The sequence below is a fragment of the Microbulbifer sp. SH-1 genome, assembly GCF_011326135.1.
Lineage (GTDB): Bacteria > Pseudomonadota > Gammaproteobacteria > Pseudomonadales > Cellvibrionaceae > Microbulbifer > Microbulbifer harenosus.
On record NZ_CP046948.1, the window covers coordinates 4,460,001 to 4,517,671 of the forward strand.

Below are 57,671 nucleotides of genomic sequence, written 5' to 3' on the forward strand. Positions count from 1 at the left end.
GCTGTCTCCACCAGAGACTCAGTGAAATTGAAATCGCTGTTAAGATGCAGTGTACCCGCGGCTAGACGGAAAGACCCCGTGAACCTTTACTATAGCTTTGCACTGAACTTTGAGCCTACTTGTGTAGGATAGGTGGGAGGCTTTGAAGCAGGAACGCCAGTTCTTGTGGAGCCATCCTTGAAATACCACCCTGGTATGTTTGAGGTTCTAACTCTGGTCCGTAATCCGGATCGAGGACAGTGTATGGTGGGTAGTTTGACTGGGGCGGTCTCCTCCCAAAGAGTAACGGAGGAGTACGAAGGTGCACTCAGCATGGTCGGAAATCATGCAATGAGCATAATGGTATAAGTGCGCTTGACTGCGAGACAGACATGTCGAGCAGGTACGAAAGTAGGTCATAGTGATCCGGTGGTTCTGTATGGAAGGGCCATCGCTCAACGGATAAAAGGTACTCCGGGGATAACAGGCTGATACCGCCCAAGAGTTCACATCGACGGCGGTGTTTGGCACCTCGATGTCGGCTCATCACATCCTGGGGCTGAAGCCGGTCCCAAGGGTATGGCTGTTCGCCATTTAAAGTGGTACGCGAGCTGGGTTTAGAACGTCGTGAGACAGTTCGGTCCCTATCTGCCGTGGGCGTTGGAGATTTGAGAAGAGTTGCTCCTAGTACGAGAGGACCGGAGTGAACGAACCTCTGGTGTTCCGGTTGTCACGCCAGTGGCATTGCCGGGTAGCTATGTTCGGACGGGATAACCGCTGAAAGCATCTAAGCGGGAAGCCTCCTTCAAGATGAGATCTCCCTGAGACTTCGAGTCTCCTAAAGGGCCGTGGAAGACTACCACGTTGATAGGCTGGGTGTGGAAGCGTTGTGAGGCGTTGAGCTAACCAGTACTAATTGCCCGTGCGGCTTGACCATACAACAGAGATGGTTACTAACGATTCGGATTGTGAAGTCCGAGAGACGCGCAAGCTACTCGCAAGAGATCGACTTGCGGTGTATTACTACAGAATGTTTCGCCGACTTATTTGGGTTGATTGTTATCGCTGAGTACAGCGAAGGCAGACAGACAATCAAACGGTAGCGCAGGGCACAGCCCGTAAGACCAACACCAACCCAAGCCAGTTTGCCTGACGACCATAGAGTTGTGGAACCACCTGATCCCTTGCCGAACTCAGAAGTGAAACGCAACATCGCCGATGGTAGTGTGGGGTTTCCCCATGTGAGAGTAGGTCATCGTCAGGCTTCTAAATAAAAGAAAGGGCCACCCAAACGGGTGGCCCTTTTTTTATTTTGGATACGATGAACGTATGCGTCCGGCAAACCCGTCTTCCCAACCAAAATCTGAGCTGTAATTTAGGTGTCCACCTATCAACAAGTGGACACCTAATATGAGTGAAATTATCCCCGCCAAGACACCCGTTAAGCGTCGCCGGCATTCCCCCGAGCTTAAGGCCAAGATTCTCAAAGAATGTCTGGAGCCTGGCACCTCCGTAGCCAGCGTTGCCCTCCGGCACGGCATCAATGCCAACTTGATCCACAAGTGGCGGCGCGAAGCCGAGGGTAATCAGAAACCCGCTGAACAGAAATTTGTCTCTGTGCCGCTGCCTGCACCGCGAGGGATGGTAGAAGATGTGGTCTTCGAATTGCCCGGTATCAAAGTACGCTGGCCGCTTGCCCAAATCGACCGCGCCATTCCCTGGCTCCGGGCACTGCAATCGTGATCCAGATCGACGAGGTCTGGATGGCCACGGAACCGCTGGATATGCGCGCCGGGCCGGATACGGCGCTGGCCCGTGTCGTGCAGGTGTTCGGTGAAGCCAAGCCCCACTGCGCTTATCTGTTTGCCAACAAGCGCGCTAACCGCATGAAGGTCCTGGTACACGATGGCTTCGGGCTCTGGCTGGCGGCGCGTCGCCTGCATCAGGGTAGCTTTGTTTGGGGCAAGCCCTGGCAAGGCGAGCGGATTGCGCTGACCACGGAGCAGCTGCAGGCGCTGGTGATCGGCCTGCCGTGGCAACAGGTCGGTCGCGACAACCGGATCACTCTGCTTTAGCAGCCCCTGTCGCTGGCCAACACCGCCGTCAAAACGTCCTATCTGGTAATCACCATGGGCGGTGGAATCTGGCAGGATAGCTGCCATGACAACACCGCCCGATCTCAACAGCCTCGATGCCGATCAGCTGCGCCAGCTCGCGGCGCAGTTGCTGGCTGAGTCGGCGGAAAGCAAGAAGCTCATCCATAACCAGCAACTGCTGAACGACAAGCTCAAGCACGAGCTGGCCATTCTCAAGCGCCACCGCTTCGGTAAAAGCAGCGAAGGCCTGAATGCTCATCAGGCCAGTCTGCTGGACGAACTGGTGCAGGCCGATATCGCGGCCATCGAGATGGAGCTATCCCGAGCGGATACCAGAGCGAAACTGGAGAAGCGCCAACCCAAGCGCGCACCGCTGCCAGCGGAGTTGCCCCGCCAGGTCATCGAGCACGAGCCGGATAGCACACAGTGCACCTGTGGCTGTCAGCTCCAGCGCATCGGTGAAGACATCAGCGAAAAACTCGACTACACCCCGGGCACCTTCACCGTAGAGCGCCATATCCGCGGCAAATGGGCCTGCAAACACTGCGAACGTATCACCCAGGCACCGGTGCCTGCGCAGATCATCGACAAGGGCATTCCCACCAGTGGGCTGCTGGCCCATCTGCTGATTGCCAAGTTCGCCGATCACCTGCCGCTCTACCGGCAGGAGAAGATCTTTGCCCGCGCCGGGCTTGCCATCTCTCGCTCTACCTTGGCCGAATGGGTTGGTCGCTGCGGCGTTGCCCTGCAGCCCCTGGTCGATGCCCTGCGCGAAGAACTGCTGCAGCAGCCGATTCTCCACGCGGATGAAACTCCGGTACCCATGCTGGCGCCCGGCAAAAAGAAAACCCACCGCGCCTACATCTGGGCCTACTGCAGTACCTCTACTGCTGTAGTTAAATCCGTGGTCTACGACTTTGCGGAAACCCGTGCCGGCGCCAACGCCCGCAGCTTCCTCGACGGCTGGCAGGGCAAACTGGTGTGTGACGACTACAGCGGCTACAAAGCCGGCTTCAGTAGCGGCATTACTGAGATCGGCTGTATGGCGCATGCCCGCCGGAAGTTCTACGACCTGCACGTGGCGAACAAAAGCCAAATCGCCGAATACGCTATGCAGCAGATCCAGAGGCTCTACGAGATAGAGCGCGAAGCCAAAGAACTCACCGCAGAGGCCAGAAAGCAACAACGACAGCAACAATCAAAACCGCTGCTGGACAACTTCCACCAGTGGCTGCTGATGCAGCGCCAAAAAGTGCCGAATGGATCGGCGACGGCCAAGGCCATCGATTACAGCCTCAAGCGCTGGCAGGCACTCACGCGCTACTGTGATGATGGCGCGGTGCCCATCGACAACAACCATGTGGAAAACCAGATCCGACCGTGGGCATTGGGACGCAGCAACTGGTTGTTCGCCGGCAGTTTGCGCGGCGGTCAGAGTGCCGCGGCGATCATGAGCCTGATCCAGTCAGCCAAACTGAATGGGCATGATCCCTATGCGTATCTGAAGGACGTTATGCAGCGGCTACCAACGCAGCGTGCGAGTGCCATTGGTGAGTTGTTGCCACACAATTGGACTCCCGCTGACAAGGTGTGATGCCTAGACGCTTACCGATGAACTCCTCCCACGACCTCGCAGCGCACCGCGCTGCCATATGAAAGGTCGTGCGCGACCCCGGCAGCACCAAAGGTGCGGGCTTGGGGCGCCCGCAGGGCGTCGCACCGCGATGGCGAGCACCGCTCGCCACCCACTGTAGGTCATCGCTCTCCCCGCCAGCACAGGCCCGGATCAAAACCCAAAACTGATCAGCGACGACAGCACACAAACACCTACTTCCCCCGAATCAAAACGCCATCACCCCGCACGCCCCCAGGTCACCCCGAAAACCACCCAACTCCACCACCGACGCTTTTTTAAACGCCTCCCCAACCCCAGCAACCACGGGCTTCAGCCTCAATATCCCAAACTTATCCCCAGCTCTGTCCAGTGTTTCTGTGAGTAAAGCACCTGTGCATAACCCAAAAAACTCCAAGAAAAACAATCCACAAAACTAGAGCGGCCAGTCGCAAACGGGCTTCCGGTGAGGAGGTGCCCAAATGAAATTTGCCATTCGGACGGAGCACCAGTAGCGTTTAGCCCTTCCTGAAAAAAGAGATTTCGAAATGTCCGATCTTTATTCGATTCCCTTCCTTACCAGCGATGGAGAGCAGACCAGCCTGGAAGAACACAGAGGCAAGGTATTGCTGATCGTGAATACGGCGAGCAAGTGCGGGTTTACTCCCCAGTACCAAGGGCTGGAAGACCTGTATCGTGAGTACCGTGAAAAAGGGCTGGTGGTGCTTGCTTTCCCCTGCAACCAGTTTGGTCAGCAGGAGCCGGGAAGCGACAGCGAAATCCAGGAGTTCTGCTCCATCAACTATGGCGTCAGTTTTCCGGTATATGCCAAGGTGAATGTGAATGGTGGAGATGCCCATCCATTGTTTTCCTCGCTGAAGAAGTCGGCGCCGGGAATCCTTGGGACTGAGGGTGTCAAATGGAACTTCACCAAGTTCCTAGTGAGCCGGGATGGCAAAGTGGTTGGACGCTATGCGCCAAAAGACAAGCCTGAGTCACTGGCAGCCGATATAGAAAAACTGCTTTGAACCAACTTCAGGTCCGAAGGGGGGGCTAACAGGTACCACTGCGGATCCGGTTGTGTTGGGATAATCGTTTCCCGATTTATGTCATTGTGTTGATGTTTTTGCGAGTTTGTCTGATTTTAAGGCTTTAAATAGGATGGATATTGATGTCTTGGCGGGGCAGGCTTATAGTCGCACATGTGATGCCCGGTCAAGACTTCCTGGCAATCGCAGAAGCCTCAAAAGGGTTTCGAGGTATCGTTTTCAATCAACCAGATTATTGAAGCTGCAGACATGTTTCCCACTATCCAAGACGGTTCGATAGTGCCGGTCGGAAGGCGAGTCGTCTTCTGTTTATCAGGCGTTCCAGGTTCATCCATTTCTCACTGCACCGGATTCTCTCCCGCCGCTGCGACCTTTGCCGCCTCCCCGCTACTAGCTGGCCCGCTACGACTGCCGCGCTGCGGCATATAATTTTACCCCCGTATCTCTCGACAGAATTCCGTACTTAATTTGAGCAGTGCGTAGACAGCGGCATCCCTGCTGTTTAGCCTCGGGCCAGACTAGGAGAAGAGTCCCGATGAACACTAAGAAAGATAAATTAGTCATTTTTGATACCACCTTGCGCGATGGCGAACAGAGCCCGGGCGCATCAATGACCAAGGAAGAAAAAGTCCGTATTGCCACCATGCTTGAGCGCATGAAAGTGGATGTGATCGAAGCGGGCTTTGCAATCGCCAGTCAGGGCGACTTTGAAGCGGTGCAGGCAGTGGCGGAGACAATCAAAGACTCTACGGTCTGCAGTCTTGCCCGGGCTGTGGGGCCGGATATCATCCGCGCCGGTGAAGCACTGAAGAAAGCCAACTCTGCGCGCATTCATACCTTCATTGCCACGTCCCCGATCCACATGAAATACAAGCTGCAGATGGAGCCGGAAGACGTATTGCGTCAGGCTGTGGAAGCCGTGAAGACGGCGCGCCAGTTTACCGATGATGTGGAATTCTCACTGGAAGATGGCAGTCGCTCCGAACCAGAATTCATGTACCGCATCATCGAAGCGGTAATCAAAGCTGGTGCCGGTACCATCAATATCCCGGATACTGTGGGCTACGGTGAACCCGGCGAGTACGGCGCTATGTTCAAGCGGGTCATCGAAAATGTACCCAATTCCGATCTGGCGATTTTCTCCACTCACTGTCACAACGACCTGGGCTTGGCGGTTGCCAACTCTCTCTCCGCCGTGATGAATGGCGTGCGCCAGGTGGAGTGCACGATCAATGGTTTGGGTGAACGCGCGGGTAATGCCTCACTCGAAGAGATTGTGATGGCGGTGCGCACCCGGCAGGATCTCTATCCGGTGGAAACTGGAATTGATACCACCCATATCGTGCCCACTTCACGGCTGGTGTCTTCGATCACCGGCTTTCCCGTGCAACCCAATAAGGCGATTGTGGGCGCTAACGCGTTTGCACACGAATCTGGCATTCACCAGGACGGTGTGCTCAAACACCGCGAGACTTACGAGATCATGCGCGCGGAAGATGTGGGTTGGGGGCAGAACCGTCTGGTATTGGGCAAGCATTCCGGCCGCGCGGCAGTAAAGGCGCGTTATGAAGAACTTGGTGTAACCTTTGCCGATCCGGCAGAGTTCAACGTACTGTTCCAACGCTTTAAGGATCTCGCCGACAAGAAACACGAGATTTTCGACGAGGATCTGCAGTCACTGATCTCCGGTGCTGCAGAGCCGGTGGAACACTACCAGCTGGCGGATCTCGAGGTGCGCAGCAAGAGCGGCAGCAACCCACAGGCTCGCCTTGAGCTGGTGATCGACGGTGAGCGCACTCAGTGTAGCTCTGAGGGCAGTGGTCCGGTGGATGCCACGTTCAAAGCAATCGAGTCGGTGGTGGGCAGTAATGCGGATCTCAAGCTCTACTCGGTAAACGCGGTCACCCAGGGTACCGACTCCCAGGGCAGTGTGACTGTACGCCTTGAGCGCGACGGCAAGCTGGTTAATGGCGTGGGTGCGGATACCGATATTCTGGTGGCATCCGCAAAAGCCTATCTGGATGCTTTAAACTTGCTCGCCAGTAAAAGTAGCAAGCCGAAAGGCGTTTGATCGGAAAACGGGGCCAGATGTGAACGAACTGCAGCGGACGGAATACCTGGCGGCACTGGGCATAACCAGCTATATGCCGCGTTTCCATCTGCCACTGGCCCCGGTGGCGATTCAGGCGGAATTGCCGCCGGCAATTGAGGACACTCCGGAAGCAGCCCCGGTTGCCGCGGTCATGGCCGCGGTCGGCGCTGAACCTGCTCCTGTCGATGAAACTCGGCCCTCCCCGCGCCCGGAGTCCGCGCCTGAAATCAGCCGGGTAATCGGCAGTATCACCACCGAGACCCGTACGACGCGTGCGGAGGTAAACCCGGAACCGATTGCCCCTGCGCAGCAGATCAATCCCTTTGTATTGAGCTGCTGGTGGCTTGGCGATGAGCTGCTGGCGGTGGACAGCCGTGAACCGGGCAGCGCACTGCCGGTAGAGTCTCTGTTCGGGAATATGGCCCGGGCGCTTGGCTGGCACCAGCTGACTACCGGGCGCGACAAACTAAAGTGGCCGCTGGCGGAAAACCCATTTGCTGCCGCGGCCGGCGCCGCGGATGCCCGCGATACCTGCAGCAGTTGGCTGGAAGCGGCGGTCGCGCGCCGGCCGGTGAAGTCCATCTGGTTGATGGGGCAACAGGCGCGCGATTACTGCGCGCCGGTGATACTCGAAGATGCCGTTGCGGACTGGAACGGTGTACGCCTGATCGCCATGCCGAGTCTTTCTGAACTGCTGAGCGAGCCACTGCGCAAGCGCGAAGTTTGGCAGTTACTGCAAACACTCTACCCCGAACAGACCCGGCGATAAGGCTGGCCAGCCTGGCTTTGCCGGACCTGGATGCCAAACATGGACATCGTGCGTTGAAGACCCCTCCTCACAAACATTCTCCGAATTCCGAACTCGCAGCCGGACTGACGCTGGAAAAAGCAGGGCTACCGGATTGTGACGCGTTGGCGCAACTGGCGCGGAGCGCCCACAGCCATCCCTGGAATGCCGGCCAGTATCGCGACAGCCTTGAATCCGGGCATACATGTTGGATTTTTCGCACCGACCAGCACGCGATTGTCGCCTGCTGTGTGATCAGTCGGCTGTTCGATGAAGTGGAAGTTCTCGATGTGGCCGTGGCACCAGAGTGGCGCCGCTTGGGTGTTGGCGCGAGCCTGCTGCAACAGATTTTTTCTGCTCTGCCGGAAGATGTGGCGCGGGTGCTGCTGGAAGTGCGCGCATCCAATCGCGCCGGCCGCGCTTTGTATCACAAGCTTGGTTTTTCCGAAGATGGCCGCCGCAAAAATTATTACCCCAAAGCGGATGGCACTCGGGAAGATGCATTGCTGATGAGCCTTTATCTTTAATTTATTCAAAAAGACGGCTTCACGCCTATAGAGTCCTGACTCTCATTATTTCTGGCTCGCTTGGTCGCTGCGACAATATGTCGCAACTACGCGAGTCGCCGTATCTTTATACTGCAAAACTTCTATGGACATGCAACGGATATCGTTGCGATAACAATAAATCCAAGGAGTTTCTCGATGCCCGTTTCCCCCAGCCATGCTGCCAGAGAAAAACACCCACTTACGCTGCATGGCGGTGTCGTTGCGTTGAGTCTATTCGCGCTCGCCTGTATGCCCGCCGAGGCCGCTGATGAGGTGCTGGAAACCATTGAGGTCATTGGTACCAGCCAGAGCCTGCAAAAGGATTCGGCGGAAGTGACACTTACTCCAGGGGGCGTAAACCTAGTCGACATGAACAAAGCGCGGAAAAGAAACATGGTGAAAGTGAGGTGGAGACACGGTTCTATCTCACCGCCGTGAACAATGACCAGGAGCTGGCCGGTGCGCTGTCCCGTGCGCATATCGCCGGTGGCCAGCACTAGGCTGGCCCCATTGCGGTGAGCGGGCACTTCCAGCACAACGTTGACGCTGTGCGCGTCGCTAACAAAACATCATGGCAGATCGACGAAAACCGCAGCCTGGAGTAGAATGGCAATTCTGATCCCGCTCTCCCGGCCAGCTTGAAACTAACGCTGGCCCATTTCTTTTTTCCTACTATAGGGTTTTCTTTCGTGACACCCATCGAAATCGGACGCCGCAGGCCCTAGAATAACTGTTCAATTTTTGGCGCTCTCGCAGGCGCACCCATCACGGTTGTTCTCGACATTCCATGGCCTCCAGCAAGCACCCCTCATTACTCCACGGTCCTGTCTCCGGTCACCTGCAGCGCCTGGCCCTGCCCATGGTGTGGGGCATTCTCGCCACTATGTCGTTCAACGTGGTGGACACCTACTTTGTCGCGCAGCTTGGAGACGGGCCGCTGGCGGCGATGAGTTTTACTTTTCCGGTGGTGATGGTGATCAACGCACTCGCCATCGGGCTCGGCGCGGGGACGTCCTCCGCAGTGGCACGGGCCTATGGCTCCGGCGACATGGCGCGTGTGAAGCGCCTTGTCAGTGACGCTACGCTGTTGTCGCTGGTTATTGCCATACTGGTCAGCGCGGTGGGGCTGTTGACCATCGAGCCCCTGTTCCGGCTGCTGGGGGCGCAGGAGCAGTTACTGCCGCTGATCGCGGAATACATGGTGACCTGGTATCTGGGGGCATTGTTTGCGGTGGTGCCGATGGTTGCGCTGTCGGCACTGCGCGCCATCGGAGACAGTGCGATTACCGGACGTATTCTGATGGCGGTGGCGCTGTTCAACCTGATTCTCGACCCACTACTGATCTTCGGCCTCTACGGATTTCCGCGGCTGGAGCTGCAGGGGGCGGCGCTGGCGACGGTGATCGCGCGTGGCCTCAGTTTTGCTATTGCACTTTATGTACTGGTGCGTCGGGAGCAGATTTTGGGGTTGCCTAGCTGGCGTTGGCCGCAGCTGAAGGGCTCCTGGCTTGCTCTGCTCGCGGTGGGACTGCCGGCGATGGCCACCAATGTGATCATTCCAATGTCCGGCGGAGTGGTCGTTGCGCTGGTGGCCAGCCACGGTGCCGATGCCGTAGCGGGGCTCGGTGTGGCGCTGCGCATCGAGCCGGTGGCGCTGATCGTATTTTACGCGCTCTCTTCGGTGGTCGGACCATTCATGGGGCAAAACGCGGGGGCAAATCGGCACGATCGCCTGCTGCAAACGGTGTCGGTGCTCGCGCGATTCAGTATTTTTTTCGGCATTGGTGTCGCGCTGGTGCTGTGGCTGGTGGGTGGCAAGGTGGCCGCGCTGTTCAGCGATTCCCCACAGGTGCTGGCGGTGGCGGTGGCCTATCTGAGCCTGGTGCCGTTCAGTTATGCCGGTTACGGGTTTGTGATGTCCGCCAATGCGGCGTTCAACGGCCTCGGCCATCCGCTCCCCGGCACCTTCATTTCTTTCTTACGTGTACTCGGTGTGTATTTGCCACTGGCCTGGCTGGGTAATCATTTTTGGGGAATCCGCGGACTGTTTGTGGCCACACTGATTTCCAATCTGGCGATTGGCGCCTTGGCCTGGTGGTGGCTGCGCCGTTATCTCAGCGTGCACACAGGGGAGCCTGAGCATGTGGTGGCGAAATAACTCCGTGAGGCTGTATATGTTGATGACTGTTGTGCGGCGAATTTTCTGTCGGATTTTCATCGGCTTGATGGCGCTCCAGGCGGTGAGCGCAAATGCGGGGGAAAATCCATTCGATCGCTATCCAATCCATTTCACTACCGTCAATCAAACCGCGATTGCCTATCAGGATATGGGATCACGGGAAGGCGAGCCGGTACTGCTGATCATGGGGCTCGGTGCGCAGATGCTGCATTGGGGCGATACCCTGGTCCAGGGGCTGCTCGATCAGGGTTATCGGGTGGTGGTGTTGGACAACCGCGACGCCGGACTGTCGCAGAAATTTTATCGCCTGTCGGCACCGCCGGTGTGGTGGACGCTGGTGCGGGCCAAAGTCGGTTTTGTCCCCGAGCCAGCCTACCGTCTGGAGGACATGGCGGCGGATGCAGTTGGTGTACTGGATGCGCTTCACATCCGCCACGCGCATATCGTTGGCGCTTCTATGGGCGGCATGATCGCGCAGGTACTGACGGCGGAATACCCGCAACGGGTGCTCACCCTCACTTCGATTATGTCCAGTTCTGGAGCGCCCCATCTCACCGAGTCAAAAGCGGAGGCGATTTCCGCGCTGGCACTGGGGGCCAAGTCCGGCCTAAGCCGTGAGCAGGAGCTGGCCAACCGGGTGACCATCGCGCGCACCATCGGCTCGCCCGAATTTTTCGTCGAGGAAAATGCCCGCCAGTTGGCAGAACGTGTATTGAACCGGGGCAGCTATGGTCCCGGCACTGTGCGACAGTTTCAGGCGATTCTCGCCAGTGGTGACCGTTCGCGCTTGTTGGAAGCCATCGATGTGCCGGCGCTGGTGATTCACGGCGACAGCGACCCGCTGCTGCCGCCGGATCATGGCCGCGATACCGCCGACAAAATTCCAGGCGCACAGTTTGTCGCAATCCCGGGCATGGGGCATGCGCTGGAACCGGAAGTCAGCCGCCGGGTGCTGGCGGCGATGTTGCCGTTTTGGGACGAGAGCCGGAGTCAGACCGGTATGCACGACGAAGAAGCATCGATGCCTGTTAAAGGCGGAATGCATACGCAGGGGGCTTCCGAGTAGGAACGCGCCGTTCGGACGCCACTGCTGATTCGGCGGCGCCCAAACTGGCAACGGAGATTACTGGGCTTTCGACAGCGGTTCCGTCGCTGCAACAAGCCAGTTTCTGGTCTGCTCACTGACCAGCGGCAGCAGGGTCTCGCGCACTGTCGCGTGGTAGCGGTTCAGCCATATCAGTTCGCTGTCGGCAAGCAGTTCCGGATCAACCAACTGGCGTTCGATGGGAGCCATCGTCAGTGCTTCGAACTCCAAAAAACCTGGATACTCCGCGCTCTCCTTCACGAAGACCAGATTTTCGATGCGAATGCCGTACTCGCCGGTGAGGTAGAACCCCGGCTCATTGGAGACGATCATGCCAGCCTCCAACGCCACATTGGTATTTGCCTTGCCGATGCGCTGCGGTCCCTCGTGTACACTCAGAAAACTGCCGACGCCGTGCCCGGTACCGTGCGCGTAGTCGAGCCCAACATCCCACAGAGATTTGCGCGCGAAGGCATCGATTTGTTCGCCGCAGGTGCCTTTGGGGAAACGCAGGCTGGCGATGGCGATATGGCCCTTCAGTACCCGGGTGAAATGTTCCTTCGCCCGCGGTGGTGGCTCGCCCAGTGCCACCGTGCGGGTGACATCGGTAGTGCCGTCGGGATATTGACCGCCGGAGTCGATCAGGTAGATACCTGCGGCGCGCATCGGCAGACTCGACTGCGGGCTTACGCGGTAGTGCACGATGGCACCGTTGCCGCAGTAACCAGAGATGGTATCGAAGCTGTCGTCCGTAAACCCCTCGCGCAGCTCGCGCTTGCTGCGCAGTAATTGCACCGCTTCCAGTTCACCGAAGCTTTTGTCTTGGCGGCCGCCTGCCACCGCCGCCGGCAACTCCGCGAGAAATTCGCACAGCGCGGCACCGTCGCGGATATGTGCGGCGCGGCTGCCCTCCAGTTCCACCGCATTCTTGCGTGCTTTGGCGAGCGTAATGGGATCGCGCTCCAGCAGAATCTTTATTTCCCGGTTGCGCAGTTCATGCAGGGTCCAGCAATTGGTGAGCAGCGGATCGGCCCACACCTTCTGCACGTGCTGGCGTTCAGCCGCCGTGAAGAGTGCCAGTTTGTCGTGCACGATTTCCACATCCCGGCCCAGATGCTGGCGCAGGGCCTCAGTGGTAGCGCTTTCCGCCAGATACAGTACGGCGCTGCCATCCTGGTAAAGGAATCCCATAGACAGGGCTACCGGCAAATGGGGAATGTCGCTGCCGCGGATGTTGAACAGCCAGGCGCACACTTCCGGATTGGCGAGCCACAAGGCGTCCTGTTTTTTCGTCGCGAGCTGCTCGGCAATGCGTTGGCGCTTGCTGGCGGAATCTTCGCCGGTAAAGGTCAGTGGGTGTGGGCGCGCTGCGCCGCAGGGTGCGGCGGGGCGGTTATCCCAGATGCGGTCGATAGGGTTGGCGTCCAGCGCGAGAAGGTGAATACCGCACTCGTCCAGGCGCTTTTTCAGCGGGGCAAGCCCGGGTTCGGTGTGCAGGCGTGGATCGTAGCCGAGGGTGTCGCCTTCCTTCAGCGTGGCGCACAGCCAGTTGGCAATATCCGCAGGCGCCAGATTCTGTTGTTCGATGGGCTGGCTGCCGATCTGCTGAGCGGCTTGCAGGGTATAGCGCCCATCAACGAATAGAGCGGTGCGGTCACCGGCGATGGCGGCGAGGCCGGCGGAGCCGGTAAAGCCGGTGAGCCAGGCGAGGCGCTCGTCGGCCGCCGGCACGTATTCATTCTGGTATTCGTCGCAGCGGGGGATCAGGAAGCCCTGTACCTGTTGTCCAGCGAGGGCATGCTGGAGCGCTGTCAGACGTTCCTGACTCATTATTCACCTCTTGAATAGTGGAGTTTGGCTGTTAGTTTCTCGTCAGATTTTGCAGTTTAACAGGCCCCCGAGCCGTGTGCCGGCGTGTATAATGCGCGCCTGTTTTTTATCCAGCCGTATTTTTGCATTATGGGTCAATCCTCCTCCCTGGCGGGCATCAACGGCCGCCGCACCTTTGCCATCATCTCCCACCCGGACGCCGGTAAAACCACGGTGACCGAAAAACTGCTGTTGTTCGGAAATGCCATCCAGCTGGCGGGCTCGGTGAAGGGCAAGAAGGGGCCGCATGCCCGTTCCGACTGGATGGCGATGGAACAGGAGCGCGGTATTTCCGTGACTTCGTCCGTCATGCAATTCCCCTACAAGGAGCGCGTGGTCAACCTGCTGGATACGCCCGGACACGAGGACTTCTCCGAAGATACCTACCGTGTACTCACCGCCGTGGATTCCGCGCTGATGGTGATTGACGGCGCCAAGGGTGTAGAGGACCGCACCATCAAATTGATGAACGTGTGCCGCCTGCGCACCACGCCGATCCTGTCGTTCATCAACAAGCTGGATCGGGATATCCGCGATCCCATCGAGGTGATGGACGAGATCGAAGAGGTGCTGAACATCAAGGCGGCGCCGATCAACTGGCCGCTGGGTTCCGGCAAGAATTTCAAAGGCGTCTACAACCTCTACACCGACACCATTCATGTGTTCAAGCAGGGGCAGGGCCACACCATCCCCGACGACATCCAGATCCACGGGCTTGATTCCGACGAGGCCACCAGGCTGCTGGGGGAATACGCCGATGATATGCGCGATGAAATCGAACTGGTGCGCGGCGCGACCCACGAATTCGACCTGGAAGAGTACCGCGCGGGCAAGCTGACCCCGGTATTTTTCGGCACCGCGCTCGGCAACTTCGGCGTGCGCGAGATGCTGGACGGTTTCGTGGAATGGGCGCCGGGCCCGCAATCGCGGGAGACCAACGAGCGCACCGTCGCACCGTCGGAAGACAAGTTCAGCGGCTTCGTATTCAAGATTCAGGCGAACATGGACCCGAAGCACCGCGATCGCATCGCGTTTATGCGGGTGTGCTCCGGCACGTACAATCGCGGCATGAAAATGAAGCATGTGCGCATCGGCAAGGATGTGAAAATCGCCGATGCGGTGACCTTCATGGCCGGCGACCGCACCCATGTGGAAGAAGCCATCGCCGGCGATATCATCGGCCTGCACAACCACGGCACTATCCAGATCGGCGATACCTTTACTGAGGGCGAGAACCTCAAGTTCACCGGTATCCCGAACTTCGCCCCGGAGCTGTTTCGCCGCATCCGCCTGAAAGACCCGCTGAAACTGAAACAGTTGCAGAAGGGCCTGCAGCAGCTGTCGGAAGAGGGGTCCACCCAGGTATTCTTCCCGCTCGACAACAACGACATCATCGTCGGCGCAGTGGGGGTGCTGCAGTTTGAAGTGGTAGCCTACCGTCTGAAAGACGAGTACAAGGTGGAAGCCATTTACGAAAACGTGAATGTGAACACCGCGCGCTGGGTCGACAGCGACAGCGCCAAGGAACTGGAAGCGTTCAAAAACAAAGCCAGCACCAACCTGGCGCTGGATGGTTCCGGGCACCTCACCTATCTGGCGCCCACGCGGGTGAACCTGCAGCTCGCGGAAGAGCGCCACAAGGAAATCCGTTTCTACGCGACCCGTGAACACTAAGTAAAACCTGAAGAGATTGTTGCAGTGACCGCCGAAAAAAACACAACCATCCCCGCGGATCTGCCGGAAGAAATGCCACGAGCGGGCAACTGGTTCACTCAGGGGATAGGCCTGCTGATCGTGAAACTGCTCGGCTGGCGCTTTGACGGCAATTTCCCTCCGGAGAAAAAACTGATGGTGGCGCTGGCTCCGCACACGTCCAACTGGGATTTTGTGGTGGCTATGCCATTCATCATGGCGCTCAAACTCAAGGCCTCCTGGATGATGAAAAAGGAAGCTTTTTTCTTTCCGTTCAAAGGTCTGTTTATGGCGCTGGGCGGAATTCCCACCGACCGCGGCGCGGCGGGAGGGCTGGCCAAGGACATGGCAAGTCAGTTTAAGCAGAATGAAAAAATGTGGGTTGCCATCACTCCGGAAGGCACCCGCAAGAAGGCGCATAAATGGAAGAATGGGTTTCTGCGCATTGCGTACGCCGCGGACGTCCCTGTTCTTTTGGTAGCTTGGGACTTTCCCACCAAGCGCATTTGTGTAGACTCGCTCTATCATCCCACGGGGGATCTCGAAGCGGATATGCAGGAGATCCAGCGGCGTTTCAGCAAATACCGTGGGCGCAACCCGGAAAACCAGACCGACTTTAATCACGCCGCGTAAGCGGAGCGCCGAAGGAGGGCGGTTGTGAATATTCTTATTACACTGTGCCTGTCCTTCGCCATATTTGCCCTCATTATCTGGGGGCTGATGCATATGCGCACACCGCGCTTCCGTATGGAGCGCGCACAATTCCAGCAGGGCCTTGAGGATGTGATTGCCGGACAGGCGGACGACAACGAGTGGCGGGTACTGATCAGTTACCCCATGCGCCACGATCCGCCGCTGGAGCAGTTGCGCCTGGCATGTATAAAAATCGAGGAGGAAGAGTACACAGGTACACCTCCTTACTTGTTCACCGACGCCGGCTTGCAACAACTGCGTGATGTGCGCGAGCGATTGCTGGCACTGCCGCCGCAAAACGAAGCCGAATAAATTCCATAACAAATCCACAATGCCGCAACTGGAGAAAACATGTTAAAGCCTCTGATGAATTTTTCCGGTGCCCTGGCCGCCGTTCTGCTGGCCGCCAGCACCCAGGCCGTTCCATTGAAGCCGGAAGATATCTCCGTGGCGGAAGTGCTGCGGGATCGTGCGCTGGAATCCTCCGATGCCTACAGCCACGTGGAATCCCTCACGGTGGAGGTGGGCCCGCGTCGCGCCGGCACCAAGGGCGATGAGCGCGCGGTGACCTGGGCGCAACAGAAAATGAAAGATCTGGGTTTTGACCGAGTCTACACCGAACAGATCGACGTCAAGCGCTGGGCCCGCGGTCACGCCCACGCGGAAGTGACCGCGCCCTTCCCGCAACCGCTGGTGGTTACTTCTCTCGGTTATGGCGCGTCCACGCCGGAGGGCGGTCTCATTGCGGAAATTGTCGAGTTTGCCGATGTGGAAGCGCTGATGAAAGCGCCGGCGCGCAAGGTGAAGGGCAAGATCGCGTTTATCAACAAGCGCATGGAGCGCGCGCGCACCGGAGAGGGCTACGGCCCGGCCGCGGCTGGCCGCAGCAAAGGCATGCGCGCGGCGGCGGAAAAGGGTGCGGCGGCTTTGCTGTTGCGCTCTGTGGGTACCGACTCCGACCGCTTCGCCCACACCGGTATGATGTCGGTGGACGGCGTGGCAAATCCGGTGCCGGCCCTGGCGCTGTCCGCGCCGGATGCGAACCTGCTGGAAGCCATGCTGAAGCGTGGCAAACCAGTACAACTAAAACTGAATGTGCACAACGAGGCGCTGGCCGACGGCCCGTCCTTCAATGTGATCGGCGAAGTGGTGGGGCGTGAAAAGCCCGAGGAAGTCGTCATCATCGGCGCGCACCTGGACAGCTGGGACGAAGGCACCGGCGCACTGGACGACGGTGCCGGCGTGGCAATCGTAATGGAAACCGCGCGCCTGATCGCGGAGCTACCGCAGCGTCCGCGCCGCACCCTGCGCGTCGTATTGTTCGGTGCCGAGGAGATCGGTCTTGTTGGCGCGAAACAGTATGTGGAGGCCCACGCTAACGACCTGGAAAAAATCGTGATGGTGTCTGAGTCCGATTTCGGTGCTGGCAAAATCTGGCGTTTCGATACCCGCATTCCCGAGAGCAAGTTCGCCATTGCCGATCAAATGATGCAGTTGTTGGCGCCGCTCGGTATCAAGCGCGGCGACAACAAAGCCTCCGGCGGCCCGGACGGCAGCGTGTTTGTGGCGCAGGGGGTACCGGCGATGACTCTGTACCAGGACGGTACCGATTACTTCGATTATCACCACACACCCAATGACACCCTGGACAAGGTGGACCCGGAAAACCTCAAGCAGAATGTGGCGGCCTGGGTGGTGATGTCGTTCCTGGCGGCGGAAATGGAAGGCGATCTCGGTCGTGTGCCATCTGAGCACTGATCCGCATCTGAAATGAACTATACAAAACCCCGCATTTCGCGGGGTTTTTTATTACTCGCGGGTCAATTGACATTACCCCATTGACTCGCCATGCTGCGGGCACTTTCAACAAAGTACTCATACGCGAAGTTTTAACATTCAGTTACGTCAAGGACTGCACCATGGCCAATATCACTCTGAAAGGAAACCCCATCACCACCGTAGGCGAGCTGCCCGCCGTTGGCAGCCAGGCGCCGGCCTTTACCCTGGTACAGGGTGACCTGTCGGAACTCAACTTGTCTGACCTCGCCGGCAAGCGCGTGGTTCTGAATATTTTCCCTTCTGTGGACACGCCTACCTGTGCCATGTCCGTGCGCGCATTCAATGAAAAGGTCGCGTCACTGGATAATACCGTCGTGGTCTGCGTATCTGCGGATCTACCCTTCGCCATGACCCGCTTCTGCGGTGCTGAGGGTATCGAGGATGTGAAGCTGGGTTCCGCGTTCCGCTCGGATTTTGGCGGTGATTACGGCGTGACGTTCGAGACCGGCCCACTGAAAGGTCTGCTGTCCCGCGCGGTGGTGGTGATCGACGAAAACGGCAAAGTGACCTATACCGAGCAGGTGGCGGAAACCGCCAACGAGCCGGATTACGAGGCGGCTCTGGCTGCGCTCTGATGGTCCATCGGGACCAAAATCCGGAATAGCGTCCGCTGTTCCTCGAAACACCCCGCGTTTTGCGGGGTGTTTCGCTTCGGCGCTTCCAATTTATCTGAGCGCGTCTGAGTGCACCTCTGCGGCGAAGCAGAAGTGGTATGAACCCTATTCGGCGTTGAGTATGCAGCGCATTTCTGTGGCCTTCCTCTCGGGCAAACGACTGTTGTGGATATGAATACAGCGATGCCAATTGCGCTGATTCATCGGTGCTCGCCGCGCAGTCCCAATACGGTTTCCTGTAGTTTTTCTGCCTTGACCATGGCCGCTTCCAACGGCGGTCCCGCCACCACGCAGACTTTTGACCAGAACCTTCGCGGCAGCGTGCTAAACGCATGGCCGTCCTTGTGGCTGAAAAAACTGCCCCACAGGCCGCGCAGTGCCATGGGGATAACCGGCACCGGTGTGCGTTGCAGGATTTTCTCGATCCCGGCCTTGAACGGTTGCAGTTCGCCGTCTTTGGTCAGCTGACCCTCGGGAAAAATGCACAGCAGATCGCCGTCTTTCAACCCCTGTTCAATCGCTTCAAACGCGCGCGCGTAGCCCTCCGGATCCTTTTCTTTGGAACAGATGGGAATGGCGCGGCTGGTCTTGAAGATAAAGTGCAGTACCGGAATTTCATAGATCGGCTTGTACATGATGAAGCGGATCGGGCGGCGCACCGCGCCGGCCAGCAGCAGCGCGTCCACATAACTCACATGGTTGCAGGCAATAATGGCGGGCCCCTCGGTGGGGATCTGCTCCAGCCCCTCGTGTTTCACCCGGTACATGGTGTGCGACAGCAGCCAGATCAGCAGGCGCATGGCGAATTCCGGCACCTTGGTGAACACAAAGAGCGCCACCGCCGCATTCATCAGCGCAATGATCAGGAAAAACTGCGGGATGGTTGCCCCCAGCACATTCAGGAATACGATACCGAGCACCGCCGCCACCACCATGAACAGCGCGTTCAGCACATTGTTCACGGCAATGATCCGTGCGCGGATTTCAGGCGCCGAGCGCTCCTGCATCATCGAATAGAGCGGGACAATAAAGAAACCACCGAAGATACCGATCAGGGTCAGGCTGACGAGAATGCCGAGGGAGCCCTCATTGGCCCAAAAGGCGGCGACGCTGCCGTCCGCCGGCGGCTGGTAACTGCCGGTGGTCGACGTCAGGAGTATGCCGACAATGGTCAGCCCCGCCGCGCCGATGGGCACCAGCCCCAGCTCCACGCGCCCCCCGGACAGGCGCCCACACAACAGCGAACCGACGGCCACACCGATGGTGAAACAGCACAGCAGCAGGGTGACCACCGATTCACTGCCACCCAGCACATTGCGGGTGAGGCTCGGAATCTGGGTGAGATAGGCGGCGCCCAGCAGCCAGAACCAGGAAATACCGATGATGGCGTAGAACACCGACGGTGTTTTCGCAGCCTCTCGGAGAATGCGCGCGGTCTGGGTGAACGGATTGTAGTTGAGGACCAGATCCGGTGCCGGCGCCGCCGCTGAGGGAATCGCGCGGCTGGCCAGATAACCCGCAATCGCGGTGATGGTGATCACCGCGGAAATCCATAGCAAACCCGACTCACCGTCACCGGTAAAGCCAGCCAGCAGACCGCCCACAATGGTGCCGAGCAGGATAGAAACGAAGGTGCCCATCTCTACCAGCGCATTGCCGCCCACTAACTCCGTTTTCTGTAGATGCTGGGGCAGGATGGCGTATTTCACCGGCCCGAAAAAGGTGGACTGGGCTCCGAGCAGGAACAGCACCAACAGGGACAGGTAGTTGTTGCCGCTGTACAGCGCGGCGATACCGAACAGCACAATGCCGATTTCTGCGAGCTTGATACGCCGTATCAACACGCTCTTGTCCAGCTTGTCGGCGATCTGGCCGGCGGTGGCGGAGAGCAGGAAGAACGGCAGGATAAACAGCCCAGCGGCGAGGTTGATCAGGAAATTGGCCTCATCGGTGGCCAGCCGGAAGGCGATCATCACGATCAGCGCGTTCTTGAATACATTGTCGTTGAAGGCGCCGAGGGACTGGGTGCAGAAGAAGGGTAGGAAGCGGCGGCTGCTGAGCAGGGCAAACTGGTTCGTGTGGGTCATGCGAATCCCCTGGAAGTCCGTTTTCGACATGGTATGCGATAACCGTACGGGATGCAGCGCTATCTCGATTGCAAAAAAAAGCCCCGCAACGGCGGGGCTCTCGGATCGGCGTTGGACGCTGGAGCTGGAATTACCAGATTCCCTTTACCAGATAACAACACGCTCCTCTTCCGGCAGGTACATACCGTCGCCTTCCTTCACATCGAAGGCTTTGTAAAAGGCATCGAGGTTCGGCAGTACGCCCTGAACACGGTATTCTGCCGGGGAGTGCGGGTCGGTTTTCAGGCGCTCGCTCAGGGCTTCGTCACGCATCTTGCTGCGCCATACCTGCGCCCAGCCCAGGAACACGCGCTGATCGCCGGTGAAACCGTCGATGACCGGCGCTTCGGCGCCCTTCAGGGACATTTTGTAAGCCTTGTAGGCAATGCCGAGGCCGGACAGGTCGCCGATGTTCTCACCCAGGGTCAGCTCGCCGTTCACATGTTCACCTTCCAGCGGCTCGAAACCGTTGTACTGGGCCACCAGCTTGTTGGTGAGGCCTTCAAAGTTACTACGGTCGGAATCGGTCCACCAGTTGTTCAGGTAGCCCTTGCCATCGAACTTGCTGCCCTTGTCGTCGAAACCGTGGCCAATCTCGTGACCGATCACGCCGCCGATGCCGCCGTAGTTCACCGCGTCGTCCGCGTTCATGTTGAAGAACGGCGGTTGCAGGATGGCGGCGGGAAATACGATCTCATTCATCGCCGGATTGTAGTAGGCATTCACGGTCTGTGGGCTCATGCCCCACTCACCGCGGTCCAGCGGTTTGCCCAGCTTGTCGCGCTCGTGCAGGGTTTCAAACAGGGTGGCGGCAATGGCATTGCCTACCAGATCATCGGCCTTCACCTGCAGCGCGCTGTAGTCGCGCCACTTATCCGGGTAACCGATCTTAGTGGTGAAGTTGGCCAGCTTGGTCAGGGCTTCCTTCTTGGTGTCTTCACTCATCCAGGTCAGGGATTCGATAGAATCCTTGTAGGCCGCTTTCAGGTTGTCCACCAACTTGACCATGCGTGCCTTGGCCTCCGGTGGGAAGTATTTCTCCACATAGCGCTGGCCCACCAGCTCACCCACGGAACCGTTCACAAACTGTACGGCACGCTTCCAGCGCGGTTCCATTTCTTTCACGCCGCGGATAGTGGTGCTGTAGAAATCGAAATGGGCCTGGGCCATTTCGCTGTGCATATAGGGCGCGGCGGCAGAGAGCACCTTGAGTTTCAGGTAACGCTTCCAGATGTCCAGTTCGGTATCCGCGATGATCTTGTTGGCCGCTTCCAGGTACTCCGGCTGGCCGACCACGAATTCCTGTGCTTTTTCCAGGTGGGCTTTCTGCAGATAGCTGTCCCAGTCGACCGCCGGCATCATCGCCTTAAGTTCAACGAGGGTCTTCTTGTTGTAATACTTCTCCGGGTCGCGATTGTCCACACGGGTGCGGTGGTGCTCCGCCAGGCTCTTTTCCAGCGCGTAAAGGGTGTCGGCGTACTGCTCGGCATTGTCCAGTCCGGCGATCTGCTGAATTTTCACCATGTAGTCGCGGTAGGCCTGCTGCAGCTTCTGGCCTTTTTCTGAATCGTCGAAGTAGTAATCACGATCCGGCAAGCCGAGGCCTGCCTGCCACATAAAAGTAATGTAGTTTTCTACCTGCTTCAGGTCTTGGTAGATGGTGCCGCCGAAAGGCACGTCATAGCCAACGGTATCCGCGTAGGCGAAGAAGTCTGTCAGGTCCTTCTGGGACTGAATGGCATCGACTTTGGCCAGTTCTCCGGCAATGGCCGAAAACCCCTTCTTCTCGATCAGCTCTTCATTCATGTAACTGTTGTACAGGTCACCGATCTGTTTGGCGCCCGCGTTGCCCGCATGCTGGCCGGCTTCCATGATCAGGGCCTTCACTTCTTCTGTGGCCTTGTCGGCGAGAATAGTGAAGCCGCCCCAGCGGGATTTGTCCGCGGGGATTTCGGTATTCTTGATCCAGTTGCCGTTCACATAGGAGAAGAAGTCATCCTGTGGGCGCACGCTGGTGTCCATCGCGCTGAGGTCGATACCGGAGCCGAGGGTGGCCTGAGGGGCGGCGGCTTCGGCAGCTGGTTTGGTGTGCGCGGAATCCGCTTGTGGGCCCTCGGATTTCGAGCAGCCGGTCAGGGAGGTGCCGGCAACGACACCGGCGATCGCCAGGGGTAAAAGCAGTTTTTTCATGAATGGCCTTTTGGGCATGTTATGTCGTAGTCGGTCCGCGGACCGGATGGAGTCTGACTGGACATAGTATGCAAGTGCACTTGTGATGAGCAAGCGCCCTTGCGCCCAGTGGCTGGCGGTGGGCGATGGAATTCTGTACGCAATAAAAAACCCCGCGAGGGCGGGGTTCTTTGTGGACGTCAGTCCGGAAGGCGGAAGGTAATCGGTACCGTGAACCGGTATTCGTTCATTTTCAGCTGGGGGGGGGTGGCCGGGTAGGGGCCGGCGCGCTCCACTGCGTCCAATGCCTCGCGGTTGAGGCTGGAGTAGCGGGACTCCTGCAGAGTGGCCACGTTGGTCACATTGCCCTTGCTGTCGATGGTGACATTCAGGCGCACGCTGCCTTCCTGGCCGCGCTCCATGGCGCGCTTGGGATAGTTGATATGCTTGAAGGTATGGCGCAGCAGCATGGAATGATAGATCTGGCGGGCCAGAATCATATCTGCGGTGAGCGGTGCTTCGTCTTCCTCTTCCTCCAGCTCCTCTTCGTCCATGGGCGGTACTGCCGGACGCGTGGTGGTGGGCTTCAGCGGCTTGGGCTGCGTGGCCTGGGCCGTGGCAGGTTTTTCCGCTTTCGGCTCGGGGCGCCCCGGGGCCGCGGGAGTGACCGCCGCACTGCCGACGGCGGCGAGTGTGGGCGCGGGAATGTCGGCGCTCAGGTCAGGCTTGCTGACAGCGACGATCTGTGAGGACTCGGGCTTGGAGGCCTGTTTCTCTTCCTTTTTCGGCTCTTCCCTGGCGGGTTCGACGGCAGCGGCCACCTCTTCCGTTTCCTCGTAGGCCGCGCGCACCTGCGCAACACGCTCGGAACTGGGTTGCAGGGACTCAAACGTGGCCAGCAGACCACCCGTTACCTGACCGGATTTCATCAGGTTATCGCGGAATTCCGTGGAAGGTGGCACGGGGCCAATCCAGGCGCGCATCAGCGTATTAAAGAAGCCGCGATCCTCGATTACGCCGAGTTCGACGCCGTTGAGGGACACCACGGTAGAGCCGTTGCCGGCCGCAAACTCAATGCGCAGGCGGTCACCCGCCAGCAGGCGGCCTTTGAACAGGTTGGCGAAGGTCACCATGTTTTCTGCCTGGCCGGTGAGCGTGTCGCCGGGATTGTTGATGGCGATACCTTCCATCCACTGGTTGCGCAGGCGACGGGCGGAAAGGTGATCGGCAACAACGCGAATTTCCAGCGCCCGGGGCATATTATTATCGAGCAGGGAAGCGGAATCGTTTGATAAACGCTCGGCGTAAACCGCAGCGATGAATTGGTCTTTATTGAATTGTTGTTCCAGAGCCAGACCGTTCAGAAGCGGTGCCGCATTTACAGTCAGGGCCGCAGCGAACAACAGCAGGGCAATGACGAGTTTTGACGATTTCATTTTTGCTTTGATTTCTGTTTTAAAGCCGGATGGGCAGAAACCGGCAGAGAAAGCGCTGAAAAATCAATCAAAATACCCCAGACAAATTTTCAGCCGCTTCGATCGCACCCTCCCCCCGAAAGGTGCGCGCTCCGAAAAATCTCGCATGCTGCTGGCGGTCAATATTTCTCCAGTCGCAAAATGAAATGAATCGGGGCACCGCCCAACTCTACTTCAACTGCAATGGAGTTCAACCCTGAAATGGGTAAAATGTCTCGTTTTTTTAAATCCGCGACCTGTCGGGGCAGACAGTTATCACTTTCCGCCTAGAATGCGGCATCACCCGGTGCGCAGTGTATTGATTTAATACTGAGCATGCACCGAGAATGGGGGCCTGACGCTTCCCTGACATCAGGAACAGGGCGGGCTGTCGGTAACCCGAGCACAATACACAACCAAGAGTTACATGGATTACAAACCGCTTAGTGAATTTCCCAGGGATGCGGTCGATCGACTTCTGAATGTCATTCATCTCTTTCGTGATATTCGCGCCACCAGCGAGTGGCAGTACGACGTATTGTTGAAGCGCTCTCGCCTGGTTTCCCTGGCGCATGCGGAGGCGTTGCTGCATGCAGGGGATGTAGACCAGTGGGTGTATTTTCTGTTGCGTGGAGAGCTGCAGGTCCACGTGGACGATACGGCGGCGGCGCAGGGTGAACGGCCTCTCGCGGTAATTCGCCCCGGTGAGCTGTTTGGCGACCTGTCCATGCTTCTGGCGGAACCGCGCAGTGCGACCATCGTGGCGGCGCCAGTTGGCCAGGAGATCCAGGTACTGGCGGTGGACTGCACCCTTTTCGGCGATCTGGAAGACTTTTCACTACTGCATCTGCCGTCCAAACTGGTGTTCTACCGCAACATGGTGCACTCCCTGCGTTGGAAGCTGGAAGTATATCGATCCAAGTACCCATCCCATGAACTTGCGAACAGCCACCGCCGGCTAAAACTCTACACCGGTCCCAAAAACTGCCGGGAGGAGTTGCACGCACTCGCGGATCAGGCGCGGGATCTGGCGCGGATTCTACTCGACTGGAATGCAGAATTTGGCAGCGGGCAGCTCGCCGCGGAAGAGTCTGATATGTCGGACTTTCTTGAATCTATACTCTCCTGAAGCGAATCGCGGCCGCTCACCTCTTTTTCCCGCCCGCCCAGCCAGATGGTCGACTAATCGCCGCGGTACTGCCGCGGTCGATCTACTCCTGATCCCATCTCCCTTTATTCCCATTGCAGGGGCATCCTCCGGAGCTGTATTCGGCGTGGGTGTTATGGGTGGATTTTGCCCTGCGGTAGGCGGGGCAAACTTTTCGAGGTGGAAGATTCCGGTGAATTTCGTAATCCGACAGCTGTGACCACTGCGTATGAAGACTTTTATGCATAGAATCCCCTCCGTATCAACACTATCGGTTGAATGGCTTCCCCTCCCTTATTTATATGCAGGAATGCAGGTATGAATTTTCTGTTGAAACTCTGGCGACAACGCAATTACCGGATGGCCTCGGTGGTGTCGCTGGTTGCGCTTGTCTGGTTACTGAGTGGGCTCTGGTCCGATGACGCTATTGATAGTGATGGCAAAGCGGGAGTGAAACTTAGCTCTGCGGGCGTCGAGGCCGATGCGCCCAGTGTCCGAGCCCGACAACTGGATGCGCAACCTTACGTTACCCGCGTGGTGGTAAACAGCCGCACCGAAGCCAATCGCACTGTGCGAGTGCGCGCGGAGCTGGATGGCGTCGTTGCCGCACTGCCGGTGGCGGAGGGCAAGTGGGTGGCAGCCGGCGATGTACTTTGCGAAATCGCCGCTGAAGATCGGCCGGAAAACCTGACACGCGCGCGCGCGGCTTTACGCAAGGCGGAACTGGACTTTGCGGGCGCCAAAAAACTGCAGGGCCGGGGACTGCAGTCCGAAGCGGCGATGGCGCAGCAGGAAGTGTCGCTGGCCAATGCGCGTGCGGATCTCAAGCGCGCCCAGGTGGAAGTGGACAATCTCACGATTCGGGCGCCGTTCGCCGGAATTATCAACAGCCGTGCGGTGGAACTGGGGGATTTTATCCGTCGCGGTGAGGAGTGTGCGACGGTGTTGGAGCTGGATCCGATGCTGGTAGTGGGAGAGGTTTCCGAGGCCCAGGTGGCCCACCTGCAAGTAGGGGCGCCGGCCAGTGCTCAGTTGCAATTGGGGCAGATTGTGGAGGGCAGTGTGCGCTACGTGAGCCAGGAGGCCCACCCGGTGACGCGCGCCTACCGGGTGGAAATGGAGGTTGCCAATCACGACGGCAAACTGCGCAGCGGCATCAGCGCGCGCCTGGCACTTCCCACTGGTGAAGTCCTGGCCCACCGGATCAACTCTTCATTGCTGACGCTGGACGATGACGGGCATCTGGGGGTGCGCACACTGGATACGGAACAGCGGGTTCGCTTTGCGCGGGTACAGCTGGTCAGTGATGAAAATGAAGGAGTTTGGATCACCGGTCTGCCGCCGCGTGTGACCCTGATTACCGTTGGACAGGAGTATGTGAGCGAGGGGGAACGGGTTGATGCGGCACTGGAGGATGCTGCCGGGGATCTAGCTGCCCCGGTTGCCCAGTCTGCAGGCAGCGCCGATGGTGAGGCGCAGCCATGAAATTGTTGGAAAGTGCCGTCGAGCGTTTTCGCAGCAGCCTCAGTCTGATGCTGCTGATTGTCATCATGGGGATCGTCGCCCGCGGCGCTATGACCGTGGAATCAAGCCCCGAAGTCAACCCTCCCATTGTCATCGTGCAGGTGATGCACGAGGGTATTTCTCCGGAAGACGGGGTGCGGCTGCTGATCCGGCCGCTGGAGCAGGAAATTCGCGCATTGGAAGGCGTGGAAGAGGTGATCGCCACCGCGCGTGAATCTCTGGTGTATCTCGTGATCGAGTTCGACTCGGGCATGGATATCGACCACGCGGTAGACGAAGTGCGCAATGCGGTGGACCGTGCCAAGGCGGATCTGCCTCGGGATGCGGAAGAGCCGGTTGTGGAGGAGGCGTCGGCGCAACCTTTTCCCGCGATTGTAGTAACACTTGCGGGTGAGGGTGTCGGTGAGCGTGAGCTGCTGCGCAGTGCGCAACTACTGAAGCGCAAAATTGAAACGATCGGCGAAGTGCTGAGTGCGGATATCAACGGCAACCGGGAGGAAGTGGTGGAGGCCACTATAGATCCGGTGCGCTTGGAGCATTACCAGATCACCGGTAACGAACTGATCAATGCAGTGCTGGGCAACAATCTGCTGATTCCCGCCGGTGAGATGGATGTCAGCAGGGGGCGTTTTTCCGTCAAGGTGCCGGGCTTGATTGAAACAGCGGACGACGTTTATCAGATTCCACTTAAACAGTCCGCCCACGGCGTGGTGACCCTGGGGCAGGTGACGGATATCCGTCGTACCTTCAAGGACGCTACCAGCTACACCAGTGTAAATGGCCAGCCCGGGCTCGCCATCAATGTGGAGAAACGCACCGGGGCCAGCGCCGTGGATCTGGCAGATCGTGTGCGCGCGGTGGTGAATGCTGAACGGAAATATCTGCCGCGTGGCGTGAAGGTGGATTTCGTGTTCGACATGTCGGAAGTCGCCCGGGACATGGTCAGCGAAATGGAGGGAAATATCCTTACCGCCATGTTGCTGGTGATGATCATTGTGGTGGGTGCGCTGGGGTTCCGCTCTGGACTGCTGGTGGGGTTCGGCATTCCGTTTTCTCTGTTGTTCGGCTCCATCATCACCTGGTATCTGGGGTACTCGTTCAACTTCATGGTGATGTTCGGCATGCTGCTCGCGCTCGGCATGCTAATTGACGGCTCCATCGTGATCACCGAGTTTGCCGACCGCAAAATGGCCGAAGGGCTGTCGGCGCGGGCGGCTTATTCCATCGCGGTGCGGCGCATGTTCTGGCCCGTAGTGGCCTCTACCGGTACCACGCTCGCCGCGTTCCTGCCGATTATCTTCTGGCCCGGAGTGGTGGGGGAATTCATGCGCTATCTGCCGGTGACCGTGTTCGCCGTGCTGGCCGGATCATTGGTCTACGCGCTGTTTTTTGCTCCGGTGCTCGGCTCGGTGTTCGGCAAGAGCAATATGGATCTGCAGACCCAGCAATATCTCAGGCAACTGGAAAATGGAGATCCTGTTTCCCTCGGTGGGATTACCGGCTTTTACGCGCGGGTGCTCGATCCGGCGGTGCGGAGGCCCTTCGTGTCCTTCGCGGTGACGATTTTGGTGCTGATCGGTATCTTCATCGCCTTTGGCCGCTTCAATCCCGGGGTGGAATTCTTTACCGAGACCGAAGAGCAGTACGGTAACGTGGAAGTGCGCGCGCAGGGCAACCTGTCGCTTGAGGAGAAAAAAGCGCTGGTGGCCCAGGTGGAGTCCGCGGTGATGCAAGTACCGGAAGTGCGGGTGGTGTACACCGCCATAGGCTCCGGCGGCATTTCCGGCAACTCAGAAAAGTCACCGGACCAGATTGCCAATCTGCTGGTGGAGCTGCTGCCTTCTATGGAACGTGAGCGCAAGAGCCGGGAGATTTTTGCGGATATCCGCGAGCGCACCGGCCATTTCCCCGGAATAAAGACCAGTGCAAATGCATTCGAAGGCGGGCCGCCGGTGGGCAAGGATATCGTACTGGAATTGCGCAGCCGCAATTACGACAAGTTGCTCGGGGAAACCTGGCGTCTGCATCGGGCTCTGGAAAATGACTTCGAGGGGCTGCGGGATATCGTCAACACCGCGCCATTGCCGGGCATTGAATGGGAAGTGAAGGTCGACCGCGCCAAGGCGGCCCTGTATGGCGCCGATCTGACCGGAGTCGGCCGCGCCGTGCAGCTTGTGACCAACGGTGTGCTGATGGCGGAGTATCGACCGGACGATTCCGATGAGGAAGTGGATATCCGCATCCGTTACCCGGACTACGCCCGCGGAATTGCCGCGCTGGACGAACTGAAAGTGAATACCCCTAATGGTGCGGTACCTGTCAGCAGTTTTGTATCCACCGTGGCAGGCCCCAAGGTGGACAAGATCGAACGTATCGACGGTATCACCCGTATGCAGGTAAAAGCGGATGTGAATGACGGCGTTCTGGCGGATGACAAGGTGCGGGAAGTTCGCCAGTGGCTGCTACAACACCCGCTGGACGGCGAAGTGGAGTTGTTGTTCCGCGGTGCCGACGAAGATCAGGCCGAGTCTCTGGTTTTCCTGCAGGTAGCGTTTTCGCTGTCGCTGTTCCTGATGTTTATCCTGCTGGTAACCCAGTTCAACAGTTTCTATCAGTCCGCACTGATCCTCTCTTCGGTGATTATGTCTACCGCGGGTGTGATGCTGGGGCTGACTCTGACTCAGAGCACCTTCAGTGTGATTATGACCGGGGTGGGCATCGTGGCGCTGGCGGGCATCGTGGTGAACAACAATATTGTGTTGATAGATACCTATAACTATGTGCGTAAAGCCGAACCGCAGCTGAGCTGTGCCGCTGCTGCGGTGAAAGCATCGGCACAGCGTTTGCGCCCGGTATTCCTCACCACCGCCACGACTATTCTCGGGTTGTTGCCGCTGGCGCTGGGGGTGAGTGTGGATATGGTAGGGCGCACCATCGTGGTCAACGGTGTGATCGCATCCTTCTGGGTGAAACTGGCCAGCGCCATTGTCTACGGCCTCAGTTTCTCGACGATTCTGACCCTGATTGTGACCCCGGTAATGCTCGCGCTGCCGTCGGCGCTCAGGGAAATCATAGGTGATGCGGTGGGGATGTTAAAATCGCGTCTCCCGGATAAGGGAGTAAAGTGACCGAGTGGGATCAGGTGCCAGGTCGCCGATGACCTGACGACAGTCATAAAAAAACCCCGGGGAACCGGGGTTTTTTATTTTCGCCTGTCAGTAGTGACAGCTTAGCCTTGGGCCGGAGCTTTGGGCGGACGGCCGCGACGAGCCGGAGCCTTCTTGGCTGCACCAGCCTTGGGTGGGCGACCGGGCTTTTTCTTGGCGGCGCCAGACTTGGCGGGACGACCAGGCTTCTTGGCTGCGGGAGCGGCAGCGCCGGCTTCAGCTTTCTTTGGGCGACCGGGCTTCTTCTTGGCAGCGGTCTTGGCTTTGACGGCCGCTTTTTTGGCCTTCTCGGCGGCTTTCTTTTTGGCTACAGCTGCTTTTTTCTTCTCGGCAGCGGCTTTCTTCTTGGCAGCAGCGCTAGCCTTTTTCTTGGCAGCAGCGGCTTTTTTCTTCGCAGCGGCAGCGGCTTTCTTCTTGGCGGCAGCAGCGGCTTTCTTCTCAGCAGCGGCCTTCTTCTTGGCGGCAGCGGTGGCTTTCTTCTTCTCAGCAGCGGCTTTCTTCTTCTCAGCGGCGGTCAGCTTCTTGGTAATGGCTGCTTCTTCTTTGGCCACAGCCTTGGCTACTTTTGCCATCAGCTTGTTGTCAGCGGAGATGGCAGCCAGCTTGGCTTTTGCATCGTTGGCAGCGGCTTTGGCGGCAGCTGCGAGCTTCTTGGCGGCTGCGGAAGCTTCCTGAGCGGCTTTTACTTGCTTCTGCTGCGCGGCAGACTTTTTCTTGGCGCGGGCAGCTTTTACCTTGGCTTGTGCTGCTGCGGCCTTCTTGGCTGCGGCGTCGGCATCTTTGGAAAGTTTGTCCGCTTCTTTCTTGGCTTCAGCTTCCTGGCCGCTACGGGCTTTTTCGAGCTGGGCTTTGAGAGAGGCGAGTTCCGCTTCCAACTTTGCTACGGCACTCACCGGAGAAGAGGTGGCTTTTTTACGTGCGGCCATAAAATATCCCTGTATCTGAATTTAATATCTAGGTGTTATCTTGGATGAGTGGAATTCATCGCGCTAATTGCAGCTCATTTATATACTTGAATGCAAGTGTTTTAAGGGTGTTTTTACTCTGTAATGAATAAATTTAAGGCTTTTTTTACTTTTATTGGGTTCTTCTGGTTGCTGCTCTGCGGATTCTGGGCTGTGCTCACCCTGGTGCGAGGCTCAGAGAGCGGTGCAACTGCAGCCTGGATCGGCCTTTTAATTAATGCTTGGGCATTACCTTCATGGATGCTGTTGCGCTATTTGTTTCCCGGGAAAATATCCGGGGATTTGCGTGAACCGGGTGCATTCGCCGGGGTGCTTGTGGGCCTCGCGCTGATATTGCTGACGGACAGCGAGCGCGGGTTGCCGGTCTATCTGGCGATATACAACCTGTTTGTATTTCTGTTTTACCTCCATCACCTGAGTTCGGTCGCATGGCCGCCGATGCCAGCGCCGGGAACTCTTTTTCCAGCACTCGAACACCGGGATGCCGGTCGCTGGCAGGCAGCAGAATACTGCCGAGAGCACGGGGTGAGGGGAGTGATTGTGCTCTTTCTGCGGGGAAGTTATTGCGCGGACAGTCGCCATCAGTTGTCTCAGCTGTACACCCTGCTTGAGGATTTGCAGCGGCAAAATGTGGGGCTGGTGCTCTGGAGCGTACAGTCGGAAGACCGCTGGCCGCACCATTTGCTTGCTCCGAATACGTCACAGGTAATTTTCCAGGTGAGACAACTGGCACAGCCGGTACCGGCGCTGTTCGCGGCCAGTAATGCCGCGCCGCTTATCCTGCATCCCTGGATTAAAGACGCTGCGCGTCCCAGTGCCTGGCTGCTGGATGCAGAGGGATATATTTTATGGCGGGAATTACCTGCCACTTATCGAATGCCGACAACGGTGGCTACGCTGCGCAACCAGCTGTTCCGTCTGCAAGAATAGAGCCCTGGGCAACGCTCGGGCGAAGGCCCGAGTGAGTCGGGATCACGGGGTGGATTTGTCGGGCGGACTACAGGTTGGGCAAAACAAAAGGCGATCGCTTTCCGCTACGCCTTTGTTTCTGTTTGGCCAATAGGGGCTATTGCCTGGTCAGTGCTGTGCCGGGAAGAATCCAAAGCGGTTCACAGTGGTCCGTAAGGCAGGTAGCGATTGTCGGAGTGTTGACGAATCCACAATAGCTGTTCGCGGACGAGCGGAGACTTGCGCAGGCGAAGGGATTTTGCCAGCGGAATGACGGGGGACTCCGCGCCGCCCTGCCAATCCGGCAGCTGTGCTTCCGCCAGCGTAAAAAATCGAATCAACCCCCACACCTGATCATTGTTCCAGTGCGCGGCTTCATCCAGCCACTGTGTAGCGGGCAGGCCCGAAAGCCAGTTCGAGGACTGCAGATCGCTGTCGAATTTGGTCAGATCCGGAGCCGCCAGACCGGGCGTGGCTCCCGCGTCTGCCGTCTGCAGAGCGTTAATGATCCGTTCCAGCAGCGACTTGTCGATGTCACTGCGCGTCCGATCATTGGACGCCGGTTTGGCGGGTTCCCAGGCACCGACACTCATACTCACTCCTATATATGAAAGCATGTACATAAAACGGGGCGGATTATACTCACCCGGGGGCAACATAAAGAGGGGATTGCCGCGTGGATGGATGACGGCAGCAGAATTTAGCATAATCCCCCTGTTCTCCCGGATTTCCGCTCGGGTCTGTACCAGGTAGCCAGGAGTCATTCGTTGTCGGTAGTGCTGTGTGACATCGGCACCGTATTAACCGTGTAAGTAGTAGCGTGTTCAGGATAAGTTGCCCGGGGGCTCAAGTGAACTATATAGATCAGCCGATTGCAGCGCAGAAACGTATCGCTCTGGTGGCGCACGATAACCGCAAGGCCAGTCTCATTGACTGGTGTCTGCAGCACCGGGGTATTCTCGAGCAGCATCAGTTGCTGGGAACCGGAACCACCGGGACACGGATAGAGGCGGCGACCGGTATGGCGGTGGAGAAACTGTTCAGCGGTCCCATGGGGGGAGACCAGCAGCTGGGTGCCCGTATCTGTCAGGGCGAGGTGGATATCCTGATTTTCTTTTGGGATCCTTTCGAACCCATGCCCCATGATCCAGACGTGAAAGCGCTGTTGCGCATTGCCGCGGTGTGGAATATCCCGGTGGCCTGTAATGCCAGCAGCGCCGATATGATGATCCACTCGGCGCTGATGACGCGGAGTTTCCCGCGTCAGGTACCTGACTATCAGGGCTATCTGGCGGAGAGAAAACACGAAACGGCTGTCTAATTTTCGTCCGGTTTGAGTGGGTCTTCTTTCTATCTTATTGATTTTTAAGGGATATTTTTGGCGCGGAATCTTGCGCTTGCATTGATGGCCATTTCCCGGCAATCTTCCCCACCTGATTAGACCGGGTAACCGGAGTAATTCGAATTAAAAACAGTACGGTGTTTTATGAGTAGACGACGCGGTAAGGCCGTAGAAGAAGAAAAGGCCGATATTGACCTGACCCCCATGCTGGACGTCGTGTTCATCATGCTGATCTTCTTTATCGTGACGGCATCCTTCGTGAAAGAGAAGGCGTTGGACGTGAACGTGCCGGATCCTGATCAGCAGGTAGAGACTCCGCCGGACCCCGACAAGCAGAATATCCTGCTGACCGTGAATTCGGCCGACGAGATCTGGATGGGAAGCAGCCGCATCGACAGCCGTGCGGTAAGAGCCCGTATTGCCCAGCTCTACGCGGAAAACCCCCAGGCCATCGTAATCGTGCGTGCGCACAATAAGTCCAGCGCAGACACATACGTGACCATCGCCGACGCGGCGAAAGAGGTAAACCCGAATATTCAGGTTTCCCTGGTGCCTTTCGAAGACAAGCGTTAACGCGCTTCTTCAGGGCAGCCCTAGAGGGCACAAAAAAAGCCAGCATTTGCTGGCTTTTTTTGTGCCTGTGATTTGTCCCATCCGGTCTCTATGTGAGTGACCAGGCGGTTCTCCCGCGCTCGCCACCATTGTCGTCAGAACTCGGAACGGATCGCCCACAGGTCTGGGAACACCGGTTTGAACAGCGTACTTTGCAAGTAACCCACACCACTGGAGCCCCCGGTACCCATTTTGTGGCCGATGGTTCGCTCCACCATCTTTACATGGCGGTACCGCCACTGCTGCAGCGAGGTGTCTATATCCACCAGCGCTTCGCAGATATCGCTTACCAGCGGATCATTCCGGTACACATCGATCAATACCTTCTGCACGGCAGTAGAGGGCGCAGCCACCTGGCTGAAGTCCCGCTCCAGTTCCGCTTTGGGGATATTGTGCCCTTCGAGGGCCAGGAAGCGCAGGAAGGCGTCCCACAGAGTCGGCGCCTCAAGGCGCTTTTGCAGGCGGCGGTAGTGTTCGGAGCCGGGCTCGTAATTGCCCAGCTTCTTTGCATCTTTAGCGCCGTAGAGGAACTCCAGTTCGCGGAATTGAAAGGACTGAAAACCGCTGGCGGTGGACAGGCGGTCGCGGAATGACATGAACTCCAGTGGGGTGAGAGTTTCCAGTATGTCGACCTGCTGGATCAGGGTGCGGTAGATGGCGTCTACCCGTTTTAGTGTGTGCAGGGCCCGGTTGCGCTCGCCGCCGTTGAAAAGTCGCACCAGGAAGTCGAGCTCGTGCAGCAGCTGCTTGAACCAGAGCTCGTAGCTTTGGTGGATAACGATAAATAGCAGTTCGTCGTGCTCCGGCCCTTCCGATAGCGGCCGCTGGCACTGCAGCAGCTCGTCGACTTTCAGGTAGGAGCTGTATGTCACTGTCATTTTTGGAGTGTTCCTGTCTTTAAATCACCGTAACCGAAATGGTTGTACCGGTTTTGCCAGTGATGTGAATCTTAAATTGCGCCATTTCGCCAATCTTTGGCCGCATTATAAGGTTTCCACCGGAGCAGTTGGAAAATCCTTTAACCGGAGACCGACACTAACGTTGAGAATCCGCAACCCAATCTGGTCGAATCGGACCTCGTGCACATTTGGGGAGTGGCTACACTAGTGACCTGTTCATACCAAATGTAATGACGGCCGGAAATCCGGCCCTGCGGGTCCCGGCCGGGGTTGGGTCGGGCGATGCAGTCAATTGCGATAATCACAGAATAGGCGGAGCCGACCTCATGCAGAGCCAGTGTGCAGAAATTCGGTCTCAGGTATCCGGACGGGTACTGGAGATCACCATCAACCGGCCGGAGCGGAAGAATGCGCTCACTATGGCCATGTACTCAGCCATGGCCGATCTGCTGGATGCGGCAGCCGTTGACTCTGAAGTCAGGGTGGTCATTCTCACGGGTAGCGGCGGAGCCTTTACCAGCGGCAACGACCTGACGGATTTTCTCGGCGGTTCCGCCAGTGGCGAGGAGTCTCCTGTTTTTCGTTTTATGCAGGCACTGTACCGTTTTCCCAAACCGGTGATCGCCGCGGTTGCCGGTCCGGCGGTGGGTATTGGCACCACCCTGTTGCTGCACTGTGACCTCTCCATCGCCGAGGATGATGCCGTTTTCCAGATGCCTTTCGTCAATCTCGGTCTGTGTCCCGAGTACGGTTCCAGTTTCCTGCTGCCGCGTATTATGGGCCACACCAAGGCGTCGGAGCTGCTGTTGCTGGGCAAGAAGTTCGATGCGCAGACCGCGGCGGATGTGAATATCTGCAACGAAGTGGTGTATTCCGGCGAAGCGCTGGATCGCGCCCGGGTATACGCTGCAGAGCTTGCTCAGAAGGCCCCCGAGGCGGTGCGGTTGACCAAGAAGCTATTGCGCCAGGGCACTCTGGAGAGCGGCATGGCGGCCATTCGGGAGGAAGCGGGACATTTCAAGGCGCGCCTGCAGTCGGATGAGTTTCGCGAAGCAGCCACAGCTTTCATGGAAAAAAGGCCGGCAGACTTCTCCCGCTTTGACTGACCCCTGAATAGACGGAAATCCTCAAAAGTAATCCGTCGTCAGTCATGTTTTCCCTTTAGGTCGCCAAAGGCGACCTTTTTCATTTCTGCTCGGCAAAGAGTGGGATTTTGTTCTCACTTGGTTTGATTTCGTGGGTCTATGTTGCTTCGCGACGAGGCGGGTGCGGAGGCTGGGTAAAATTGGGGCATGAATATCATTTCGTGAGCCGGTACACTTTCCGCCTCTACGGCTGACTATTCAGTGCCTGACCTTTTGCCGGGTGAATGTCCACAAGATAAGAAACACCCGCAGCCGGAACATCTACAACTGCGCAGGATTTCTGCGGTAACCTGGTTTTCAGGACCATGAATGTCGTTGCTCCCGCTGGGCTTTTATACAACTCACTGGTTCGCCTGTTTGTGCAGGGCCTGCTTGTACTCCTGTGGGGGGGACTGTGTGCCCAGGTTCACGCTGGGATCACCGTGGACGGGGTGGGTAAAGACACCCAGGAAAACACGCTCACCGCGCCGCTGCATTCCTTTGCCGATGCGATAGACATCGGCGCCGCTGAAGATGGCAGTCTGCGGACCGGGCAGGCTGCCGTCTGGCATGACCCCAGTGGCAGGGCCGATCTCTCAGCGGCTCTGCAGGCGCTGGAGCAGGGCGAGTTTCGACCTCTGGCCGGAGCCGGTTCAACCGGCCTGCGGAAGGGCAGCTACTGGTCCCTGTTCATTCTGCGTAATACGACAGATAGTTCCGTTCCCATACATCTGGAATACGTGGATCACCAATTGATCCGGCTGCAGGCGTTCGCCAGCGCTTCCGTCGACACTCCGCATTTCCTGGAGTTGGCCAATCTCGCGATGGGGGAGTCCTTCGCACGGCGGCCGGTATTCCACAACCGCTTCGTGGTGCCAGTGGTTCTCGCGTTGGGTACGTCTGAGGCATTTCTGGTGCGGTTTGACTCCGAGGAGGTCGGGTTCGTGTTTCCCTCCATGCGGATCTGGTCGCCCGATGCCCTCAGCAAATCCCATACCGGCGAAACCGCGGTGCTGTCGTTTCTGTTTGGTGGGATTGCCCTCATCTCCCTCTTCTCGCTGATTGTCGGAGTGACCACCCGCGAGTGGAGTTTCTTCGCCTATTTCGTATACGGTATCTCCAAAATCGTGGCCTGGGGCACCATTCTCGGATTTACCCATCAGTACGTGCTGCCCGATGGGTTCCACTGGAGTTATATGTCGGCGGCCGGTGCCGTCAGCATTATGTGTGGGCTCGTCTTCGATCGTCTGTTCCTGCAGACCCGCAAGTACACACCCAGGCTGGATCTGATCCTGATCCTGATGATGGTAAATGCGGGAGTGCTGCTCGGCAGTGCGCTGCTGCAGATCAAAGCCGTGGCGCTGATGAGTATTACTTTCGCGCTGTTGCTATACCCAGCCTTCACGGTTATTGCGCTGGTGCGCTGGCGGCAGGGCTCCAGCGAGGCGGTCGTGTTCGCGCTGGGCTGGACGCTGTTACTGGCTGGGCTTTTTTATCAGGCGCTGCGGGATCTCGGCTATGTCGAGCACAATCTGGTGAACTATTACCTGCCGCCACTCAGTTCATTTATCGAAATGGTCACGATTATGGCCGCCATGGGAATGAAGCTGCGCCGCCTGCGCTTGCAGGGGTTGGAGTCGGAGCGACAGTACCGCCGGCATCTGGAGCAGTCGAAGGTCAAACTGGAAGGCTTGGTGCGGGCGCGCACGGAAGAGCTTGAAAAGGCAAAACAGCAGGCCGAACTGGAAGCGCGCACTGATCCTCTCACCGGTATCCGCAACCGTCGCAGCTTTTTGTCGGATGCCGAGCTATGTATCAAACGCGCTCAGCGCAGGGGTGAGCCTGTGAGCCTGCTGATGTTTGATATCGATCACTTCAAGTCCATCAACGATAACCACGGCCACGGTATCGGTGATGAGGCGCTGCGCCAATTCAGCGTGACCATTCAGCGGAAAATCCGCGAAACCGACGTTTTCGGGCGTCTCGGTGGCGAGGAGTTCGCGCTGCTGATCACCGAAACCCGGCCGGACTCTCTGTACACCGCTGAGCGCCTGCGGGACAACATCGCGCAGATCCGCTTGCGCTGCCCCGAGGGCTGTGTGCAATTTACCTCAAGTATCGGTGTGGCCCATGGCAGCGCGGACGAATCGGTGGAAACTCTGCTGCGGCAGGCAGACCACGCCCTCTACTGCGCCAAGGAGCGCGGGCGCAACATGGTGGTCGAGTACAGTGAGCAATCGTCTTCCACCGCGGGTAGTGCGGAAACGCCACTCAATCCGGAACCCGTCTGACGAACAGCTCCGACAGACATCGGCGGCGTTTCTTTGCGGCAGATCGAACGGTCTGCCCCAATTTACTGCACAATCTTGATCCATTCCCCCGGTTTGGGCTCACCGCGCGGGTAGTAACCGTTCAGTAGACGCAGCTGTTCCTCCGCATACTCGCCGATTTCCATGTGTCGGGCCAGGGATGCGAATGTCGTCTTGTCATTGGCTTGTACATAGCGCACGCGTTTGATGTCCGGTTTGGCGATGTCGGTTTGGCGCAAGGGACGGAAGCTGCGGATGCTGGTCAGGAACAGATTGTCCAGCTCGGTGGCCGCTTTGGTGTCTTTCGGTTTTTCACTGATTTTTCCTTCCAGAATGTACTGGCGGCTGCCGTAGAACAGGATCGCCACCCGGTCCGGACTGTCGCTGGACTTGATCGGCAGCTTACCGGTGTGGCCCTCCAGCCGGTACTGATTCAGTGTCTCATCCTGTTCCAGGCTGCGCACATCGTATACGCCGCGCAGCGCCATATCCGCAGGCTGATTTCCATCGCGCTTATCGACCTTGATGGTGAGGGTTGCGGATTTGTCCGGAGCAGTGCCGACAATGGCGGAGCGCAGGTTTTCCACTGTCCAACCTTCTGGGAACAGGAGCGAGAAGCCCAGACTCTTGTGATTGAAACGGTTTTTCTCGCTCTCCTGCGCATTGGTGCCGTAGACGATGCCATCGGTTTTTTCGCGATAGTACTCCACCTTGGTAATTTTCTTGTCATCCGGCAGTTTTCCCGCCGCCTCAACGACTTCGCGCAGACGTACGTCATTGCGCGGGTGCGAGGAGAAAACACCGTGGTAGGTCTGCTGTTGCTTGCCCTCGACCCGCGCGCGGCGGCGGGCGAAGGTTTCCTGGTCCTTGAGCAAAGCAATCACGTTGATCATCGACTGTGGATCATAACCGGCGTTGTACATGTACTGGGCACCGAAGCGGTCGGCCTCCAGCTCCATATCCCGGCCGTATCCTTTCACCGCGGCGGTGCTCCACAGATTGGTTACATCACCCACTACGCCGCTGCCGGTGACCAGTACCGAGAGCACTGAAGCGACGCCGGCACCGGTGGCTGCGGTTTTCTGGCGCACGGCGTGGCGGGCGGTGATGTGGCCCACTTCATGGGCGAGCACGGCGGCCATTTCCGCTTCCGAGTGCAGATAGGTCAGCAGACCGCGGTTGATATACACATAGCCGCCGGGCAGAGCAAAGGCGTTGATATCCTGGCTGTCGATGATGGTGAAGTAGTAGGTGAGGTCCGGGCGGTCACTGGCCTTGGCAATTTTCTGACCCACGTGTTCGACATACGCGGTAAGAATCGGATCGCTATAGATAGGGGTACTGGCGACCAGCTTTTCGTGCATCTCGCGCCCGATTTTGATTTCCTTTTCTTCCGACATCAGCACGAGATCCGGCCGGTTGGTGGCGGGATTGAAGGAACAGCCGGCGGCGGTGACTACCAGCAGGGCGGTTAACAGTCTTTTTTTGAGCGTGTGCATTTGAGGCTCCCTAGTTATTCTCTCCAGTCAGATAGCCGCTGCTGCAAACTCCGTTTATTTCAGCGGCTGGCGGATTGCGGCGGTAACAGAAATTCCTGAAGCTGTGCGGCCATGCCCTTGCAGGCGTTGTTCTGCACGCGGGCGATCAACGGAATGGGTACGACAATGGCGGGCATATACGAGGTGCCCTGAGCATCGGCGCTGATCTTTCCAGACAGCTCCTGATCGCGAAAATCCCAAACTGATGCCTCGTAGTCGGACTCCTTGTCCCAGGTGCCGAAACCAAAGCAGCCGGCGCCGGCGGTGCCGATGGAGCAGCCGATGGAGCCGGCACTTGAAGTGGTCTCGGTATTGCCGTCGATCCAGACGATATATTTGATCCCGTACCTTTCCATGCGGTCGCGCACGTCAGGGATGTCCATTAGCTTACTCAGGGACTTGATATGCATGGGCGCGGTGCGTGGCTCAAACCAGGGATAGAGTGCGTCTACAAACTGCTGCTCGGGAATGACGTTCACTCCGGATTTTGGGTTGTGCAGCGTCTGGCCGACACAGTCGATCAAATCGGGTTCAGTTTCGTATTCACTGGAGTGGCGGCGGCCGAGAATTACCACGGAGTCGCCCACTGCCAGCTCACCAGCGCTGCGGCGGTATTCGTCGATCACGACGGTGGTGCAGCCACTATTGAGGGCCGCGAGAAGCGACATGGAAAAAAGCGCGCTCAGAAATTTCACCGCTACATCCTCCTTGAATCCCCTATTTTCTGCCGAGTATGCGGCAGGTGGGGGCAAATCCATTGCGAAAAAATTAATGCTCAGTTGTTGTCTGCTTCCGTTTGCTTCATGCTCAGGGCGCGCTGTTTGCTGGCGAGAAATGCCTGCAACTCCGGCACTCGTTCAAAACCGGTATACAGCGTGGCACCCGCATCCCGCAACGCCACATTGATGGCTTGAGCGAGTGCCGCCTCCTGGGATTTCAGGAACGCGGTGGGGGTTTTTCCATAGGCGGTGATCACCCACTCCGCCACCGCGTCACCCTGCTGGTTGTAGGCGCGCATGTCGTACTTGATCCACACTTCGAAAATATTCACACGGGTTTCCCGCGGCATGGTGAACTGCAGCTCGCGCACTTCCGGCACAATTACCAGATCCACTCCTTGGGGCAGATTGCTCGGATACTGCGACAGATTTACGGTTTCCTTGAACATGGAACCGAGTACGGTCTCGAACAGATTCTTCTGCGCGCGACCGGTGTTGATATTCCACTCGTCGCGGTCATCGCGGTTCTCGCTGTAGGTAAATTGCCGGAAGTCCTCACTGAGGAATATTCCTACGGTGAGGGGATGCTGGTTGCCCACCGGTGCGGGAAATCTTCCATCGACAGATACCGTATGCGCGCAGGCTGTCAGCAGGCAGGCGAGCACCACTAGGGCGGCGGCTCTGATCGCCCCTTGTTTTATTGAAAAAAGTCCCTTTAACAAGCGAATCATGTTTTCCTCACCCATCACCGTTGTTCCATTTAACGGAAATCGTTCAGCCCCACAAAGGTGCCGCCATTCCTGTATGTCAGCTCGCGCATCAGTGCAGCAAAGCGCAGCCCAGTGGTCTGAAGGTGCAGCGGGCGCGAGAACTGGATAGGGAAGCCGATAGCATGGATACGCACCATGCGCTCATTTTCTCCGCGTGTAGCATTTACCCGATCCACCGCCATCATCACATTGCGAATGGATTTACCGGTGAATTCGTCGCCCAGTACATAAATGCTGATTTTTTTGTTGGGATCGTGAAAGGTGCGCACCGCCTTCTGGATACCCTCAACCGGGCTGGAGTTACTGAAGGGGTTCCAGGAACGCAAACGGTCGAGTACCGCCTGCCGCCGCCCGGGTGTATCCGGAATCCATTTGTTGCGGTAATTGGAGAACATGTAGTCGCCCATATCATTCATTACCTGAATTCCCTTTACGTTGGGATACAGGTTCAGGGTATTGACCATCTCCTGGATCATGCGGTCCCAGCCGTAATTGAACATACTGCCGGAGGTGTCGATGATGAATAGGATGTATTCGCTGTCTACCGGAATGCCGCCGATAACATTATTCTTGCGCTGATAGTTTTCCCCCAGCAGCCGCTTCATTTCGTCGGTCATGGTCTGCAGGGCAATGGTCAGCTCACCCTTGAGCTTGCCTTCTTCAGAGTCGCTCTCGGTTTTCTTCGCGTACACCGCTTGCAGGGTTTCCAATTCACCCTTGAGTTTGGCGATGCGCTTGGTTTCAATATCCAGCTGTTCCTTTTTGGCGTTGAGATCGCGGTTCAATACGCTGGTTTCACCGCGGATTTCCGCCAGCTGCTCCTGCAGCTCCTGCACCTGGCCGTCGAGATCCTGTTCGGCTTCCTCGAGCACAATCGGTTCCACGGTCTTGGCGATCATCAACAGCAGAACAATGGCGCCGAAGCCACAGCAGATCACGTCGAGAAAGGAAATACTGAACTCTTCCTGTTGCCGTTTGTTGCGTTTGCTACTCATGGCCAATCCTTGGATGGTGCGAGGAACGAACCCTGTGTGTCCATGGCGAGCTTCCAGAACTCACTGGCGGCCATGGGATCGCCCTCCATGGGCGCGAGAATGACATTGACCGGAATACTTTTTGGCAGCGCATCCACCGCCTTGCGAAACAGCTTGAGGCGGTCCTTGCCGGAGACGGTATTGCCCTTTGCCGCCTGCATGCCCTGTGTGGGCAGGCCATCGGTAATCAGGATGATATTGTCCGGCAGTGGTGACATGCTGTTTACGGCGTTGAATATCCGCTCGAGACTGGTGCCATTCTGCGGCACGACGGTGTCCAGCGCCTTGATGGCATCATCCATTTTCGCGCGATCGTCCACGTTCAGCCAGCGGTCCTCGGTGCCGACGATGGCGGCGCGGAACCCGGTATTGAAAGTGTAGATCTGGTATTGGCTGTCCTGGGGAAACTGTGACACCAGCCATGACACCGTTTGCTTGGCGCGGCGCCATTTTTCCGTATCGCGTTTTACCGCATCCGACATGTTGCGCGTGCGGATGACCTTGATCAGCTCGTCGCCGAGCATACTGGCGGAGGAGTCCAGCAAAATCAGGATGCGATCCCCGCCGAGGCGCAGGCCAGTGAGATACTGGCGGTCGCCATCGCCGACAAACTTGCGCACATTGTTGCCGAGCTTTTTATTTTCTTCTTCCAGTTTCTGTTTCGCCTGCTCCAGCTTTTTCAGTTTCTCCTGCAGACGGGCGACATCCATTTCATCCGTGGTACTGTCGATTTCGGCGATGTTGCCTTTTATTTCCTCAATCTGTTCCATGATGCGGCGCGCGAGCCCCTGAGTCTTGGCCAGTTCATCGCTGGTGGTATCGAGGGTATTGCGGGCCAGCACCAGATGTTCCTGGCCGAACTGCACTTCCTCCTGCAACAGATTGACCTCCGCTGCCAGATCCTGATTTTCAGCTTCGATGTCGTGGTCGGAGCCGTGCTTGATGATGAGGAAAATCAAGGCAACGGCACCGAAACCGCAAGACATAATGTCCAGAAACGACAGGCTGAAGGTGGTAAACCGCCGGTTCTTACGCGCCATAATGCTCCACGCTGATCGCTGTGATGACCTCGGCAAAATCCGCCGCGCTGATACGGTCGCCGGCGGAGAGATTGACCGGAGAGGAAATTTCTCTACCGTTCAGCATCAGTTGTGCGCCGGCATCCACGCGCAGAGCGAGTCGGCCCGCGTGATGGGTGATCGTGGCAGCGGGGTGACTGGGCGGCGTGGGGGTAACCTGAAGTTTTCCCTCCTGCCAGCTGACAAACAGTGGCTGCTGAGCTGCCAATGCGCGGTTGCCAAAGAGCAGGTGAGTGGCGCTGGCTTCTGCGGCAGCATTGACCTGTACCGCCACATCGGCGACGGGGGCAGCACTGAGATCTGCGATCAGCCGCAGATGGCCATTTTCGCTGTGCAGCTCCTGCCAGCGTTTATCCACCGCCAGTGCCACCGCATTGTGTGGTAGCAAGTGAATGCGTTCCGCGAGCTGTGCGCCGCCGGGAATTTCCGCCCAGCGGTGAGAAACAAACACCACGCTGCTGGCGTCGCCCAGATTCTCAATCATGGCGCGCACCCGCGACAGAATTGGCGTGCTCGCGTCCTGAAGTTGGCGCAGGCTGACCTTGGCGGTGCGGTCGTCCAGTTCCGCCATAACTTCGCCCTGGCGCATGGCGCGGGCAATCCACTGAGGTAGCATGTCGTACAACTGCTGCTCGGCATCGGCCGAATGCAGCGGATCAAAGCGGCATTGCATAATGAAGGCATCAGTGAAAATCCGCGCCCAGGCCTCCTGAAAATGATGCAGGCCTGCATCGGTTACGGTTTCGGCGATATCCAGCTCCGCGCGCTCGTGGACTGCCACCCGGCTTACCAGTGTCTGGTGGCGGTGCAATTCCACGTGCAGGTGTACACCTCGGGGAGCGCAGCTGCTGATACAGGCGGTGGCGGCGTCAGTTAATGCCACGATATTGAAAGGGCTCTCTTTGACCACGCCGAGCAGCAGCGCCAATTGCTCACGGGTGAAATTTGCGGGCACGGCGAGAACAATTTCATCGGGAAGGTCGCACAGGCCCGCGATTTCTTTCAGGTGGCAGAAGGCCAGGTCTGCATGGTGGCGGCAGCCAGGATTGGTGGATTTCACCGTTTCCAGGCTCAGCCTGCGCCAGAACTGGTGATTAACCTGGGTAGGATGGCTGCGCGCGCGCATCAACGCACCGGTACCAGTGATGATTTCGCGGTTGTTAACGATGGCGACACCGGGGCTTTCCGCTACTTCGGTCGTGCTGTCAAACACCCGCAGGCCGCAGTCGTTGATTTCTAGAACACCTTTGCTCATGGGATTTCCTGTTTCCTTTGACGGGGGCCCGGCTCCGTGGGCGCCCTGGATTTGTTCAGCTGACTTTCAGAAAGCGCAGCAGATTGTTGTCGCAGTAATTCTGGGTATCCAGCACCAGCCGTTCCTGCATCAACTGCAGTTGGTGGGTGAAAAACATAATGACAATACTGATGACAAGTGCGACAAAAGTGGAGTTGAACGCGACACCGAGGCTCACGGTCACACCGGCAATATCCCCTTCCACTGCGCGGTGTGCCTGTGCCAATGCCTCGCCGATACCGCGCACCGTACCGATGAACCCGATGGAGGGAATCGCCCAGGTGATATAGCGCACCATCGCCAGTTCTGAATCGAGGCGGTCGCCCTCGGTCTCACATACTTCCTTCACCGAATTGGAAACGGCGGCCACATTGCGGGTGGAGCCGAAGCGCTGCAGCGCTGTGAGCAGGGCGCGGGGTAGTAGGAAGTTGCGCTCCTCCTCCGGCAAGGCCTGGATTGGCCGCGACAGATCGCGCGCGTCTTCCGGCAGAATCGGGGTGCCCTCGCTGACATTTAGCAGCGCCTGGTCCAGTAGTTTGCGCTCGCGCATACTGCGTCGTGCCTTAAGTCCCATGATGGCCATGGCCCACAGCATCAGTACGAAGCAGGCTTCCTGTTCATAATCGCGCAACACAATGTACATCGAGCGTTGCTGGATATAGGTTTCACCGGCTTCCTCCCTTGCCATCTGCTCCTGGATCAAAGCGTCGGCGTTGGGGCGGATGATGGCTACGTAAATGGCGTGTACCAGGATGATGGCCCCGAGCAGGGCGAACAGCTGGAACATAAAATCTGAAGACTTGAATTTCATGGGTATTCCCGCTTATTTGGGGGGCCATTCCATTGGCGAGGCCCGGCTATTGCTCAGATTTCCGCTGGAATTTTCGCGCTATTCGCTGTTGCTAGATGTCCACCGGGTAGGAGACCGAGAGGTCTTCCGATATTTCTTCCGTTGCTTCGTAGTTGTCGGCACTTTGGGCGCTCTGTGCCTTGATCGTTGCTGTTGGTTTTTTTGTACTGACCGAAGCAGGCTGGGCGCTGACTTTTTCTTCCTGCTTTTCCTGATCTGTCTTCGCGTCGTCAGCGGCTGATTGCGCTTGTGCGCCCAGCGCGAAACTGCACAGCAGAATCAGGGGCAGGAATCGCACCAGGTTGGTTTGTCTATAGCGTTGCATGCCAACACCTCGTTTTTCTCTGTTCCTACTTTTCTCTGCTCTTACTTCTCTCTGTTCGTACTTCTATGGCATCGCGATCAATTGACCCAGCGGGCCACGCGGAAGCCCACATCATCGCGCGCTTCCGCGCCGTAATCCCGGTAAGACAGGCGCAGTTCGGTGAGTCCCGCGTGCCGCCAACTGGAGCCGCGCACGACGTGGTAATCGCCTTCCTGTGGTCCCACCGGGTTTTCTTCAGCCCTGGTAGAAAGGCCCGTACCGATGGTGTACAGGTCGTGAATCCATTCGGAGACATTGCCGCCCATGTCGAACAGGCCAAGATGATTGGGGCCGAAGCTACCCACCGGTGCGGTGGCGGCATAGTTGTCGTTATAGGTGCGCAGTACTGCGGGGACTATCTGGCCGGCACTGCTGTCGGCGTAGTTGCCGGAGTTTTTGCCCACCGGCAGCGCATTACCCCAGGGGAATTTACGCATGGCGCCGCGTTCATAGCGGGCAGCCCAGGCCCACTCGGCCTCCGTGGGCATGCGATAGCCGTTGGCGCTGCCGTCAAACCCCACCACGCGGCCGCGCTCAGTGCGGTAAACCTCCTTGAGACCGTCACGGGCGCTCAGCCAGTTGCAGAACAGGGCGGCGTCATTCCAGCTGATGTTCACCACCGGCAGGCTGTCGTTATCCAGACTGACACCATTGGTGTGGCTGGAGCTGTGCATGCGCTGATAGCGTCGATATTCGCGGTTGGTGACTTCGGTTGTGCCGATGTAAAACGGGCGGGTGAGAGAAATCTTGCGCAGTACCTCATTGGCCTGGCGCCCCTGTTCGCGGCGTGAGGAGCCCATGGTGAATTCTGAACTGGGGCGCATCAGCAGCATTTTGCCACCGGCACCGTGGGTGATTTCCGCGGGCACATTGCTCCAGCGCGCCTGCTCACCGGTGAGCAGTATTGCGCGCACACTCTGCTTGAGCTTGCTGGAAGGCACGATGGTGGTCTGATAATCCTCGTAGCCCGCCTTGCGCACGGTAATGGTGTGGCTGCGGGTGGGCAGGGTGAAGGTTTCGCCGGCAACCCCCGCCAGCCTGCCGTCGATGAATACCTGCGCTTCCGGTGGGCTGCTGGTGATGGTGACATCGCCGAATACTGCGGTGAGATCCACGTTCAGGTCGCGCAGATCGCCAGCACGCACATCCACGGTGTGCTCCACAGAGCGGTAACCGTCGAGGAAGAAGCGCAGCTGATGCCGGCGGTTGGAAGCGAGTGCGACGTCCATCGGGGCCTGGCCGCGGTACTCGCCATTTACGGTGATGCTGGCCCCGGGTGGGTTGCTCACCACCCGCAGGGTGCCGTCCGCGGCCGCGAGGTCGACAGTCTGCAGGGTCTGATCCACCCCGGCGGTGACCGGAACCGGAATCTGTACGGTTTTATGATCCGGCAGTGAGATGTCGACCACGCGATCACCCTGCACCAGTTCCGCTGTCAGCGGCGTGGTGCCGAGGATTTTTCCTTCCACGCTGACGGTGGCGCCGGCTGGATTACTGGTGATATGTACATTGGCCCAGGCCGGGCGCAGGCTGGCGGTCAGGGTCTGCGTATTGTCGAGCCCCTCGATTTCCACTTCCTTGCTGAACGGCAGATAACGCTCCGTTAGTACAGTGATACGTTTGCGGCCGGCGGGAATGGACTTGGCGAGGCCTTCGCTGCTATCCACTTCCGCGCCATTGACGAGAATGCGCACGGGTACCGCTGGTTCGGTAATGACCTGCAAATGCCCGGGCAGGCGCTCAAGCTTCACCGCGTGACGGCTGTTGCTGTCGCTGCTGATTTCCACTTCGCCACTCTGCGGCAGATAACCGGTGGCGCTGACGGTGTAGCGGTAACTGCCGGGCAGCACCAGATGGCCGTCGCCGAGGCGCACGGCAAAGCCGCTGACGGAAACATCGGCATCCGCAGGCTGGGTTTCAAAAATCAGGGAGCGTGCCACCAGCAGGTAAACCAGCATAAGCGCGCCGAAGCAGAGGCTGGCAACCACAGCGATGGCTTTGGGGGAGAGCAGCAGTTTGTTGCCACCACTGGAAACCTGGGCAGGGGTGAAACCGATTGGCTGGATGACGGAGGCATCATCATTGGCCGGCTCGTTTTCGCGAACGGGTACCGCTTCCTTAGCTGTCATTTATGGTTTCCTGTTACGGGTATCTCTCAAAATCTACTGCTCGTGCGGCTGATGGCGTCCGGCGGTGCTCGCTGCGATTTTTAGAGGTCCCCTTACTGCGTACTTATTGATTTTTCCGCGGCTGTCGCCACACCGGTTTCCTGTCCGGGTCGCCTGGGTACCAAAAGTCCCAAAGGCAGAGCCGCGCATTTCAGCTTAGCCCGCTCTGGCACCCGCAGCTTGGGCGCCGGTCTTTTTGGCGTGGATTTTTCGGTTTTACCGATACCGGGACGACAAATTCGTCCATGCCCAGGAGCGCATCCGATACGCGTCACTGGCGTCAATGTCGGTGTGAGGGAGTAATGAAAAGTATGGTCCGCCGGTCAGAAAATCTGCGGGAGGCGCGCGCAGCCAATTCAAAATCACCGCGACATTCACGTCGTGTGCTTTTGATCTGCCCGCGCTGGAGTTGGTTTCCGGGTTCAGGAATTATTGGCGTTGTTAATTTTTTCCTGGCATTGGATCGTAACAACCGGAGACTCCGAACCGGGGTCGACAACAAATTCCTGGCGCACATCGCGATATCCCTGGCGGGTACCAACCGCGGTGTAGCGGCCAGGTTTGAGTGCGATTTCCCGCTCGGAAAAATTGCCGAGTTTGCCTACGTGATAAATGGTTACGTGCGTACTGGTATCGGATTGCAACAAAACCGTAATCGGTATCAGGGATTTGGTCAGTGCGATTTCAAGCTGTTCTATCTGATTTTTCAGGCGCGGTGTGTCTGCGTTGAGCGCGCGGGCGTCCGCCAGAACCTTGCGCGCATACTGATTGCGTTTGCTCTGCCCCAGGGTGAGGGGATCGCTTAGCAGCTCCTGGAGTTGATCGTCCAGCTTGGCACGGGCATCGGCGCGAGCCTTGCCGGTGATGGCTTCCACCAGGCTCCCGTCCTGTTTGAGCAGTTTGCCATATTGCTCCGCCGCCTGGTGCCACTGCTCTTGCGCTTCATTTTCCGAAGCGCTGGCAAACAGGCGATCCAGGCGGGCCTTGGATAGACCGTTTTCCGCCTGGGTGATACCCACATCGGGGTCGCTGGCGGTAGGCTTGAGCTTCTTGGCTTTGTGAAACGAGGCCTTGGCCGTGTCATAGTCACCGGCGGCAATGGCGGCATAGCCCGCGGACATGGCCTGGCTGTAATCCCGCTCAAGGATTGCCGCATTTACTTTTGGCAGCAGGGCTTGCGCGGGTTCGGTTTCGCTATCCAGGCTCAGGGCCTTTTCCAGTGCCGCCTTGGCAATATCCAGAGCATTTTCCGCAAAGGCGTCTTTGCCGCTAACAACGTGCGGCCAAACTTCCGGCAGCCGTTCCGCACGGGACTTGCCCTTGACGCCGCGCGGGTGATCCTGGGAGATGGTCAGCACCAGATCGAAAGCCTTGTTCGCAGCAGCGGCGTCGCCGGTATCCAGCGCCGCGTGCCCTTCCGCCAGATGTTGCTCAATACGTGCGGGGATACTGTCGCGCAGCTGCTGCAGGCCGGTGAGTGCCAGACGATACTGCTGCAACGCGTCCATGAATTTTCGCTGGCGATAAATACCGTCTGCCTCTTCCGCGAGAGTGCGTGCGGCGAAGTACTCTTCCGCCGCCCAGGTTTCTACCTTGCGCTCTATCAGCTCTTCCTGCAGTTGCAGGATTTCCTGCAGCACCTGCTGCACTTCCCGGCGCTGCTGGGTGATTTCCGCCTCGGTAAAGGGGGATACCTCTACCTTGGGTGCGGCCTTTTGTGTCGCCGCCGCCGGAACAGTGGTTGCGACGGATGCGACCGCAGGTTTTTCCACAACTTGCGGCAATACCCAAAATACACCGACCAACGCGGCGATCATCGCGCCGCCCAGCAACCAGGGCGTTAGTTTTTTCGCGGCGTGCGCACCAGTGGTTCCATCACTTCCCGTTTGCTGGCTTTTTGCTTGGCCCAGATTGTCCGTTTTTGGCTCACCGCCGAAAGAAAAGTCGGCGGGTTGGATAAAGGATTCATCGTCCGATGATGGATCGCGGTATTGCATGATGTTCCGCACCGTTCGCTGTTATTTTCGGGTCGCCGGCAGACGGGATGGGTTGATCCCCGCCGCCGACTGAGCGTGTTTCCAGGAAAGGCCGGGGGCTTAGATATCGCTTATGCCGCCGGTTTCCACTTCATAGATTTCTTTTAAAAGTTCGCGCCACTGCTGGTACTGGTTTTCCACCGAACCGGACAAGGTTACGGTGCGGTCTTCCAGCTCCACGATGCGGGGTTCCACTTCCGCTTCCATGGAGTCGCCGAGTTCCTGCAGTGCCTCAATGTGCATCTTGGCTTCCGCTCGGCGATCAAATCCGCTTTTTACAAGATAGCCACCGCCAGCCACGGCGACATTGCCTGCCTGGCGTGCCGCACCGCCGCCGGCGCCAGCCGCGGCAATACCGCCGACGATTGCGGCCACGCCCATGATGGTGTTGTTGCGGGCCTTGCGTTTGAGTTCGCGCATTTCTTTCACTTCTTCATAACTCATGGCTCGCCACTCCTGATAGGGGGTCTCCATGGTTTTTACGAAGGTGTCGTAGTAGCCCTGCAATGTGTCCACGAACAGGTAATCGCGCTCGCGAATCTGACGCACGCGTATCAGCATCGGGTCGTTATCCGCGGGCAGCGCAGTGAGTCGGTAAAGACCGTTTTGGTCTTGTACCAGGTAGCGTTCGAAGGCTCTGGGAGAAAAGCTCTGGGCAAATTTGATTTCGGAGATCGTGCGCAACTCCGCGATGTACTGGTCCGACAATCCCTGCCGATAAATCAGCATGTCGTTGGATATGCGATTGTAAATGCCCTGGAACGCATCGCCCTCGGTGGGGTGTTTGCGGTCGTAGGCGTAGTGGGACGCCTGCTCGGTGTATTGTCGGGTAAACCACACCTGGCCGCGGGAGTCGACGACGGTGACATCCACGGTGAGCGTTTCACCGTCGGACTGCACAATTTTCCCTGTGACGGTCACGTCGATATTGGTGCGCTCGCTGGGAACCACCCGCACCGCCCCCCAGCCCTGGCTGGATTGCACCGCATCCGCGAGAGTGACGGCAATGTAACGGGATTCCGCGCGGCGCAGTTCCGGGAAGACCAGGTCGTCCTCTTCCAGTTCTTCCTCCTGATCCAAGCCTGCATTGAATTGGACGATGCCCACATCGAGTAGTCGGTTTTCCGCAATGGCGGCGTCCTCTACCGTGAGTGGTGTGTAGGCGGTGGTGCGCACCTCGGTGGTGGTGCAGCCGACGAGAGTCAATAAACCCAGTGTCAGGCTGTACAGGGCGCTGCGTGCGTACGAGAAAAACATATCACTACTCTCCCTGATGAATTTTCATCTTCATTTCTGAGTTTTTTTATATTTCCGATACTCTTCCCAGAGTTTTTCCCGCAGTTCGGGATCGGATTCGCGCATGGCCGCCTCGCGGATCTGGCGTGCCACTACGTCGTCGTCATCGCCGGTGGGAACATCGGCGGGAACTACCACAGCGGTGTTGGTGTGGTTGTATTCACCTTTGCGGCCCTTGGTTGGGAGACCGGGGCCGGTGGCTTGGCCGCTGGAGTTGTTTTCTTCTGGACCGCCGCCAGGTTCACCGCCGCCAGACGGGGGCGCGGGCGGTAATTCGGCTTCCGCGGATTCGATCAGATCTTCCAGCGACTCACCGGGGGGCGCCTCGTCTTCTGCGGTCTCCTCCTCGGCGGACGCCGGGCGGTTGCGCACGTAATCCCGCTCACGCAGGATCATTCCGTCGTAGGTGGCCATAGTGGATTCGAATCTTCCTTCCAGCTCCGCCACCCGTTCCGCGGCGCTCATCGGTGCCTCGTTGGGCGCGCCACTGCCGCTGGGTGGGCTGCCGGTGCTGGAGGCACTGGCGGGCGCGCCGCCACCGGCTTGACCGCCGGCCGCTGCGGTGGACTGCTCTCCGCTTTGTCCTCCACCTTGGGCCCCCGAAGGGGAATTACTGGACGGAGTGCTGCTAGAAGCGCTGCTCGGCGCACCGCTGGCAGAAGCACTGCTGGACGACGAACTGCTGGATGACGCACTGCTCGACGATGCGCTACTGGATGAACTGGAAGACGCACTCGAGGATGAGCTCGAAGATGCACTACTGCTGGCAGTCTGCTGCTCTTCCGAGAAATCAATTTCATCCGGCGGCTGACCTTCCTTATTGGAGGATGGGTCCGGCGGCATACGGGATTCTTCCGGGCGTTGGTCGGACTCGTTGTACACCGGCATCGACGGACTTCTGCTGGCGGTGGGCTCGCCATCGCTGCTGCTCTGGGAGCGGGACCGCCGCGCCGATTCCTCACCACTGCGCGAGGATGTGCTGGACTGCTCACTGGAGCGGTCGCCGGATTCGATGCTCGGGAAAGACGTATTCGGCTGCGCGCGGCTACTCGCCGTGGACATGCTCGGGCTGCGGCTGCTGCTCGGAGAACTGGGCGAGGGCATGCTGCTGGCCGTAGACGGGCTCGATTGCGACTGGCTCGATGACGAAGAGCTCGAAGACTGCGACTGCGACTGCGATTGTGACTGTGACTGGGACGAACTCGAGGACTGCGACTGAGACTGTTGTGGCTGCGCCGGAGGCTGCTGCTGGGTCTGCTGGTTTTTGCAGCCGCTGATGACCGCGGCCAGCACTACTACGGAGGCCAGGCTTTGCCAGCGCAGACTGTGCAAATGGATGGATGTATGGGTAAAGCGCTGAGCAATCGTCCTTAATACCATGGGTCATCTCCTGATCCGTTCACGGGCCGCGGCGGAATCGCAGCGGCCCGTTTCCTGTTATTTGTTCGACAGTTTTTGTCTTTCGAGGTTTTTCCGGCAGAAGCCAATTGCTGCCAGTTTTTCCGCAAGCCTTATCAGGGCTCTCGTCAGACTCAAACCAAATTCGCTACATCAGTCGAACACGCTTTCTTCATTCAAAGACAAACTTTTGCACAATGCCGGTGGTTTCTACCGGCTCACCATTTTCAAACCGCGGGCGGAATTTTGCCTTTTGCAATACATTGCGCACCCGCGAACGAATACTGACCTTGTCTTCCGGTCTGGCACTGATGATGCGGATATTGCGCGCCTTGCCGAAGGCGGTTACATCGTAGGAAACCGTCACATAGGAATTTGCCAGCGCCTCGCGATCTTCTTCGAGAAATGGCAGGGCCGGCAGAGCGGCAGGCCGCCCGAAAATTTCCTCGATTTCCCGGTTGGTGGCGCCGTTGTCCCACAGCGCCTGATAGGCTTCGCCATAGGTTTCCCGGGCGGAGTGCCATTTGTTGAACATCATGTACCAGTCACCCAGTTCGACCTTGGCCTTGGCGGAAGCCGCCGGCGGTGACGCGGGGTTTTTCTGGTACACATCCATGATCTTGGTGATCGCCGTTTTACCGGAACTGAAACTGTTCATCCGGTAGTGGTCCAGCTTTGCGCGGCGGTCCGGGCTGAGATCACCGCCGCCAAAACTGGTGTTAATCACCACCGCTTCCTGCGGCTCGCCGTTGTAAGTAGCGAGGTAATAATTTGTGGCTTTGAGGCCGCGCAGGGCTTCCACAAGGCGCAGATCATTGGCGCCGAAGTTCTGAGAAATGATATCCACCGCCAACGCATAGAGATTGGTGGCATTGATCAGGTGCTCGAACAGCGTCGTGCCTTTTTCATCGATGTAAGCCTGCAGATGCCAGTTGCTCAGCGTATTGATAATTGGCAGCATGCGCGGATCTTTTTCCCCGTAATTTTTTGCATGCAGCCAGAACAGGTATTCCTGGTTGTCGTTGGCATCTTCCCATTGGTTCAGCGCGATCTGGCTTTCGATCATGCGCTCGATCATCGGCACCTGATTCAGGGAGTAGAGCCCTTCATTCACGCGGTTGATCAACATGGCGCGGCGGAACTGGGCAATGGCTTCCTCGTGCGAACCCATGCGTTGCAGAGCGTTGCCCAAACCAATGAGCTGCTCATCAATACCGGCGCCATAGGCACCGTATTCGGCTTCCATTTCCTCAATCCGATCGCGGTAATCATCGGCTGCTTTCGACGGACGCAGCTGCCGTTTGGGTTTTTCCAGTGGTTTGGAGGCCGCTTCTATGTAAGCCGCCGGGGGAGCCTTGGCATTGTCTAGGGCTGAGTCGAGCGCGGATACTTCTTCCGCCGCGACAGGGCCACACAGCAGAGCTGAGGCTGTAAACATCAAGCCGATAGCAATTGCGTTGCTGGTATCTGTCTGTGTCACGGTTGAACCACTTCCATTCCATGTTGTGCAAGGCCCGCCGCTATCCACTGCGCGGATACGCGATGAGCGCGAATTCCGCGGTCAGTCCGGTGGCTGTTGCAGACGCAAAAGCGCCTGTGGCAACTCCGGTTGCGCGGAACTTCTCTCCCTGAAGTGTGGTTCGTTCACGTTCCTGCCGGTTTCCCGGTGTGTTGTCGATTTCGACGCTGGGCTTTGGTGCCGGGGAAACGTATCAGGCTGCACATTCTGCAACCTGGCGCTGGTTTCTCTTGCATTTGGCGAGCACCGCCCATGTATTTCTGAGTATAGCCAACGAATTTTCGCGCTTTACTTCCCCGCGTAGGGTGGGGCGCCAGTGCGCGATTGTGTGGAAATACCCGTACCGAATGACAGGATTCAACCTGCCCAGAACCCATTGAGTCTGGCAGTCGTGAGAATGGATAACGGGCATTTTCACAAAACCCGGTGCCAATAATTTCTGCCGGGATGCAAACCCCGACGGCGGAGGGCGCGCTGTTGCGCTACCCGGTCTAGTTTGTGGTTTGGGGGCGTGGTGAGCGCAACGGGTGCCCGCCGCGCCATGTGGGTGTGATTCATCCTATTATGATGCTGAATTATTCGATATTGTTGCGCATAGGCCAATGTTTGTGGTTGTTGTGTTTGGACTGGGTGCGGTTTGGGGGCATAATTCACGCGTTAAAGCGAAACTGTGCAATCTTCAGTGGGAGAGCTTTGTGAGCATAAAAATACAACCGGAAGCTATCGCCAGCCTGCGGGGATTCGAAATGCCGGAGAGACTGGGTTTCGGTACCGTGATGGCCCCGGTCATGTTCCGTGCCCGCTTTCAGGACGGGCGCTGGAGTGATGGCGAGCTACTGCCCTATGGTCCGCTGGCGCTAGACCCGGCGGCCAAGGTTCTGCACTACGCCCAATCCTGTTTCGAGGGGTTGAAAGCCTATCGTTATGGTGATGAGGGTATTGGCCTGTTCCGCCCGGAACGCAATGCGGCACGCATGGCGCACTCCGCGCAGCGCTTGTGCATGCCGCCGGTACCAGAGTCTTTGTTTATGGACGCGGTGAACGTGGTCGTTGCGCACTGCGCAGGCCTGGTGCCCGGCAACAGTGGTGAATCCCTGTATGTGCGTCCCTTCCTTATGGGCACCCAGCCGGACCTTTCAGTTACTGCGAGCCGCGCTTACGAGTTTTACGTGATTGCGAGCCCGTCGGAGGCCTACCATCCCGGCAATATGCGCCTGTGGGTGGAGCGTGAAGACAGCCGCGCGGCGGTTGGCGGCACCGGAGATGCCAAAGTAGGGGGCAATTACGCCGCGTCTCTGCAGAGTATTTCCCGGCTCAAGGCACGCGGTTACGACCAGTCGCTGTGGCTCAACCCGGGCAACCGCCACACAGTGGACGAGCTTTCCGGCATGAATTTTTTTGCGGTGATGGACGGCGCGCTGCACACCCCGGCATTAAACGGGTCAATTCTCGAGGGAGTTACCCGCGAGTCCCTGCTGACCTTGGCGCGCGATGCGGGGCTTGAGGTGCACGAGCGGGCGATCGATATCGACGATCTACTGCAGCTGGTAGCGTCCGGTACCTGTACCGAAGCGTTCGCCTGCGGTACCGCCGCGATTGTCAGCCCCATTAGTGAATTGGGTGATGGCGAGCAACGGTACCGGCTGGCACAGGCGCCCGGGCCGGTTGCAATGCAGCTGCGGACCGCGTTGCTGGACATTCAGGAGGGCCGGGCGGAGGACCGCTTCGGTTGGATGCATTTGGTGCAGGTGGCGAGTCTCTGACGTCATTTCACGCATTTTCTGTTTTTGCACAAGCAATTACGGCGCGTTTTTTCACTCCTGCGCGAATAATCATGACACTGGATATCGGTCGAGTGATTAGGTAGCACTCTTTGAAATGCGGTTGTTTCCAGGAGAAACGACCGCATTTTTATTTTTATCTTTCGCACCGCACGCGTTGACTTGCATGACCAGGGTGTTACAACTTTGTTGAGTCCGGGGCGCAGCCAACTGACACTCAGTTGATATGAATCTGTTCCGGGCTGGTCGCCGCGTAATTTCGCGCGGAAAACGGTAAGCAAGCGTTTGAAAGCGCTCAAAAACAAGAAGCTGGAACTCTGGGAATGGCCTTTGGCGGTATCCCTCACTTTGACAAGTAGTATCCAGATCAATTTGAGACACGGAGTCGGATTAAGACGGTGGCTCCCTGAAAGAAAAGGCTCTCCCCCGCGGCGGCAAGCCGTGCGGTTCCTCGCGAGTGAGGAGAATGGGAATGCTGAATCATCTCTACGGCCTGATGGTGCAACCTCGCAGGCAATGGCAGGAAATTGCCGGATTGTCAGAAAAAGGGCTTAACCGTCAGATCCCCTACGTTATTGTACTGGCACTGTTGCCGGCGCTCTGCTGGTACTTCGGCACCACCGAAATCGGCTGGAATATCGGCCGCGGCGGACAGGTGCGCACCCTGACGAGCAACAGCGCACTCTCCCTGGTAGCGGTGTTCTACGTCACCATGATTTTGGCGGTGATCGCCGTGGGTTACTTTATTCACTGGATGGCGAAAACCTACGGAGCCAAAACTCACCCGATGAAGGGCATGGTCATCGCCGGGTTTACCGCAACGCCGATCTTCGTCGCCGGTGCCGCCGGTCTCTACCCGATTCTGTGGCTGGATATCCTGCTGGCAACGCTGGCAGTCGCCTACGCCGTTTACCTGCTGTATGTGGGTATTCCTATTGTGTTGAATGTTTCCGAGGAGCGAGGCTTCCTTTTTGCCAGCGCGGTGGTCACCGTGTGTCTGGTGATGGCGGTGGTGGTGATGGTATCTACCGTACTGTTCTGGAGCTTTGTGGCGGCACCGGTGTTTCAGCACTGAGCGGTTGACGTTTGGGCCCAGCGGCCCGGCGATACAAATATCAAACCCGCGCGGAGCATGGCTCTGCGCGGTTTTTTATTTACCGGTACTCGCACGGGGTATGTCTTCTGTGGCGGTGTCTGAATACGGTCGTGCCTGGATGATGGGGTGGACTGGTTAAAACGAGACAGGGTTCCGTTTTAGCGGTTGCCGCCTTACCGGCCATTGGATACTATCCGGCCAACGGCAGTCGCCACTTCTTGCGCCTCAAAATTGGTACATTCGTACCAAATAATACGAATGGCGCTTAATTGGTCACAAATTGACGCTCTGCTCAGCGTCTGTCCGGCTGCGGTTGCGCTATCAATCCCGGGTTGGTCCGAACCGGGAGAGCTGACACATAACTCTAAAAACATTCAGATAAGGAAAGCGGGAGAATCCATGAAAGCACCAGTCAAATTGGGTGTTGCGTTAATGGCGGCACTGGCGGCGGCCTGTACACAGGACAGTGGCCGCAGCAGCGGGGGGCAGGATACGTCCGCGACCTCCGGGGATTTCCAGAAGCAACTACTCAAGCAGTTGATCCAGGCACAGCCCGGCGACGTCATCGAAATTCCGGAGGGCCACTACCAGCTGAATCGCAGCCTGTCTCTGAATGTGGACGGAGTGACCATTCGCGGCGCGGGTATGGACAAGACTATTCTGTCCTTCAAGGACCAGATTCAGGGCGCTGAAGGCCTGCTGGTCAACGCCAGCGACTTCACCCTTGAGGACCTGGCCATCGAAGACACCATTGGCGATGCGCTGAAGGTGAACGAGGGCCGGAATATCATCATCCGCAATATCCGTGTG

The 57,671-nt window shown here is 57.9% G+C and carries 48 protein-coding genes and 2 rRNA genes (2 of these 50 cut by a window edge); 30 read left to right on the forward strand and 20 right to left on the reverse strand.

Annotated elements, in window-relative coordinates:
- The 11 genes from GNX18_RS18415 to GNX18_RS18465 all read left to right on the forward strand — a co-directional run.
- Nucleotides 1–916 (forward strand): 23S ribosomal RNA (locus tag GNX18_RS18415) (it extends 1,981 nt beyond the left edge of the window).
- A 211-nt stretch (nt 917–1,127) separates the two neighbouring features.
- A 5S ribosomal RNA gene (gene rrf / locus GNX18_RS18420) occupies nt 1,128–1,243 on the forward strand.
- 146 nt (nt 1,244–1,389) lie between these two features.
- A complete protein-coding gene (locus GNX18_RS18425) occupies nt 1,390–1,722 on the forward strand; it encodes a transposase (protein ID WP_166219981.1) in 333 nt (110 codons plus the stop codon).
- Nucleotides 1,719–2,054, forward strand: a complete 336-nt coding sequence (tnpB, locus tag GNX18_RS18430) for an IS66 family insertion sequence element accessory protein TnpB (protein WP_166219983.1) — start codon at nt 1,719–1,721, stop codon at nt 2,052–2,054. The genes GNX18_RS18425 and tnpB overlap by 4 nt, the downstream gene beginning before the upstream one ends.
- Nucleotides 2,055–2,139: 85 nt before the next feature.
- Complete coding sequence (locus GNX18_RS18435; protein WP_166219985.1) at nt 2,140–3,669, forward strand: IS66 family transposase; 1,530 nt, start codon at nt 2,140–2,142, stop codon at nt 3,667–3,669.
- A 566-nt stretch (nt 3,670–4,235) separates the two neighbouring features.
- Entirely contained in the window at nt 4,236–4,715 is a 480-nt protein-coding gene (locus tag GNX18_RS18440; protein WP_138236198.1) for a glutathione peroxidase, read from the forward strand.
- 556 nt (nt 4,716–5,271) lie between these two features.
- Nucleotides 5,272–6,807 carry a 2-isopropylmalate synthase gene (locus GNX18_RS18445; protein WP_138236197.1) on the forward strand — a complete coding sequence of 512 codons (1,536 nt, stop codon included), beginning with the start codon at nt 5,272–5,274 and terminating at the stop codon, nt 6,805–6,807.
- A gap of 19 nt (nt 6,808–6,826) precedes the next feature.
- Nucleotides 6,827–7,597: a hypothetical protein gene (locus GNX18_RS18450; RefSeq protein ID WP_138236196.1), complete on the forward strand. Its 771-nt coding sequence runs from the start codon at nt 6,827–6,829 to the stop codon at nt 7,595–7,597.
- Between the two features lie 53 nt (nt 7,598–7,650).
- Nucleotides 7,651–8,142 (forward strand): ribosomal protein S18-alanine N-acetyltransferase, encoded by a 492-nt coding sequence (gene rimI, locus GNX18_RS18455; protein WP_166219987.1) that lies wholly within the window; start codon nt 7,651–7,653, stop codon nt 8,140–8,142.
- Between the two features lie 808 nt (nt 8,143–8,950).
- Nucleotides 8,951–10,321 carry an MATE family efflux transporter gene (locus tag GNX18_RS18460; RefSeq protein WP_138236193.1) on the forward strand — a complete coding sequence of 457 codons (1,371 nt, stop codon included), beginning with the start codon at nt 8,951–8,953 and terminating at the stop codon, nt 10,319–10,321.
- Nucleotides 10,322–10,337: 16 nt separating this feature from the next.
- Nucleotides 10,338–11,408: an alpha/beta fold hydrolase gene (locus GNX18_RS18465; protein WP_166219989.1), complete on the forward strand. Its 1,071-nt coding sequence runs from the start codon at nt 10,338–10,340 to the stop codon at nt 11,406–11,408.
- 57 nt (nt 11,409–11,465) lie between these two features.
- On the opposite strand, the gene GNX18_RS18470 is transcribed toward GNX18_RS18465, so the two are convergent.
- A complete protein-coding gene (locus GNX18_RS18470) occupies nt 11,466–13,256 on the reverse strand; it encodes an aminopeptidase P family protein (protein ID WP_166219991.1) in 1,791 nt (596 codons plus the stop codon).
- A gap of 129 nt (nt 13,257–13,385) precedes the next feature.
- On the opposite strand from GNX18_RS18470, the gene GNX18_RS18475 reads away from it, so the two are divergent.
- From GNX18_RS18475 to tpx, 5 genes are all read left to right on the forward strand, one after another.
- Nucleotides 13,386–14,969, forward strand: coding sequence for a peptide chain release factor 3 (locus GNX18_RS18475; protein ID WP_138236190.1), 1,584 nt, complete (start codon nt 13,386–13,388; stop codon nt 14,967–14,969).
- Nucleotides 14,970–14,993: 24 nt separating this feature from the next.
- Nucleotides 14,994–15,620: a 1-acyl-sn-glycerol-3-phosphate acyltransferase gene (locus GNX18_RS18480; RefSeq protein ID WP_240914097.1), complete on the forward strand. Its 627-nt coding sequence runs from the start codon at nt 14,994–14,996 to the stop codon at nt 15,618–15,620.
- A 24-nt stretch (nt 15,621–15,644) separates the two neighbouring features.
- Nucleotides 15,645–15,992 (forward strand): hypothetical protein, encoded by a 348-nt coding sequence (locus tag GNX18_RS18485; RefSeq protein WP_166219993.1) that lies wholly within the window; start codon nt 15,645–15,647, stop codon nt 15,990–15,992.
- 39 nt (nt 15,993–16,031) lie between these two features.
- On the forward strand, nt 16,032–17,438 hold the full coding sequence (locus GNX18_RS18490; RefSeq protein WP_166219995.1) for a M20/M25/M40 family metallo-hydrolase: 1,407 nt from the start codon (nt 16,032–16,034) through the stop codon (nt 17,436–17,438).
- A gap of 161 nt (nt 17,439–17,599) precedes the next feature.
- Entirely contained in the window at nt 17,600–18,094 is a 495-nt protein-coding gene (tpx, locus tag GNX18_RS18495; RefSeq protein ID WP_166219997.1) for a thiol peroxidase, read from the forward strand.
- A 239-nt stretch (nt 18,095–18,333) separates the two neighbouring features.
- On the opposite strand, the gene GNX18_RS18500 is transcribed toward tpx, so the two are convergent.
- The 3 genes from GNX18_RS18500 to GNX18_RS18510 form a co-directional block, all read right to left on the reverse strand.
- Nucleotides 18,334–20,220 (reverse strand): MFS transporter, encoded by a 1,887-nt coding sequence (locus tag GNX18_RS18500; protein ID WP_166219999.1) that lies wholly within the window; start codon nt 20,218–20,220, stop codon nt 18,334–18,336.
- A 144-nt stretch (nt 20,221–20,364) separates the two neighbouring features.
- Complete coding sequence (locus GNX18_RS18505) at nt 20,365–22,449, reverse strand: M13 family metallopeptidase (RefSeq protein WP_166220001.1); 2,085 nt, start codon at nt 22,447–22,449, stop codon at nt 20,365–20,367.
- 179 nt (nt 22,450–22,628) lie between these two features.
- Complete coding sequence (locus tag GNX18_RS18510; protein ID WP_166220003.1) at nt 22,629–23,864, reverse strand: TonB family protein; 1,236 nt, start codon at nt 23,862–23,864, stop codon at nt 22,629–22,631.
- On the opposite strand from GNX18_RS18510, the gene GNX18_RS18515 reads away from it, so the two are divergent.
- The 4 genes from GNX18_RS18515 (at nt 23,842) to GNX18_RS18530 (ending at nt 29,681) form a co-directional block, all read left to right on the forward strand.
- Nucleotides 23,842–24,048 carry a hypothetical protein gene (locus GNX18_RS18515; protein WP_166220005.1) on the forward strand — a complete coding sequence of 69 codons (207 nt, stop codon included), beginning with the start codon at nt 23,842–23,844 and terminating at the stop codon, nt 24,046–24,048. The two genes, GNX18_RS18510 and GNX18_RS18515, sit on opposite strands and share 23 nt — an antisense overlap.
- A 261-nt stretch (nt 24,049–24,309) precedes the next feature.
- Nucleotides 24,310–25,011, forward strand: coding sequence for a cyclic nucleotide-binding domain-containing protein (locus GNX18_RS18520; protein WP_138236182.1), 702 nt, complete (start codon nt 24,310–24,312; stop codon nt 25,009–25,011).
- A 336-nt stretch (nt 25,012–25,347) separates the two neighbouring features.
- A complete protein-coding gene (locus GNX18_RS18525; protein ID WP_166220007.1) occupies nt 25,348–26,514 on the forward strand; it encodes an efflux RND transporter periplasmic adaptor subunit in 1,167 nt (388 codons plus the stop codon).
- Nucleotides 26,511–29,681 (forward strand): efflux RND transporter permease subunit, encoded by a 3,171-nt coding sequence (locus GNX18_RS18530; protein WP_166220009.1) that lies wholly within the window; start codon nt 26,511–26,513, stop codon nt 29,679–29,681. The genes GNX18_RS18525 and GNX18_RS18530 overlap by 4 nt, the downstream gene beginning before the upstream one ends.
- 101 nt (nt 29,682–29,782) lie before the next feature.
- Here GNX18_RS18530 and GNX18_RS18535 read toward each other — a convergent pair whose 3' ends face one another.
- The gene (locus tag GNX18_RS18535; RefSeq protein WP_166220011.1) at nt 29,783–30,646 is read right to left on the reverse strand and encodes a hypothetical protein; all 864 of its coding nucleotides are present in this window, start codon (nt 30,644–30,646) and stop codon (nt 29,783–29,785) included.
- A 123-nt stretch (nt 30,647–30,769) separates the two neighbouring features.
- Here GNX18_RS18535 and GNX18_RS18540 point away from each other — a divergent pair, with 123 nt between their 5' ends.
- Nucleotides 30,770–31,615 carry a hypothetical protein gene (locus GNX18_RS18540; protein ID WP_166220012.1) on the forward strand — a complete coding sequence of 282 codons (846 nt, stop codon included), beginning with the start codon at nt 30,770–30,772 and terminating at the stop codon, nt 31,613–31,615.
- Between the two features lie 179 nt (nt 31,616–31,794).
- Here the strand turns inward: GNX18_RS18540 and GNX18_RS18545 are convergent, their stop codons facing one another.
- A complete protein-coding gene (locus GNX18_RS18545; RefSeq protein WP_138236177.1) occupies nt 31,795–32,226 on the reverse strand; it encodes a hypothetical protein in 432 nt (143 codons plus the stop codon).
- A gap of 257 nt (nt 32,227–32,483) precedes the next feature.
- On the opposite strand from GNX18_RS18545, the gene GNX18_RS18550 reads away from it, so the two are divergent.
- Both GNX18_RS18550 and GNX18_RS18555 read left to right on the forward strand, forming a co-directional pair.
- Nucleotides 32,484–32,954, forward strand: coding sequence for a methylglyoxal synthase (locus GNX18_RS18550; protein ID WP_138236176.1), 471 nt, complete (start codon nt 32,484–32,486; stop codon nt 32,952–32,954).
- A 165-nt stretch (nt 32,955–33,119) separates the two neighbouring features.
- Nucleotides 33,120–33,548, forward strand: a complete 429-nt coding sequence (locus GNX18_RS18555; protein ID WP_138236175.1) for a biopolymer transporter ExbD — start codon at nt 33,120–33,122, stop codon at nt 33,546–33,548.
- 134 nt (nt 33,549–33,682) lie between these two features.
- On the opposite strand, the gene GNX18_RS18560 is transcribed toward GNX18_RS18555, so the two are convergent.
- Complete coding sequence (locus GNX18_RS18560; protein ID WP_166220014.1) at nt 33,683–34,465, reverse strand: tryptophan 2,3-dioxygenase; 783 nt, start codon at nt 34,463–34,465, stop codon at nt 33,683–33,685.
- Nucleotides 34,466–34,812: 347 nt separating this feature from the next.
- Here GNX18_RS18560 and GNX18_RS18565 point away from each other — a divergent pair, with 347 nt between their 5' ends.
- Nucleotides 34,813–35,592 (forward strand): enoyl-CoA hydratase, encoded by a 780-nt coding sequence (locus tag GNX18_RS18565; protein WP_166220016.1) that lies wholly within the window; start codon nt 34,813–34,815, stop codon nt 35,590–35,592.
- A 344-nt stretch (nt 35,593–35,936) separates the two neighbouring features.
- Complete coding sequence (locus GNX18_RS18570; protein ID WP_240914098.1) at nt 35,937–37,901, forward strand: diguanylate cyclase; 1,965 nt, start codon at nt 35,937–35,939, stop codon at nt 37,899–37,901.
- A gap of 62 nt (nt 37,902–37,963) precedes the next feature.
- Here the strand turns inward: GNX18_RS18570 and GNX18_RS18575 are convergent, their stop codons facing one another.
- The 12 genes from GNX18_RS18575 to GNX18_RS18630 form a co-directional block, all read right to left on the reverse strand.
- Nucleotides 37,964–39,418 (reverse strand): M48 family metalloprotease, encoded by a 1,455-nt coding sequence (locus tag GNX18_RS18575; protein WP_138236172.1) that lies wholly within the window; start codon nt 39,416–39,418, stop codon nt 37,964–37,966.
- A gap of 59 nt (nt 39,419–39,477) precedes the next feature.
- Nucleotides 39,478–40,152, reverse strand: a complete 675-nt coding sequence (locus tag GNX18_RS18580) for a hypothetical protein (RefSeq protein ID WP_240914100.1) — start codon at nt 40,150–40,152, stop codon at nt 39,478–39,480.
- Between the two features lie 80 nt (nt 40,153–40,232).
- Nucleotides 40,233–40,907: a hypothetical protein gene (locus GNX18_RS18585; RefSeq protein WP_240914101.1), complete on the reverse strand. Its 675-nt coding sequence runs from the start codon at nt 40,905–40,907 to the stop codon at nt 40,233–40,235.
- A 29-nt stretch (nt 40,908–40,936) separates the two neighbouring features.
- Complete coding sequence (locus tag GNX18_RS18590; RefSeq protein WP_138236170.1) at nt 40,937–41,941, reverse strand: vWA domain-containing protein; 1,005 nt, start codon at nt 41,939–41,941, stop codon at nt 40,937–40,939.
- The gene (locus tag GNX18_RS18595) at nt 41,938–43,020 is read right to left on the reverse strand and encodes a VWA domain-containing protein (protein WP_138236169.1); all 1,083 of its coding nucleotides are present in this window, start codon (nt 43,018–43,020) and stop codon (nt 41,938–41,940) included. Before GNX18_RS18595 ends, GNX18_RS18590 begins: the two co-directional genes overlap by 4 nt.
- Nucleotides 43,010–44,314: a hypothetical protein gene (locus tag GNX18_RS18600; RefSeq protein WP_166220020.1), complete on the reverse strand. Its 1,305-nt coding sequence runs from the start codon at nt 44,312–44,314 to the stop codon at nt 43,010–43,012. Before GNX18_RS18600 ends, GNX18_RS18595 begins: the two co-directional genes overlap by 11 nt.
- Nucleotides 44,315–44,369: 55 nt before the next feature.
- Nucleotides 44,370–45,164 (reverse strand): MotA/TolQ/ExbB proton channel family protein, encoded by a 795-nt coding sequence (locus GNX18_RS18605; protein WP_138236167.1) that lies wholly within the window; start codon nt 45,162–45,164, stop codon nt 44,370–44,372.
- A 91-nt stretch (nt 45,165–45,255) separates the two neighbouring features.
- A complete protein-coding gene (locus tag GNX18_RS18610; protein ID WP_166220022.1) occupies nt 45,256–45,528 on the reverse strand; it encodes a hypothetical protein in 273 nt (90 codons plus the stop codon).
- Nucleotides 45,529–45,605: 77 nt separating this feature from the next.
- Nucleotides 45,606–47,696 carry an SUMF1/EgtB/PvdO family nonheme iron enzyme gene (locus GNX18_RS18615; RefSeq protein WP_166220031.1) on the reverse strand — a complete coding sequence of 697 codons (2,091 nt, stop codon included), beginning with the start codon at nt 47,694–47,696 and terminating at the stop codon, nt 45,606–45,608.
- Nucleotides 47,697–48,157: 461 nt separating this feature from the next.
- Entirely contained in the window at nt 48,158–49,732 is a 1,575-nt protein-coding gene (locus tag GNX18_RS18620) for a hypothetical protein (RefSeq protein ID WP_166220033.1), read from the reverse strand.
- A gap of 99 nt (nt 49,733–49,831) precedes the next feature.
- Complete coding sequence (locus tag GNX18_RS18625) at nt 49,832–51,028, reverse strand: hypothetical protein (RefSeq protein WP_166220035.1); 1,197 nt, start codon at nt 51,026–51,028, stop codon at nt 49,832–49,834.
- Between the two features lie 30 nt (nt 51,029–51,058).
- On the reverse strand, nt 51,059–51,532 hold the full coding sequence (locus GNX18_RS18630; RefSeq protein WP_138236162.1) for a hypothetical protein: 474 nt from the start codon (nt 51,530–51,532) through the stop codon (nt 51,059–51,061).
- 157 nt (nt 51,533–51,689) lie between these two features.
- On the opposite strand from GNX18_RS18630, the gene GNX18_RS18635 reads away from it, so the two are divergent.
- A complete protein-coding gene (locus tag GNX18_RS18635) occupies nt 51,690–51,878 on the forward strand; it encodes a hypothetical protein (protein WP_166220037.1) in 189 nt (62 codons plus the stop codon).
- Between the two features lie 9 nt (nt 51,879–51,887).
- Nucleotides 51,888–52,286: a hypothetical protein gene (locus GNX18_RS18640; protein ID WP_166220039.1), complete on the forward strand. Its 399-nt coding sequence runs from the start codon at nt 51,888–51,890 to the stop codon at nt 52,284–52,286.
- A 351-nt stretch (nt 52,287–52,637) separates the two neighbouring features.
- On the opposite strand, the gene GNX18_RS18645 is transcribed toward GNX18_RS18640, so the two are convergent.
- Nucleotides 52,638–53,945: a hypothetical protein gene (locus tag GNX18_RS18645; protein ID WP_138236159.1), complete on the reverse strand. Its 1,308-nt coding sequence runs from the start codon at nt 53,943–53,945 to the stop codon at nt 52,638–52,640.
- 734 nt (nt 53,946–54,679) lie between these two features.
- Between GNX18_RS18645 and GNX18_RS18650 the strand changes: the two genes are divergently transcribed.
- From GNX18_RS18650 to GNX18_RS18660, 3 genes are all read left to right on the forward strand, one after another.
- Complete coding sequence (locus GNX18_RS18650) at nt 54,680–55,747, forward strand: branched-chain amino acid aminotransferase (protein WP_138236158.1); 1,068 nt, start codon at nt 54,680–54,682, stop codon at nt 55,745–55,747.
- A gap of 490 nt (nt 55,748–56,237) precedes the next feature.
- Nucleotides 56,238–56,840: a Yip1 family protein gene (locus GNX18_RS18655; protein ID WP_138236157.1), complete on the forward strand. Its 603-nt coding sequence runs from the start codon at nt 56,238–56,240 to the stop codon at nt 56,838–56,840.
- A 420-nt stretch (nt 56,841–57,260) separates the two neighbouring features.
- A protein-coding gene (locus GNX18_RS18660) for a parallel beta-helix domain-containing protein (protein WP_205828006.1) crosses the window boundary here: on the forward strand, nt 57,261–57,671 show its 5' portion. 897 nt of this gene lie beyond the right edge of the window; only the first 411 of its 1,308 coding nucleotides appear in the window; the start codon lies at nt 57,261–57,263; its stop codon lies beyond the right edge, outside the window.

Excerpts from the sequence above, each read along its gene's own strand:
- GNX18_RS18565 (WP_166220016.1), top strand. The coding sequence starts at position 34,813 with ATGCAGAGCCAGTGTGCAGAAATTCGGTCTCAGGTATCCGGACGGGTA.
- GNX18_RS18575 (WP_138236172.1), bottom strand. The coding sequence starts at position 39,418 with ATGCACACGCTCAAAAAAAGACTGTTAACCGCCCTGCTGGTAGTCACC.
- GNX18_RS18530 (WP_166220009.1), top strand. The coding sequence starts at position 26,511 with ATGAAATTGTTGGAAAGTGCCGTCGAGCGTTTTCGCAGCAGCCTCAGT.
- GNX18_RS18545 (WP_138236177.1), bottom strand. The coding sequence starts at position 32,226 with ATGAGTGTCGGTGCCTGGGAACCCGCCAAACCGGCGTCCAATGATCGG.
- GNX18_RS18475 (WP_138236190.1), top strand. The coding sequence starts at position 13,386 with ATGGGTCAATCCTCCTCCCTGGCGGGCATCAACGGCCGCCGCACCTTT.
- tpx (WP_166219997.1), top strand. The coding sequence starts at position 17,600 with ATGGCCAATATCACTCTGAAAGGAAACCCCATCACCACCGTAGGCGAG.
- GNX18_RS18435 (WP_166219985.1), top strand. The coding sequence starts at position 2,140 with ATGACAACACCGCCCGATCTCAACAGCCTCGATGCCGATCAGCTGCGC.
- GNX18_RS18615 (WP_166220031.1), bottom strand. The coding sequence starts at position 47,696 with ATGACAGCTAAGGAAGCGGTACCCGTTCGCGAAAACGAGCCGGCCAAT.
- GNX18_RS18600 (WP_166220020.1), bottom strand. The coding sequence starts at position 44,314 with ATGAGCAAAGGTGTTCTAGAAATCAACGACTGCGGCCTGCGGGTGTTT.
- GNX18_RS18445 (WP_138236197.1), top strand. The coding sequence starts at position 5,272 with ATGAACACTAAGAAAGATAAATTAGTCATTTTTGATACCACCTTGCGC.
- GNX18_RS18560 (WP_166220014.1), bottom strand. The coding sequence starts at position 34,465 with ATGACAGTGACATACAGCTCCTACCTGAAAGTCGACGAGCTGCTGCAG.
- GNX18_RS18500 (WP_166219999.1), bottom strand. The coding sequence starts at position 20,220 with ATGACCCACACGAACCAGTTTGCCCTGCTCAGCAGCCGCCGCTTCCTA.
- GNX18_RS18610 (WP_166220022.1), bottom strand. The coding sequence starts at position 45,528 with ATGCAACGCTATAGACAAACCAACCTGGTGCGATTCCTGCCCCTGATT.
- GNX18_RS18585 (WP_240914101.1), bottom strand. The coding sequence starts at position 40,907 with ATGATTCGCTTGTTAAAGGGACTTTTTTCAATAAAACAAGGGGCGATC.
- GNX18_RS18490 (WP_166219995.1), top strand. The coding sequence starts at position 16,032 with ATGTTAAAGCCTCTGATGAATTTTTCCGGTGCCCTGGCCGCCGTTCTG.
- GNX18_RS18555 (WP_138236175.1), top strand. The coding sequence starts at position 33,120 with ATGAGTAGACGACGCGGTAAGGCCGTAGAAGAAGAAAAGGCCGATATT.
- GNX18_RS18595 (WP_138236169.1), bottom strand. The coding sequence starts at position 43,020 with ATGGCGCGTAAGAACCGGCGGTTTACCACCTTCAGCCTGTCGTTTCTG.
- GNX18_RS18540 (WP_166220012.1), top strand. The coding sequence starts at position 30,770 with ATGAATAAATTTAAGGCTTTTTTTACTTTTATTGGGTTCTTCTGGTTG.
- GNX18_RS18535 (WP_166220011.1), bottom strand. The coding sequence starts at position 30,646 with ATGGCCGCACGTAAAAAAGCCACCTCTTCTCCGGTGAGTGCCGTAGCA.
- GNX18_RS18440 (WP_138236198.1), top strand. The coding sequence starts at position 4,236 with ATGTCCGATCTTTATTCGATTCCCTTCCTTACCAGCGATGGAGAGCAG.
- GNX18_RS18505 (WP_166220001.1), bottom strand. The coding sequence starts at position 22,449 with ATGAAAAAACTGCTTTTACCCCTGGCGATCGCCGGTGTCGTTGCCGGC.
- GNX18_RS18465 (WP_166219989.1), top strand. The coding sequence starts at position 10,338 with ATGTTGATGACTGTTGTGCGGCGAATTTTCTGTCGGATTTTCATCGGC.
- GNX18_RS18425 (WP_166219981.1), top strand. The coding sequence starts at position 1,390 with ATGAGTGAAATTATCCCCGCCAAGACACCCGTTAAGCGTCGCCGGCAT.
- GNX18_RS18605 (WP_138236167.1), bottom strand. The coding sequence starts at position 45,164 with ATGAAATTCAAGTCTTCAGATTTTATGTTCCAGCTGTTCGCCCTGCTC.
- GNX18_RS18520 (WP_138236182.1), top strand. The coding sequence starts at position 24,310 with ATGGATTACAAACCGCTTAGTGAATTTCCCAGGGATGCGGTCGATCGA.
- GNX18_RS18655 (WP_138236157.1), top strand. The coding sequence starts at position 56,238 with ATGCTGAATCATCTCTACGGCCTGATGGTGCAACCTCGCAGGCAATGG.
- GNX18_RS18570 (WP_240914098.1), top strand. The coding sequence starts at position 35,937 with ATGAATGTCGTTGCTCCCGCTGGGCTTTTATACAACTCACTGGTTCGC.
- GNX18_RS18630 (WP_138236162.1), bottom strand. The coding sequence starts at position 51,532 with ATGAGCGCCGCGGAACGGGTGGCGGAGCTGGAAGGAAGATTCGAATCC.
- GNX18_RS18620 (WP_166220033.1), bottom strand. The coding sequence starts at position 49,732 with ATGCAATACCGCGATCCATCATCGGACGATGAATCCTTTATCCAACCC.
- GNX18_RS18525 (WP_166220007.1), top strand. The coding sequence starts at position 25,348 with ATGAATTTTCTGTTGAAACTCTGGCGACAACGCAATTACCGGATGGCC.
- GNX18_RS18625 (WP_166220035.1), bottom strand. The coding sequence starts at position 51,028 with ATGTTTTTCTCGTACGCACGCAGCGCCCTGTACAGCCTGACACTGGGT.
- GNX18_RS18470 (WP_166219991.1), bottom strand. The coding sequence starts at position 13,256 with ATGAGTCAGGAACGTCTGACAGCGCTCCAGCATGCCCTCGCTGGACAA.
- GNX18_RS18590 (WP_138236170.1), bottom strand. The coding sequence starts at position 41,941 with ATGAGTAGCAAACGCAACAAACGGCAACAGGAAGAGTTCAGTATTTCC.
- GNX18_RS18510 (WP_166220003.1), bottom strand. The coding sequence starts at position 23,864 with ATGAAATCGTCAAAACTCGTCATTGCCCTGCTGTTGTTCGCTGCGGCC.
- GNX18_RS18460 (WP_138236193.1), top strand. The coding sequence starts at position 8,951 with ATGGCCTCCAGCAAGCACCCCTCATTACTCCACGGTCCTGTCTCCGGT.
- GNX18_RS18515 (WP_166220005.1), top strand. The coding sequence starts at position 23,842 with ATGACGAGTTTTGACGATTTCATTTTTGCTTTGATTTCTGTTTTAAAG.